General features: G+C 72.9%; 46 protein-coding genes, 2 rRNA genes, 1 other RNA gene and 2 pseudogenes (2 of these 51 only partly in view). 23 read left to right on the top strand and 28 right to left on the bottom strand.

Annotated elements, in window-relative coordinates; genetic code table 11:
- Together ACSHWO_RS21180 and ACSHWO_RS21175 are read right to left on the bottom strand one after the other, a co-directional pair.
- Positions 1 to 174, bottom strand: partial view of a nitrate/nitrite transporter gene (locus tag ACSHWO_RS21180; protein ID WP_438313815.1) — the 5' portion only. 1197 nt of this gene lie to the left of the window's left edge; 174 of the gene's 1371 nt are visible here — the first part of the coding sequence; it begins with the start codon at positions 172 to 174; its stop codon lies off the left edge, out of view.
- Between the two features lie 95 nt (positions 175 to 269).
- Positions 270 to 1250, bottom strand: a complete 981-nt coding sequence (locus ACSHWO_RS21175; RefSeq protein ID WP_438313812.1) for a LysR family transcriptional regulator — start codon at positions 1248 to 1250, stop codon at positions 270 to 272.
- A 121-nt stretch (positions 1251 to 1371) separates the two neighbouring features.
- Between ACSHWO_RS21175 and ACSHWO_RS21170 the strand changes: the two genes are divergently transcribed.
- The 3 genes from ACSHWO_RS21170 to ACSHWO_RS21160 all read left to right on the top strand — a co-directional run bounded on the left by ACSHWO_RS21170 (position 1372) and on the right by ACSHWO_RS21160 (position 3208).
- Positions 1372 to 2607: an MFS transporter gene (locus tag ACSHWO_RS21170; RefSeq protein WP_438313809.1), complete on the top strand. Its 1236-nt coding sequence runs from the start codon at positions 1372 to 1374 to the stop codon at positions 2605 to 2607.
- A gap of 68 nt (positions 2608 to 2675) precedes the next feature.
- Positions 2676 to 2948: a type II toxin-antitoxin system Phd/YefM family antitoxin gene (locus ACSHWO_RS21165; RefSeq protein ID WP_385848578.1), complete on the top strand. Its 273-nt coding sequence runs from the start codon at positions 2676 to 2678 to the stop codon at positions 2946 to 2948.
- On the top strand, positions 2945 to 3208 hold the full coding sequence (locus ACSHWO_RS21160; RefSeq protein WP_438313806.1) for a Txe/YoeB family addiction module toxin: 264 nt from the start codon (positions 2945 to 2947) through the stop codon (positions 3206 to 3208). Before ACSHWO_RS21165 ends, ACSHWO_RS21160 begins: the two co-directional genes overlap by 4 nt.
- 35 nt (positions 3209 to 3243) lie before the next feature.
- Here ACSHWO_RS21160 and ACSHWO_RS21155 read toward each other — a convergent pair whose 3' ends face one another.
- On the bottom strand, positions 3244 to 4608 hold the full coding sequence (locus tag ACSHWO_RS21155) for a hypothetical protein (protein WP_438313803.1): 1365 nt from the start codon (positions 4606 to 4608) through the stop codon (positions 3244 to 3246).
- A 213-nt stretch (positions 4609 to 4821) separates the two neighbouring features.
- Here ACSHWO_RS21155 and ACSHWO_RS21150 point away from each other — a divergent pair, with 213 nt between their 5' ends.
- The gene (locus tag ACSHWO_RS21150) at positions 4822 to 5001 is read left to right on the top strand and encodes a hypothetical protein (protein WP_385848575.1); all 180 of its coding nucleotides are present in this window, start codon (positions 4822 to 4824) and stop codon (positions 4999 to 5001) included.
- Entirely contained in the window at positions 4998 to 5243 is a 246-nt protein-coding gene (locus tag ACSHWO_RS21145; RefSeq protein WP_438313800.1) for a hypothetical protein, read from the top strand. Before ACSHWO_RS21150 ends, ACSHWO_RS21145 begins: the two co-directional genes overlap by 4 nt.
- A gap of 66 nt (positions 5244 to 5309) precedes the next feature.
- Here the strand turns inward: ACSHWO_RS21145 and ssrA are convergent.
- The 5 genes from ssrA to ftsE all read right to left on the bottom strand — a co-directional run bounded on the left by ssrA (position 5310) and on the right by ftsE (position 9207).
- Positions 5310 to 5699: a transfer-messenger RNA gene (gene ssrA, locus ACSHWO_RS21140) on the bottom strand.
- 84 nt (positions 5700 to 5783) lie between these two features.
- Positions 5784 to 6269, bottom strand: coding sequence for an SsrA-binding protein SmpB (gene smpB, locus ACSHWO_RS21135; RefSeq protein WP_361084750.1), 486 nt, complete (start codon positions 6267 to 6269; stop codon positions 5784 to 5786).
- Positions 6270 to 6287: 18 nt separating this feature from the next.
- Positions 6288 to 7502: a S41 family peptidase gene (locus ACSHWO_RS21130; RefSeq protein WP_438313796.1), complete on the bottom strand. Its 1215-nt coding sequence runs from the start codon at positions 7500 to 7502 to the stop codon at positions 6288 to 6290.
- A gap of 67 nt (positions 7503 to 7569) precedes the next feature.
- Entirely contained in the window at positions 7570 to 8499 is a 930-nt protein-coding gene (gene ftsX, locus ACSHWO_RS21125; RefSeq protein WP_438313793.1) for a permease-like cell division protein FtsX, read from the bottom strand.
- 18 nt (positions 8500 to 8517) lie between these two features.
- The gene (gene ftsE / locus ACSHWO_RS21120; protein WP_361084760.1) at positions 8518 to 9207 is read right to left on the bottom strand and encodes a cell division ATP-binding protein FtsE; all 690 of its coding nucleotides are present in this window, start codon (positions 9205 to 9207) and stop codon (positions 8518 to 8520) included.
- Between the two features lie 225 nt (positions 9208 to 9432).
- Between ftsE and ACSHWO_RS21115 the strand changes: the two genes are divergently transcribed.
- Positions 9433 to 9627, top strand: a complete 195-nt coding sequence (locus ACSHWO_RS21115; RefSeq protein ID WP_179177185.1) for a hypothetical protein — start codon at positions 9433 to 9435, stop codon at positions 9625 to 9627.
- 152 nt (positions 9628 to 9779) lie between these two features.
- Here ACSHWO_RS21115 and prfB read toward each other — a convergent pair whose 3' ends face one another.
- A complete protein-coding gene (gene prfB, locus ACSHWO_RS21110) occupies positions 9780 to 10898 on the bottom strand; it encodes a peptide chain release factor 2 (RefSeq protein WP_385848571.1) in 1119 nt (372 codons plus the stop codon).
- Positions 10899 to 11212: 314 nt separating this feature from the next.
- Here prfB and ACSHWO_RS21105 point away from each other — a divergent pair, with 314 nt between their 5' ends.
- Positions 11213 to 12214, top strand: coding sequence for an isopenicillin N synthase family dioxygenase (locus ACSHWO_RS21105; RefSeq protein WP_385848570.1), 1002 nt, complete (start codon positions 11213 to 11215; stop codon positions 12212 to 12214).
- A gap of 376 nt (positions 12215 to 12590) precedes the next feature.
- The gene (locus ACSHWO_RS21100) at positions 12591 to 13589 is read left to right on the top strand and encodes an IS481 family transposase (protein WP_438309881.1); all 999 of its coding nucleotides are present in this window, start codon (positions 12591 to 12593) and stop codon (positions 13587 to 13589) included.
- Here the strand turns inward: ACSHWO_RS21100 and ACSHWO_RS21095 are convergent.
- Both ACSHWO_RS21095 and ACSHWO_RS21090 read right to left on the bottom strand, forming a co-directional pair.
- Positions 13586 to 14860, bottom strand: coding sequence for a serine/threonine-protein kinase (locus ACSHWO_RS21095; RefSeq protein ID WP_361084766.1), 1275 nt, complete (start codon positions 14858 to 14860; stop codon positions 13586 to 13588). The genes ACSHWO_RS21100 and ACSHWO_RS21095 overlap by 4 nt on opposite strands.
- Positions 14861 to 15011: 151 nt before the next feature.
- The gene (locus ACSHWO_RS21090) at positions 15012 to 16847 is read right to left on the bottom strand and encodes a protein kinase domain-containing protein (RefSeq protein ID WP_438313787.1); all 1836 of its coding nucleotides are present in this window, start codon (positions 16845 to 16847) and stop codon (positions 15012 to 15014) included.
- Between the two features lie 418 nt (positions 16848 to 17265).
- Between ACSHWO_RS21090 and ACSHWO_RS21085 the strand changes: the two genes are divergently transcribed.
- From ACSHWO_RS21085 to ACSHWO_RS21065, 5 genes and pseudogenes are all read left to right on the top strand, one after another.
- On the top strand, positions 17266 to 20343 hold the full coding sequence (locus tag ACSHWO_RS21085) for an FtsK/SpoIIIE domain-containing protein (protein WP_438319196.1): 3078 nt from the start codon (positions 17266 to 17268) through the stop codon (positions 20341 to 20343).
- A gap of 216 nt (positions 20344 to 20559) precedes the next feature.
- On the top strand, positions 20560 to 21942 hold the full coding sequence (locus ACSHWO_RS21080; protein ID WP_438313784.1) for an ABC transporter substrate-binding protein: 1383 nt from the start codon (positions 20560 to 20562) through the stop codon (positions 21940 to 21942).
- 5 nt (positions 21943 to 21947) lie between these two features.
- Entirely contained in the window at positions 21948 to 23315 is a 1368-nt protein-coding gene (locus ACSHWO_RS21075; RefSeq protein ID WP_438313781.1) for a carbohydrate ABC transporter permease, read from the top strand.
- Positions 23312 to 24160 carry a carbohydrate ABC transporter permease gene (locus ACSHWO_RS21070; protein ID WP_361084775.1) on the top strand — a complete coding sequence of 283 codons (849 nt, stop codon included), beginning with the start codon at positions 23312 to 23314 and terminating at the stop codon, positions 24158 to 24160. The genes ACSHWO_RS21075 and ACSHWO_RS21070 overlap by 4 nt, the downstream gene beginning before the upstream one ends.
- Positions 24161 to 24204: 44 nt before the next feature.
- Positions 24205 to 24404: pseudogene (locus tag ACSHWO_RS21065) on the top strand (CDP-glycerol glycerophosphotransferase family protein); the annotation flags it as partial.
- Positions 24405 to 24479: 75 nt separating this feature from the next.
- On the opposite strand, the gene ACSHWO_RS21060 reads toward ACSHWO_RS21065, so the two are convergent.
- Complete coding sequence (locus ACSHWO_RS21060; protein WP_385848566.1) at positions 24480 to 25130, bottom strand: TetR/AcrR family transcriptional regulator; 651 nt, start codon at positions 25128 to 25130, stop codon at positions 24480 to 24482.
- A 150-nt stretch (positions 25131 to 25280) separates the two neighbouring features.
- Here ACSHWO_RS21060 and ACSHWO_RS21055 point away from each other — a divergent pair, with 150 nt between their 5' ends.
- Both ACSHWO_RS21055 and ACSHWO_RS21050 read left to right on the top strand, forming a co-directional pair.
- Positions 25281 to 26189 (top strand): ABC transporter permease, encoded by a 909-nt coding sequence (locus ACSHWO_RS21055; protein ID WP_438313776.1) that lies wholly within the window; start codon positions 25281 to 25283, stop codon positions 26187 to 26189.
- Positions 26182 to 26943: an ABC transporter ATP-binding protein gene (locus ACSHWO_RS21050; RefSeq protein WP_385848564.1), complete on the top strand. Its 762-nt coding sequence runs from the start codon at positions 26182 to 26184 to the stop codon at positions 26941 to 26943. Before ACSHWO_RS21055 ends, ACSHWO_RS21050 begins: the two co-directional genes overlap by 8 nt.
- A 58-nt stretch (positions 26944 to 27001) precedes the next feature.
- Here the strand turns inward: ACSHWO_RS21050 and ACSHWO_RS21045 are convergent, their stop codons facing one another.
- The 4 genes from ACSHWO_RS21045 to ACSHWO_RS21030 all read right to left on the bottom strand — a co-directional run bounded on the left by ACSHWO_RS21045 (position 27002) and on the right by ACSHWO_RS21030 (position 35404).
- The gene (locus ACSHWO_RS21045; protein ID WP_438313772.1) at positions 27002 to 28774 is read right to left on the bottom strand and encodes an Imm49 family immunity protein; all 1773 of its coding nucleotides are present in this window, start codon (positions 28772 to 28774) and stop codon (positions 27002 to 27004) included.
- Positions 28775 to 28914: 140 nt separating this feature from the next.
- Positions 28915 to 33879, bottom strand: coding sequence for an NAD-glutamate dehydrogenase (locus tag ACSHWO_RS21040; protein WP_438313769.1), 4965 nt, complete (start codon positions 33877 to 33879; stop codon positions 28915 to 28917).
- 356 nt (positions 33880 to 34235) lie between these two features.
- A complete protein-coding gene (locus ACSHWO_RS21035; protein ID WP_361084790.1) occupies positions 34236 to 34907 on the bottom strand; it encodes an HAD family hydrolase in 672 nt (223 codons plus the stop codon).
- Positions 34904 to 35404, bottom strand: a complete 501-nt coding sequence (locus ACSHWO_RS21030) for a DUF6912 family protein (protein WP_361084793.1) — start codon at positions 35402 to 35404, stop codon at positions 34904 to 34906. The genes ACSHWO_RS21035 and ACSHWO_RS21030 overlap by 4 nt, the downstream gene beginning before the upstream one ends.
- Before the next feature lie 450 nt (positions 35405 to 35854).
- Between ACSHWO_RS21030 and ACSHWO_RS21025 the strand changes: the two are divergent.
- A pseudogene (locus ACSHWO_RS21025) lies at positions 35855 to 36244 on the top strand (Rv3235 family protein); the annotation flags it as partial.
- A gap of 6 nt (positions 36245 to 36250) precedes the next feature.
- Here ACSHWO_RS21025 and ACSHWO_RS21020 read toward each other — a convergent pair.
- Positions 36251 to 36403 carry a hypothetical protein gene (locus tag ACSHWO_RS21020; protein WP_361084796.1) on the bottom strand — a complete coding sequence of 51 codons (153 nt, stop codon included), beginning with the start codon at positions 36401 to 36403 and terminating at the stop codon, positions 36251 to 36253.
- Between the two features lie 174 nt (positions 36404 to 36577).
- Positions 36578 to 39355: a preprotein translocase subunit SecA gene (gene secA / locus ACSHWO_RS21015; protein WP_361084799.1), complete on the bottom strand. Its 2778-nt coding sequence runs from the start codon at positions 39353 to 39355 to the stop codon at positions 36578 to 36580.
- Positions 39356 to 39582: 227 nt separating this feature from the next.
- Between secA and ACSHWO_RS21010 the strand changes: the two genes are divergently transcribed.
- Both ACSHWO_RS21010 and ACSHWO_RS21005 read left to right on the top strand, forming a co-directional pair.
- Positions 39583 to 40194: a GNAT family N-acetyltransferase gene (locus ACSHWO_RS21010; protein WP_438313764.1), complete on the top strand. Its 612-nt coding sequence runs from the start codon at positions 39583 to 39585 to the stop codon at positions 40192 to 40194.
- Positions 40195 to 40204: 10 nt separating this feature from the next.
- Entirely contained in the window at positions 40205 to 41428 is a 1224-nt protein-coding gene (locus ACSHWO_RS21005) for a winged helix-turn-helix domain-containing protein (protein ID WP_361084804.1), read from the top strand.
- 59 nt (positions 41429 to 41487) lie between these two features.
- Here ACSHWO_RS21005 and ACSHWO_RS21000 read toward each other — a convergent pair whose 3' ends face one another.
- The 6 genes from ACSHWO_RS21000 to mtrA all read right to left on the bottom strand — a co-directional run bounded on the left by ACSHWO_RS21000 (position 41488) and on the right by mtrA (position 49016).
- Complete coding sequence (locus ACSHWO_RS21000) at positions 41488 to 42204, bottom strand: response regulator (protein ID WP_385848559.1); 717 nt, start codon at positions 42202 to 42204, stop codon at positions 41488 to 41490.
- Between the two features lie 198 nt (positions 42205 to 42402).
- Positions 42403 to 43101 (bottom strand): ribosome hibernation-promoting factor, HPF/YfiA family, encoded by a 699-nt coding sequence (gene hpf / locus ACSHWO_RS20995; RefSeq protein ID WP_385848558.1) that lies wholly within the window; start codon positions 43099 to 43101, stop codon positions 42403 to 42405.
- 350 nt (positions 43102 to 43451) lie between these two features.
- Entirely contained in the window at positions 43452 to 44225 is a 774-nt protein-coding gene (locus ACSHWO_RS20990; protein ID WP_438313759.1) for a ComF family protein, read from the bottom strand.
- A gap of 157 nt (positions 44226 to 44382) precedes the next feature.
- Positions 44383 to 46266: an LpqB family beta-propeller domain-containing protein gene (locus tag ACSHWO_RS20985; protein ID WP_438313756.1), complete on the bottom strand. Its 1884-nt coding sequence runs from the start codon at positions 46264 to 46266 to the stop codon at positions 44383 to 44385.
- Positions 46256 to 48325, bottom strand: a complete 2070-nt coding sequence (gene mtrB, locus ACSHWO_RS20980) for an MtrAB system histidine kinase MtrB (protein WP_385848555.1) — start codon at positions 48323 to 48325, stop codon at positions 46256 to 46258. The genes ACSHWO_RS20985 and mtrB overlap by 11 nt, the downstream gene beginning before the upstream one ends.
- Before the next feature lies 1 nt (position 48326).
- Complete coding sequence (mtrA, locus tag ACSHWO_RS20975; RefSeq protein ID WP_199549338.1) at positions 48327 to 49016, bottom strand: two-component system response regulator MtrA; 690 nt, start codon at positions 49014 to 49016, stop codon at positions 48327 to 48329.
- A gap of 232 nt (positions 49017 to 49248) precedes the next feature.
- Between mtrA and ACSHWO_RS20970 the strand changes: the two genes are divergently transcribed.
- The 5 genes from ACSHWO_RS20970 to ACSHWO_RS20950 are packed head-to-tail and all read left to right on the top strand — an operon-like array spanning position 49249 to position 54844.
- Positions 49249 to 50589, top strand: coding sequence for a glycerophosphoryl diester phosphodiesterase membrane domain-containing protein (locus tag ACSHWO_RS20970; RefSeq protein WP_438313751.1), 1341 nt, complete (start codon positions 49249 to 49251; stop codon positions 50587 to 50589).
- Positions 50590 to 50596: 7 nt separating this feature from the next.
- Complete coding sequence (locus tag ACSHWO_RS20965; RefSeq protein ID WP_438313748.1) at positions 50597 to 51277, top strand: DUF4129 domain-containing protein; 681 nt, start codon at positions 50597 to 50599, stop codon at positions 51275 to 51277.
- The gene (locus ACSHWO_RS20960; protein WP_438313745.1) at positions 51274 to 52572 is read left to right on the top strand and encodes a DUF4350 domain-containing protein; all 1299 of its coding nucleotides are present in this window, start codon (positions 51274 to 51276) and stop codon (positions 52570 to 52572) included. Before ACSHWO_RS20965 ends, ACSHWO_RS20960 begins: the two co-directional genes overlap by 4 nt.
- Complete coding sequence (locus ACSHWO_RS20955) at positions 52569 to 53531, top strand: AAA family ATPase (protein WP_361084829.1); 963 nt, start codon at positions 52569 to 52571, stop codon at positions 53529 to 53531. The genes ACSHWO_RS20960 and ACSHWO_RS20955 overlap by 4 nt, the downstream gene beginning before the upstream one ends.
- The gene (locus ACSHWO_RS20950; protein WP_438313742.1) at positions 53531 to 54844 is read left to right on the top strand and encodes a DUF58 domain-containing protein; all 1314 of its coding nucleotides are present in this window, start codon (positions 53531 to 53533) and stop codon (positions 54842 to 54844) included. Before ACSHWO_RS20955 ends, ACSHWO_RS20950 begins: the two co-directional genes overlap by 1 nt.
- An 18-nt stretch (positions 54845 to 54862) precedes the next feature.
- On the opposite strand, the gene ACSHWO_RS20945 is transcribed toward ACSHWO_RS20950, so the two are convergent.
- The 4 genes from ACSHWO_RS20945 to ACSHWO_RS20930 all read right to left on the bottom strand — a co-directional run.
- Positions 54863 to 55249, bottom strand: coding sequence for a hypothetical protein (locus ACSHWO_RS20945; RefSeq protein ID WP_385848549.1), 387 nt, complete (start codon positions 55247 to 55249; stop codon positions 54863 to 54865).
- Positions 55246 to 55509, bottom strand: coding sequence for a hypothetical protein (locus ACSHWO_RS20940; RefSeq protein ID WP_404242407.1), 264 nt, complete (start codon positions 55507 to 55509; stop codon positions 55246 to 55248). The genes ACSHWO_RS20945 and ACSHWO_RS20940 overlap by 4 nt, the downstream gene beginning before the upstream one ends.
- 100 nt (positions 55510 to 55609) lie before the next feature.
- Positions 55610 to 55726, bottom strand: a 5S ribosomal RNA gene (rrf, locus tag ACSHWO_RS20935).
- 74 nt (positions 55727 to 55800) lie between these two features.
- Positions 55801 to 56918 (bottom strand): 23S ribosomal RNA (locus ACSHWO_RS20930) (it continues 1998 nt past the right edge of the window).

The following is a 56918-nucleotide window of genomic DNA, read 5'->3' as shown; positions in this document are numbered from 1 at the left end:
CACCATCACCGACCACAGGGACCAGACGGAGAAGCCGATGTGCTCGCTGACCACCGACCAGAGCAGGTTGCGGCGGGCGATCCGCTCCCCGGACTCCTTCCAGAAGGCCTCGTCCTCCGGGTCCCACCGCTCGATCCAGCGGCCTCCCCTGCGCGGTGCGGTCGTACCGGTCATCACACGCCTCCACAGTCCTCGGTCCGTGGTCCGACCGTAGGAACGATGCGTTTCGGCCCCGGTCCCCGCCGGATGACCGGCGGGAAACCTTGCTCTCACCCGCCGCCCGGCAGGGGTGTGAGCGCGGCGGCGGGGAGCCAGCTCCCGGCGGGGACGTCCAGCCAGCGGCGGTCGGCGGCGAGGAGCGCCGCGGCCCGGCGCAGCGCTTCCAGGCCGGGGTGCCGGAAGCCCTTGCGCCACACCATGGACAGCGGCGACAGCGGCACGGGGTCGGTCAGCGGGCACTTCACGCACCCGGGCATGTCGAGGAAGTCCACGGTGGCGAGGACCGGGTTCCGGGTCTTCGCCATCACCCGGCGGAACTCGTCCTTCCCCACGGCCACGGGCGCGGGCGGCGCCAGCGCGATCCCCCGCCCCTCGAACAGCTCGCGCGCCAGCCGCGTCCACTCCAGGGTCCGCGGGTTCCCGGCCCCGGCGTACACCCGCTCCCCGGCGAGGGCGCCGACGGCCAGCGGTCCGCCGTGCCGCTGCTCCGCGGCCAGCGGGTGCCCGTCGGGCAGCAGCACGGCGAGCGGCTCGTAGCGTACGGGCGCGTGGTCGAGGCGGGCCCGCAGCGCCGGCTCCAGGCCGCCGACGTAGCCGAACGCCACGTCGAGGCGCCCGGCGGCGACCTCGGCCGCGGCGTGCGTCAGCCCGCTCTCGAAGCGGGCCATCAGCTCGCAGTCCGGGGCGAGTTCGCGGGCCCGCTCCAGGACGGTGCGGGCGGTGCTCGGCCCGTCGGTGTTCAGGTCGACAAGCAGCGGGCGGGGGCCGGCGAAGGCGCCGGCCAGCTCCTCGTACGCGGCGAGCACCCGGCGGGCCGGCGCCAGCAGCCGCTCCCCGTCGGAGGTGAGCTCGACGGTGCGGGTGGTGCGGACGAACAGGGGCGCCCCCAGGGCCTGTTCGAGACGCCGTACGTCCCTGCTGAGGGCCTGCTGGGCGATGTACAGGCGGGCGGCGGCACGGGTGAAGTGCAGTTCCTCGGCCACGGCGAGGAACGCGCGCAGCAGTCGGGGTTCCACGTCACGGGCATTCACCCGCCGAGACTAACAACGAAACCCGGTGAATGGGCCGTGATCAGGTGTTGGACGTCCCGGCCCCCCACCCCGGATCTTGGATGACATGCCGCACACCGCCCCGCCCCCGACCCTCCCCCGCATGGCCACGACCGGCACCACGCTGGTGATCGCATCGATGCCGGACCGCCGACCGGCCAGGGCCGGCCGCACCCCCGGCCCCTACGGCCGCCTGTTCGCCCTCCCCGGCACCCGCGCCTTCACCGCCGGGAACCTGCTGGCCCGGCTCCCCATGGGCATGTTCGGCATCAGCGCCGTCATGATGATCGCCGGGCAGCGCGGCTCGTACGCCCTCGCCGGCGCGGTCACGGCCACCGGCCTCGCGGCCACCGCCGCGGTCGCCCCCTGGACCGCCCGCCTGGTGGACCGGTACGGCCAGGCCCGGATCGCCGTCCCCGCCACCCTGATCGCGGTCCTCGGCTCGCTCTCCCTCGTCCTGTGCGTCCGCTCCGGCGCCCCCGCCTGGACCCTCTTCGCCAGCTACGCGGCCACCGCCACCACGCCCAACATCGGCGGCATGTCCCGGGCCCGCTGGACCCACCTGCTGCGCGACTCCCGCTCCGCGCACCACACCGCCATGGCCTTCGAGCAGGCCGCCGACGAGCTGTGCTTCATGCTCGGCCCGGTGGTCGCGGCCGCCCTGTGCTCGGCCGTCCTCCCCGAGGCGGGCACCCTCACCGCCGCCGCCCTCCTCCTCACCGGCATGCTGGTCTTCACCGCGCAACGCTCCACGGAGCCGCCGCCGACCCGGACCGCCCGCGCCGGCACCCCCCTCGCCGAGCTCCGCCCCCTGCTCGCCCTGTTCCTCTCCCTCGGCGTGATGTTCGGAGCGATGGAGGTCGCCTCGATCGCGTACCTCGGCTCGCACGGCCTCGGCGCCGCCTCCGGCCCCGTCCTCGCCCTCCAGGCGGCCGGCTCCTGCGCGGCGGGCCTCCTCTACGGCACGCTCCGCCCGCGCACCCTCCCCACCTGCCTCGCCGCCCTCGCCGCGGCCATGGCCCTGCCCTGGGCCGCCGCCGCGACCGACTCCGTGGTCCTGCTGGGCTGCGCCCTCCTCCTGGCGGGCGTGGCCACCGCCCCGACCATGGTCACGGCGATGTCCCGCGTCCACGCCGCGACCCCGCCGACCCGACTCAACGAGGGCATGACCCTGGCGGTCACCGCCATCCTGGCCGGCATAGCCGCCGGCTCGGCCTCCGCGGGCTGGCTGATCGACCACTCGGGCACCACCGCCCCGTACGCCCTCCCGGCCGCAGCGGCCCTCACCGCCCTGGCAATCGCGGCGACCCGCATACCCCATCGCAATCCGGTACCGTAATCCGGTACGAGACCGGTACCGTTTTCCGGTACCGCTCCCGTGGTACCGGCAGGATTGGGGTGCGGAAGATGCCCATAAGCGCCAGCGAAGCCCGCAAGACACTGTTCCCGCTCATCGAGCGCGTCAACAACGACCACACCCCGGTGCGCATCAGCTCCAAGAACGGGGATGCGGTCCTCATGTCCGCCGAGGACTACGACTCCTGGCAGGAGACCGTCTACCTCCTGCGCTCGCCGGCGAACGCCCGCCGGCTCATGGAAGCCGTCGCCCGCGACCGCGAGGGATCGGCGGCGGTGACCAAGACGATGGAGGAACTCCAGGCACTGGCCGGTGACGAGTGAGGAGCGTCCACTTCGACCCGGCCGCCTGGGAGGACTTCCTGTTCTGGCTCGGAGCAGACAGGAAGATGGCGAGGAAGATCACACGGCTGATCGGCGAGCTCCAGCGGTCCCCCTTTGCGGGCATCGGCAAGCCTGAACCGCTCAAAGGCGACCTGACGGGTTACTGGTCGCGCCGGATCGACGACGAGCACCGCCTCGTCTATCGGGCCGACGACAAGGAGGTGAAAATCGTCAAGGCCCGCTACCACTACTCCGACTGACCGGACGGCCGCAGCACGACGAGGGCCCTGCAGCCTCACGCGGCCTTGCGCTTGGCGACGTCGGCGGCGCGAGCGAGGAGCTCCGCGACACCGGGAACGCGACGGTAGCCGGCCATCCCCTTCTGCAAGGCCTTCAGGTGCTCGTCCCCCCGCGTGGACGACAGGGTGGTGTGGAGGTCCAGGAACTCCGTCCACGTCTGCGCGGCGGCCTCGATGTGCCGCATCTGCATCTGCCGGTCCGCGATCACCCCCAGGGCGTGCAGTCGCCCCTGACGCTCCTGCGGGGAGCGGGCGTGGTTGGAGCGGCGCAGGGCGTCGACCGAGCCCTCCCGGTCCCCGAGCCACCACATGACGTGCGCCTCGTGGAAGTGGAAGGCCGCCTGGTCGTAGCCTCCGACCGCGTCACGGCGGTCGTCCGCCTGTGACAGCGCCGTCTCGGTCTCCCGAAGCCGGGCCAGGGCAGTGCGCCGGTCGCCGGTCATGGACGCCGCCGCGGCCTGCTGCCCGCGCAGGAACGCCACCAGGCGGGGCCCGCCGGCCGGCGCCGCCTCCGCCGCCGCGTCCGCCAGTTCCAGCGCCTTCGGCCCGTACCCGAGGTGGGACGCCTGGAGGCTCATACCGCGCAGGGTCCGGCAGTAGGTGACGTGGTCCTGGGCGGATCCGGCGAGCGCCAGCGCCTGGTGGTAGTAGCGCTGGCCAAGGCCCTGCCGTTCCTCGAACATCGCCATCCAGCCCGTGAGGTAGACCAGGTCCGAAGCGGCGGCCAGCATGCTGTTCCGCACCTGCTCCGACCCGTCCGCCCGCAGGTACGGGGTGACCGTGTTGGTGAGGAACGCGGCGGCCATCGGGCGGGCGTGCCCGGCCCCGATCTCGTCGAGGATGTCGGCGATCTTGTCGGTCATCAGGCGGACGGTCGCCACGTCGGACGCGCCGATCCGCACCGTCCGCCCGGCGGCAACGGCTTCGGCCCGGTCGGCGAAGTCCTCGAACCTGGGCACGCCGAGCGCAGCCGCGTACATCCCGGCCCCGAGGACGCTCCGCCGGGAGGGGTCCATGTCGGCCCTGCTCAGGTCCGCGACCTCGCCCACCGCGTCCCCGCCGCCTCCGCCTCCCTCTCCGGCACCGGCACCGGCCGGACCTTGAGCCGGCCAGGCCAGCTCGGTCGCCGTCACGGGCCGCCCGAGGAGCCGGGAGAGCGCCTCCACCACTGCCGGACGCGCCTCCGGCTTCGGCACGCTGCCCGCGAGCCAGTGCGAGACCGTCGTCTTGTCGTAGTACGTGGTGACACCCAGCTCCGCGCCCACGGCGTTCACGCGGCGGGCCAGCTGGGCGTTACCCGCCCCGGCCTCTGCCATGAGGCGGGCGAGGGCTTCGTTCGGTGTGCGTGTCCGTGCTGCCATCGGTGAACCCCCGAGCCGTTCAACGCGTTCAACCTTGCCGCCAGTGTGCTCCCTACTCCCCCCGCCCGTACCCGCGTTGGATGGATGCCAGCCGCAAGGAGCCGTCCGACGCGCCTCCTGTTCCGGCCATTCGGCACATCCGACCGCCGCCCGGCTGCCCGTCACTCCCGACGCGCACGTGCGGCACCACCGACACGAGGCAGGTACGCAGCCATGACCGCCAGGACCGACCAGCCCGACCCCCGCCTGCGCGTCCCCGGTGACACCCTCTCCGCCGCCACCCTCGCCCGGGCCGAGAAGGGCCTGAACCGGTTCCTCCGACAGTGGCGGACCCGCGGGCCGGCGCCGGCGGTCCGGCACGACCGTACCGGCGACCCGCAGGAAGGGCGGTGACCCGCATGGCGTCGCCCTCGCCCCGCAGCCCCTACGCCGTCGGCGATCTCGTCACCGCCGTGACCCACGTGCCGCCCGGGCAGCGGGGGCGCCAGTTGCCGATGCAGGTCAGCGGGCGGATCGTGCAGGTCGGCTCCGGCTGGGCCGGCGTGGACGCCGATCAGGCGTACGTCTGGATCCGGCTCGCCTCCGGCCGCGAGGCACTCGCGCTCATGAAGGACGTCCGGAAGCTGCAGGAATAGGCGGCGGCCGCGCATGACGAAGGCCCCGCGACCGAACCGGTCGCGGGGCCTTCGCCCACATGGGATGAGTGGAGATGGCGGGAATCGAACCCGCGTCCAACGGTGCAGAAGGAGGGCTTCTCCGAGCGCAGTCCGCTGCGCTTTTCTCGGCCCCGGAGATCACACGGACAAGTCTCCGACGGGCTCAGTCACTGTTTGGTTTCCCTCCAACCCCCGTGACCGGGGCTAGAGGTTTAGATCCCTAGTCGACGCCAGGATCCGGACCGGGACCACTTCCGGGCTGACGCTCCTCACAGAGGCTTCAGCTCACTGCTATTAGGCAGCGAGGGCGAAGCGGGAGTTATCGCTCTTGGAGTTGGCGATTATTTTTTTGCGACATGTGGTTAGCGAGATCATTGCCGCTTCCTCGGCTCGCTTCCCCTACATCGACATCCGCTGTCGAAACCGATCATCCCCATGTTGATTTTTCAAACTGCTCCACCCCCTGGGAGGTGGTGCTGAGCCCATGGTACGCGAAGTGGACCACCGGGTGCCAGGAGATTAACGCTCGCCGCGCTGCCGCCGGCGGGCGGCGGCGATCGCGCGGTTCGTCTCGCGGGTGTCCTGCTTCTCGCGGAGCGTCTGCCGCTTGTCGTACTCCTTCTTGCCCTTGGCCAGCGCGATCTCGACCTTGGCGCGGCCGTCCTTGAAGTACAGGGCCAGCGGCACGACCGTGTGGCCGGTCTCCTGCGCCTTGGACTCCAGCTTGTCGATCTCCTCCCGGTGCATCAGGAGCTTCCGCTTGCGACGGGCGCTGTGGTTCGTCCAGGTGCCCTGGCTGTACTCCGGCACGTGCACGTTGTACATCCAGGCCTCGTGGCCCTCCACCGACACGAAGCCGTCGACCAGCGAGGCCCGGCCCTGGCGCAGCGACTTCACCTCGGTGCCCATGAGCACGATGCCGCACTCGTAGGTGTCGAGGATGTGGTAGTCGTGCCGCGCCTTCTTGTTCTGGGCGATCAGCTTGCGCCCTTTTTCCTTAGCCATAGTGCGGTCATTTTCGCACTACGACCCCGCCCCGAGGCCACCCAATACCGCGCGCGCCCGCTCCTCGACGGCCGTGCCCGCCGCCACGTCCGGGGTGATGCCCTTGCCGTCGAGGCTGCGCCCGGCCGGGGTGCGGTACGTGCCGACCGTCAGCTCGGCGACCGAGCCGTCCGGGAGCTCCGTCGGCATCTGCACCGAGCCCTTGCCGAAGGTCCGCGTACCGACGGCGACGGCCCGGCCGCGGTCCTGGAGGGCTCCCGTGACGAGTTCCGCGGCGCTCATGGTGCCGCCGTCGACCAGGGTGACGAGGGGGCGGGCGGTGTCCCCGCCGGGGGCGGCGTACAGGGCGCGCTCGTCGCCGCGGACGTCGTACGTGGCGACGAGGCCGCCGTCGAGGAAGGCGGAGGCGGCGGTCACGGCCTCGGTGACCAGGCCGCCCGGGTTGCCGCGCAGGTCGAGCATGACGCCGGCGCCGGCCGGGGCGGCCTCGACGGCGGCCTTGACGCGCTCGCCGGAGCCGCGGCTGAAGGAGGCGATCTTGATGACGGTGACCCCGCCGGGCAGCTCCCGTACGGTCACGGGCTCGGTGCGCAGCCGTTCGCGGCGGAGGGTCTCGGCGCGGTCCGCGGCGCCGTCGCGGCCGAACCGCACGACCACGGGGGTACCGACCTCGCCGCGCAGGAGGGCGACGACCTCGGCGACGCGCAGCCCGGTGACGGTGCGGCCGTCGACGTCGAGCAGGCGGTCGCCGGCGCTCAGGCCGGCGCGGGCGGCGGGGCTGCCGGGCTGGACCTTGGTGATCTCTATGTGGCCGTCGGCGCGGCGCTCGGGCCACAGTCCGACGCCGGTCCAGCGGCCGTCGAGGTCGTCGGCGAGGGCGGCGTACTCGCCCTGGTCGTAGACGACGCCCCAGCGGTCGCCGCTGCGGCTGACCACCTCCTGGGCGGCCTTCTTGCCGGACTTGCCCTCGGCGACGGCCTCGGCGGCGGCGCGGGCGACTGCCTCCCGGTCGGCCGTTCCGGCGGCCGGGCCGGACGGTCCGGGGCCGGGGGCGGCGGTGTCGGCGGCCGTTAACCCGGCGCCGGCGTCGGCGCGGCTCGCGGCGCCGGCGCCGGCGCGGTCCCAACAGCCCAGGCCCGCCGCGGTGGTGACCGCCGCGACGAAGGCCAGCGTCAAAGCGGCCCCGCGACGGAGGTCGCGGGGCCGAAGACAGGAGGCGGGCAGACCCAGCATGGCGCCGAGTCTAGGACAAGCTCCGTACGGGAACGGAGGGTTGGACGGAGCTCACACGGGGCGCTTGTCACACCTTCAGGTACTTGCGCAAAGCCAGGAAGGCCGCCATGGAGGGCATCAGCACGCCGATCGCGAGCACCAGCGGCAGCTTCGTCACCACCGAGTCCCAGCCGATGAAGTTGATCAGCTCCATCTTGCTGCGCAGCGAAGCGCCGTGGTCGATGACGAAGTACTGGCCGGCGCCGAGCATCAGGCAGGCGAACACGGCCCCGATCAGGCCGGCGAACGCGGCCTCCATGATGAACGGCACCTGGATGTAGAAACTGGAGGCGCCGACCAGCCGCATGATCCCGGTCTCCCTCCGTCGGCTGAACGCCGAGACGCGGACCGTGTTGACGATCAGCAGCAGGGCGACGACCAGCATGATCAGCATGATGCCGAGGGCGGCCCAGTTGAGGTAGTTGAGCATCTGGAAGAGGTTGTCCAGCTCGCGGTGCTGGTCCTCGACCGACTGCACGCCGTCGCGGCCGGCGAACGCCGTCGTGATGACCTGGTACTTCTCCGGCTGCTTGAGCTTCACGCGGAAGGACTCGGGCATCTGGTCCGGGGTGACCACCGAGGCGAGCGCGGTGTGCCCGAACCGTTCCTTGTAGTGCTTGTAGGCCTCGTCGGCGGACTCGTAGTGGACCGTCTGGACGAGGTCCATCTTCTTCAGGTCGGTCTCGATCTGCTGCTTCTGCTCGGGCGTGACCGCGCCCTTGGCGCAGGCCTTGCCCCCGGTCTCGCTGTTCTCCGCGTCACTCTTGTTGCACAGGTAGATCGAGACGTTGACCTTGTCGTACCAGTAGCCCTTCATCTGGCTCACCTGGTCGCGCATGAGCAGGGAGCCGCCGAACAGGGCCAGCGACAGGGCCACGGAGATGATGACCGCGAAGGTCATGGTGAGATTGCGGCGGAGACCGACGCCGATCTCCGACATGACGAACTGGGCGCGCATGACGTCTGGGTGGGCCTTTCAGTGCTGGTAGCCGTAGACGCCGCGCGACTGGTCGCGTACGAGACGGCCCTGTTCGAGTTCGATGACGCGCTTGCGCATCTGGTCCACGATCTGCTGGTCGTGCGTGGCCATGATGACGGTGGTGCCGGTGCGGTTGATCCGGTCGAGCAGCTTCATGATCCCGACGGAGGTCTGCGGGTCGAGGTTGCCGGTGGGCTCGTCCGCGATCAGCAGGGAGGGGCGGTTGACGAAGGCGCGGGCGATGGCCACGCGCTGCTGCTCACCGCCGGAGAGCTCGCCCGGCATGCGGTCCTCCTTGCCGCCGAGGCCCACCAGCTCCAGGACCTGCGGGACGGCCTTGCGGATCTCGCCGCGGGGCCTGCCGATGACCTCCTGGGCGAAGGCGACGTTCTCCGCCACCGTCTTGTTGGGCAGCAGGCGGAAGTCCTGGAAGACGGTCCCCAGCTGCCGCCTCATCTGCGGGACCTTCCAGTTGGAGAGCTTGCCGAGGTCCTTGCCGAGGACGTGGACCTGGCCGTGGCTGGCCCGCTCCTCGCGCAGGATCAGCCGCAGGAAGGTGGACTTGCCGGAGCCGGAGGAGCCGACCAGGAAGACGAACTCGCCCTTCGCGATCTCCAGGGAGACATCTCTCAGTGCGGGGCGGTTCTGCTTCGGGTAGGACTTGGAGACGTTGTCGAATCGGATCACGGGTGCACCACGGTCGCCGGGAGTAGGTGTGCGTGACCATACGCGAACGGGCGCTGGGTGGGGACCCGCCGTCCGGAGTTGCCCGATATATCCCCTGGTCGGGGAGGGCCGCGTTCGCGATTGCCCGGACGGGCCGCGCCGAATGTCGCCGGAGCTGGCACAGTGGTAGGGGGAACGGCAGCGTTCCCCCAAGCGTTGTTCAAGGGGACGAGAGGAGGAGAGCGCATGACATATGACCGGCTCGTGTGCGCGAACTGCGCCGCGCCCGTCAGTCAGGGCCGCTGCCCGGTGTGCCGGGCGAACCGGGAGCGCCTCCGGCAGGAGGGCCCCTTCGCAGGCCTGAACCCCATGGCGCTCATCGCGCTCCTGGTGGTCCTTGTGGCGGCAGCCCTGGCCCTGGTGGCCCAGCAGACGGCCTAGAAGACGGGCGAACGGGCCCGCAGGGGGCGCGGGGCTCCTCGCGGCACGTCCCGGAAGCAGATGCCGAAACATGCCGAAACGGGGGCGGGCCCGGACACCATCTGGTGTCCGGGCCCGCCCCCGTTTCGCAGGACCTTCGCAGGACTACGGGACTAGGCGTCCTGCCCCTGCTCCGTCTTCTTGCGCCAGCGGATGCCGGCCTCCAGGAACCCGTCGATCTCGCCGTCCAGCACGGACTGCGGGTTGCCGACCTCGAACTCCGTCCGCAGGTCCTTGACCATCTGGTACGGGTGCAGGACGTACGAGCGCATCTGGTTGCCCCAGGAGCTGCCGCCGTCACCCTTGAGGGCGTCCATCTTGGCGCGCTCCTCCTGGCGCTGGCGCTCCAGCAGCTTGGCCTGGAGGACGTTCATCGCGCTCGCCTTGTTCTGGATCTGCGAGCGCTCGTTCTGGCAGGACACCACGATGCCGGTCGGGAGGTGCGTGATGCGCACCGCCGAGTCGGTCGTGTTGACGCCCTGGCCGCCGGGACCGGAAGCGCGGTAGACGTCGATGCGGAGCTCCGACTCGTCGATCTCGACGTGGTCGGACTGCTCGACGACCGGCAGCACCTCGACGCCGGCGAAGGAGGTCTGGCGGCGGCCCTGGTTGTCGAAGGGCGAGATGCGCACCAGGCGGTGCGTGCCCTGCTCGACCGAGAGGGTGCCGTACGCGTACGGGGCCTTGACGACGAAGGTGGTCGACTTGATGCCGGCCTCCTCCGCGTACGAGGTCTCGTAGACCTCCGTGGAGTAGCCGTGGCGCTCGGCCCAGCGCAGGTACATGCGCTGCAGCCGCTCGGCGAAGTCGGAGGCGTCCACGCCGCCGGCCTCGGCCCGGATGTTGACCAGGGCCTCGCGCTCGTCGTACTCGCCGGACAGGAGGGTGCGCACCTCCATCTCCTCCAGCGCCTTGCGGACCGCTGTGAGCTCGGTCTCCGCCTCGGCGCGGGTGTCCGGGTCGTCCATCTCCTCGGCCAGCTCGAAGAGGACGGCGAGGTCGTCGATGCGGCCCCGGAGCGTCTCGGCCTTGCGGACCTCGGCCTGGAGGTGGGAGAGCCGGCTCGTGATCTTCTGGGCAGCATCCGGGTCGTCCCACAGGGACGGGGCCGCTGCCTGCTCCTCGAGCACGGCGATGTCTGCCCTCAGCTTGTCGAGGTCCAGGACGGCCTCGATCGACCCCATGGTCGAGGAGAGGGACTTCAGCTCTTCGGAAACATCGACGACTGCCACGGGTCCAGCGTAGCCGGTCCGCGGGCAGCCCTGTCCGGGCAGTCCGGTTCACCCGTTCTGATGATGGGCAATACGGGCGTACGCTCACGGTATGACTCTCCTCCTCGTCAAGCGCCGCCATGTGGACCACATGCGTGTCACGACGACGAGCTGTCAGCCGCCGGACCGTACCCAAGCCTGATCAACCCCGATCCGACTTCGGTCCTGTACGCGGCTCACGCGGCCCCGGCGCCATCCCTGCCGGAGGCCCTCCCCCTCCGCTGCCCCGACACCTTTGGGGAACAGGACCCCGTGACATCCGAAATGGAGCCGTCATGCCGTCCGCGCACTCCCTCCCCGTCATCGATCTCTCCCAGGCCGACGACCCGGCCCAGCGGGCCGACTTCCTGAAGGCACTGCACGCCGCAGCCCGGGACACCGGCTTCCTGCACCTCACCGGGCACGGCATCACCGAAGCGGAGAGCGCTCGAATACTCGACGTGACCAGGGCTTTCTTCGCCCTCCCGGAGGCCGACAGGCTCGCCGTCAGCAACCTGAACTCGCCGCACTTCCGCGGCTACACCCGGATCGGCCACGAGCTGACCGGCGGAACCTCCGACTGGCGGGACCAGCTGGACGTCGGCGCGGAACGCCCCGCACCGGCCCTGGAACCGGGCGACCCGGCGTACCTGTGGCTGGAGGGCCCCAACCAGTGGCCGGTCGCCCTGCCGGAACTGCGCACCGTGGTCCTCGACTGGCAGTCCCGACTCGCCGCGGTCGCCCACCGGCTGCTGCAGGAACTGCTGACCTCGATCGGCGCCCCGCACGACTTCTTCGACGAGGCCTTCGCCGACCGGCCCCACCTGCACACCAAGCTGATCCGCTACCCCGGGTCCGCGCCGTCCGGCGCCGACCAGGGCGTCGGCGCCCACAAGGACTACGGGTTCCTGACCCTGCTGCTCCAGGACTCCGTGGGCGGCCTGCAGGTGGTCAAGGACGGCGGGTACGTGGACGTGCCGCCGATGCCGGGCGCGTTCGTGGTCAACCTGGGTGAGCTGCTGGAGATCGCCACCGAGGGGTACCTGACCGCCACCGACCACCGGGTGGTCAGCCCGCCGGGGGCGGTGGAACGGTACTCGGTGCCGTTCTTCTACAACCCGCGGCTGGACGCGGTCATCGACACGGTGCCGGGCGAGTACCTGCGGCACGCGCCGGGCGTGCTGCACGACGCGTCGAACCCGCTGCACGCGGAGTACGGACGCAACGAGCTGAAGGGGTGGGTGCGGGCGCACCCCGCCGTGGCGCGGCGCTGGCACCCGGAACTCGTCGCGGCGTGACTCCGCCGCCCTGAACCGCCGCCCTGCCGGGTACCGGCTCGCGTTGCCGCTGCGCGGGGCCGTTTCCCCGGCCCCGCCCCTTCCCGAAAACGGGCTTCGCCCCGGCCCGCGTTCCGGGCGCTTCGCGGCCCGGTGCGCTCAAACGCCGCGCGGGCTGGATCTCCAGCCCCGTCGGCGTGTGAGGCGCGGGGGTCCGGGGGGCGGAGCCAAGGGACGGGGGGGCGCTCCGCGCAGCGGCGGCGGCAGCGGCTAGCTGTTCTGTCCGGGGAGGTTGTGTACAGGTGATGCAGGTCTCGGTTGGAGCATCTTGAACGGGTGAGGGCCTTCCGGGTTCGGTGTGGATTGCGACATCTCCACCGAACGACAGAAGGCCCTCATGCCCCACCGTAATGCACCCCTGACCGAGACCGGTCGTCTGCGCCTGGCCCGCTGCGTCGTCGAGGACGGCTGGCCCTTGCGGAGGGCAGCCGAGCGTTTCAGGGTCTCGCCGACCACGGCCCAGCGGTGGGCGGTCCGCTACCGGGCCCTGGGTGAGGCCGGCATGGCAGACCGGTCCTCCCGCCCCTTGCACAGCCCTCGCCGCACGCCGACCCGCACCGAGCGCCGGATCATCAAGGTCCGTCTCGCCCGCCGGTGGGGCCCGGCCCGCATCGCGTATCTGCTGGGGCTGGTGCCCTCGACCGTCCACCGGGTCCTGGCCCGGTTCGGCCTGGCCCGCCTGGCGCACCTGGACCGGGCCACCGGCCGGCCCATACGCCGCTACGAACGCGAGCGGCCCGGGGAACTGGTCCATGTGGACATCAAGAAGCTCGGCAACATCCCCGACGGCGGCGGCCACAGAACCCTCGGCCGTGCCCGCGGCGGCCGCAACAGCTCGGCACACCGGGACCCCGCCCGGCCCCGCACCGCCCACGGCCGCCCCAACCTCGGCTACAGCTACCTCCACACCGCCGTCGACGACCACTCCCGCCTGGCCTACAGCGAGATCCTGGCCGACGAGACCAAGGAGACCGCCACCGCGTTCTGGACCCGCGCACAGGCATTCTTCGCCGACGCCGGGATCACCGTCGAACGGGTCCTGACCGACAACGGCTCCTGCTACCGCTCCCACACCTGGCGGGACACCCTGGCCGCGGCCGGGATCGCCCACAAGCGAACCCGGCCCTACCGGCCCCAGACCAACGGCAAGGTCGAACGCTTCAACCGCACCCTCCTCGACGAGTGGGCCTACGCCCGCCCTTACCGGTCAGAGACCGAACGGCGCGAGGCATTCCCGCAGTGGCTGCACTCCTACAATCACCACCGCGGACACACCGCACTCGAAGGCAAGCCACCCTCCAGCCGCGTCCCCAACCTCACAGGGCAATACAGCTAGCGCTTCGGTGGGGCCGAGTGCTTCGTCGGGGGGCGGGGCGGCTCGTCGCCGGACGAGGCGAGCCAGCCGCCGACACCCAGCGCGGCGACCAACCCCACCGCGGCGGCGGACAGCGCCAGCCGCCGCCGACGGACCGCCCCCGCCCGGTGCCGGGCGGCCCCCGGCCGGTGGCCGCCGGCCGGCCGCGGCACCCGGGCGGTGCCCAGCGCACCCCCGGCCAGCTCGTCCGGCGCCGGCACCCGCATCGAGGTGTGGGTGTCCCGGTTGGAGTCGGTCGCGGTGCCCGGCACCAGCGGGACGACCCCGCGGCGCCGGACCGGGTCGGCCTGCCCGGGGGCCTCCCGCGCTTCGGGCTGCTCCGGCTCCGCGTCGTCGGGCTCGTCCACGTCCAGCGGCGGCATGCCCGCCAGCATCGGCAGCAGGTCCCGCAGCCGCGCCGACAGCTCGGAGGCGCGCAGCCGGGAGGCGGGGGCCTTGGCCAGGCACTGCACGACCAGCTGCCACAGCTCGTCGGGGATCCCCGGCAGGGGGACCACCGTCTCCGTCACGTGCCGGCGCAGCACCGCGCCCGGGTGCCCGCCGCCGAACGGCGTGAACCCGGCCAGCAGCTCGTACAGCACGGTGGCGAGGGCGTATATGTCGACGGCGGCCCGCGGGGGCAGGCCTTCCACGATCTCCGGGGCCAGGTAGTCCGGCGTGCCGATGATCCGGGTCGCCGGGGCGGACGTGCGCCCGGTCCCGGCCCCGGCCCCGGCGCCCGCCCCGGCCCGCTTCGGCGAGTCGATCAGCTTGGCCACGCCGAAGTCGGTGAGCAGCGCGGGGTGCGAGCCGCCCGGCCCGAGCGGGCCCTGCATGTCGAGCAGCACGTTCTCGGGTTTGACGTCCCGGTGGACGACGCCGGCCGCGTGGGCCGCGGCGAGCGCGTCCGCCACGTCGGCGACGATCGCGACGGCCGCCTCGGGGGCGAGCCGCCGCTCGCGGTCCAGGCGCGTGCGCAGGTCCGTGCCGCGCACCAGGTCCATGACCAGGGCCAGGTCGTTGCCGTCGACGACGAGGTCGCGGACGGAGACGATGTGCGGGTGGTCCAGGCCGAGCAGTGCGCTGCGCTCCTGGACGAAGCGTCCGACGAGTTCCTGGTCGGACGCGAGGTCCTCGCGCAGGAGTTTGACGGCGACGGGCCCGTCCGGCCCTTCGCCGAGCCACACCGTGCCCGCGCTGCCGCGCCCCAGGATCTGGTGCGCGGTGTACCGGCTGCCGATTTTCCGTGCCACGACTGCTCCCTCAGCGGCTGGCGTACGTGCCCAAAGCTACGCGGCCGGAAGGGTGAAGGTCGCCGCGGATCGCGACGACCTTCACTTCTAGGGGCAAAATCAGGTCCCGGATGTCGACAAATCTACGAAGTCGGCTCCGTGCGGGGGCGGTTCAGGGTGCGGCGGGGCCGCCGCCCGAGCCGGTGGCCTCGCCGATCGACGACACCCAGTCGACGATTCCGGAGCCCCAGCTCCACACCTGGTCCCACCAGCCCTTGCCGGTGCCGATCCATTCCTGGAGCGGGGTGAGCTCCCAGATCAGCCAGCCCGCGACGAAGAACACCAGGATCATGACCAGGCAGCCCTTGAGGCAGCCGAGGCCGGGGATCTTGATGGGGTTGGCGCTGCGCCGGCGCGGCTCGCGCGGCTCCCGCGGGGCGCGCGGCTGCGGCGGGGCCTGCGGGGGCTGCTGCCGGACCGGGGGCGGCGGGGCCTGCGGGGGCTGGTACGCGGGCTGCTGCGGCTGCCGGTACGGCTGGGGCTGCTGCGGCGGGGGCGCCTGCTGAGGCTGCGGGTAGTACGGCTGCTGCGGTGCCTGCCGGTACTGGGGCGGCTGCGGCGGCTGATGGTGCTGCGGCTGCGGCTGCGGCTGCGGCGGGTACTGCTGCGGCGAACCCTGGCGGTACTGCGCGGGCTGCTGGGGCTGCCGGGGCTGCTGCTGCGGCGGCGGGGGCGCCTGCCGCTGCGGCCGACGGCGCAGCGGGTCCTCGCTCGGGTCGAGGTAGTGCATCTGCGTCTGCTCGTTGCGCTCGCGCGCCGCCCGCATCTGCGTCTGCCACGGGTGCGGCTGGTCCGGGCGCTCCACGGGCGGCATGACCGAGGTGGCGGCCGCGTCCGGGATCCCGGGGGCGCCGGTGGCCGGTAGGACGGAGGTGGCGTCGGCGGCGCCGACCGGCGGCAGCACGCTGGTCATGGCGTTCGGGTCGTAGGCGCCGGCCGGTCCGACGCTCGGCGCGGCGGTGGGGCGGGCGGGCAGCACCTGCGTGGGGTCGGCGTCGCCTGCACCGCCGCCCGCGGCCTCGGGGACGGGCGCGGGCGAGGGGTCCGGCGCGAGCAGGGCGCCGACGCCGAGCGCGGCCTCGACCTCGCCCGGCGCGCTGTGCACGCCGATGCCGGCGGCGACCACGCGCAGGCCGCGGGCCAGGTTCTCGGCGCTGGGGCGCTCGGTCGGCTCCTTGCGCAGGCAGCGCTCGATGACGATCCACAGTGGCTCGGGCAGGGTCGGCGGGCGCTGCGGGTCCTCGTTGAGGTGCCGCTGGAGCACTTCGAGGGCGGTGGAGCCGGCGAACGGCGGTCGGCCGGTGACGAGTTCGTAGAGCAGGATGCCGGCGCCGTAGATGTCGACGGCGGAGGTCTGCGGGCGGCCCTCGGCGGACTCGGGGGCCACGTAGGCGGGGGTGCCGACGAACTCGTGGGTGCGGGTCAGGCCCGGGGAGTCGGCGAGGCGGGCGATGCCGAAGTCGGTGAGCATCGGCCGCATCCGGCCGTCGCTCTCGTCGAGGAGCACGTTGGCCGGCTTCAGGTCGCGGTGGACGATGCCGTCGGCGTGGCTGGCGGCGAGCGCGTCCGCGATCTGCGCGGTGAGCAGGGCGGCGGCGACGGGGGTGAAGGGGCCGTTCTCGCGGAGGTACTTGTGCAGGTCCGGGCCGTTGATCAGGTCCATGACCAGGGCGAGGAGGTCGCCCTCGACGACGAGGTCGCGGGTGCGGACGATGTTGGGGTGGGTCAGGCGCAGCAGGACCGAGCGCTCCCGCAGGAAGCGCATGACGATGTCCGGGTCCTGGGCCAGCTCCTCCTTGAGGACCTTGATGGCCACGGTCTCGCCGGGCTGGCCGGCGACGGCCGCCTCCGCACCGGCGGCCTCTCGCTGGCGGGCACGCCAGACGGTGCCCGTGGCGCCGCGCCCGAGCGGCTCCTCGAGCAGGTACTTGCTGCCGACTGGCCGCACGTCTCGCGCTCCCTGTGTCGTCCTGCGGTGGGTCCCGCCGGTGGTTCGTCGTCCGGTTTCGTTTCCGGGTTCGTTTTCCGGCCCACTCTAGGGGGTGTCCTCCGGGAAGACGCGACGTACCGGAGGTTGGTTGCCGCACATATGTGCGAAGGGTGACATCCGCGGGGTATGACGGGGGCGTTTTTGCTCGGCTTTCCCCACAGGTTCCCTGCGGGTTCCCCGCGGGTGCGATCATTCAAGATCATTTCTTGGGGAGAACCGGGCGTGTCGTCCGCGACAGGTGCGAGGATGCACCCGTACGGAACGGCGGGGACGGGAGCCCCGCCGGGTGGGGGTTTTCGGGGCAGCCGTGCGGCTGCCGTCGTTCCCCTGCCGGGCGCACGAACCGCGCACCGCGCAGAAGGGATCGCTGACGGCGATGCAGATCCGGCTGACCGTCCTCGGGTCGCGCAGCGGCCACCAGACCGTACCCGCCGGGTGTGACGTGCTCGTCACCGCGCCCGCCGGGACCGCGCTGGCCTCGGTGGCCTCCGGGCTGGCGGCGACCGTCGGCGGGCCCGACACCGGGGGCACGGTCGTGCTGTACGCCGGTACGCAGCGCCTGGACCCGCAGCGGCAGGTGCTCGGGGAGCCCCCGCTGGTCGACGGGGCGGTGCTGGGGCTGCACGGCCCGGTGGCGGACGCGGCGCCGGACGCCGCCGAGGGGGCCCAGCTGCACGTGGTGGCCGGACCCGACGCGGGCGGGGTGCACCTGCTGCACCCCGGCGCGATCCGGATCGGCCGCTCGGCCGACGCGGACGTCCCGCTGGACGACCCGGACGTGTCCCGGCTGCACTGCGCGGTGACCGTGACGGCGGACGGCCGGGTGGCCGTCGCCGACCTGGACTCGACGAACGGCACGACGGTGGACGGCGCGAAGGTGGGAGCGAAGCCCGTGCCGCTGGCGCCGGGCGCGCTGCTCCGGATCGGTGAATCGGCCCTCCGCCTGGCCGTCTCCTCCCCGGCCGCGCTCCCGGTCGTCCCGGACCGCGAGGGCCACCTCTGCCTCCCGCCCCCGCCCGCCGGCACCGCCCCGGCACCCCCCGCGTGGCCCGCCCCGCCCGCCTCCGCCCCGGCGGGCCCGGGCGCCGGCGCGGGCCACCCGGCCGACCCCGGCAGGGCACCGGCCGCCGGGGCGCCGTACGCCACGGCCCCCGTGGGTCACGGGGGTGAACGGGACGGGGCGGCGGCCGTCGGCCACCACGGCACCGGTTCCGCCGCGGGCCGGCCCGTGGCGGACACGCCCACACCCGCGCCCGGATCCCGCGCGGCCCGACCCGGAGCTGCCGCACCCGCGTCCGCGGCCGGCCCGGCGGTGGCCGGCGGCGGGTGGCGGGGCGGGTTCGGGGCCTGGGCGCGGCGGTGGATGCGGGCCGGGGAAGAGCCCGTGGAGTCGGCACCGGGCGCGCCGGCGGCCTCGGCTGCCCTGCCGGACGCCGACGATCCGGCGGCCCTGCTGCTGGCGGCCCTCGCGCCGACCCGGCGGCTGTGGTCCCGGCCGCGCGGCCGCCTCGACGTCGGCCTCGGGGCCGGCAGCCGGGTCGCGCTGCAGGACGCCGGGGCCCTCGGCATCGCCGGCCCGCGCGCCCGCCTGGCCGGGGTGGCCCGGTCGGTTGTGGCCCAGCTCGCCGCGCTGCACGCGCCCGCCCAGCTGGAGATCGTGCTCGTCAGCAGCGACCGGGCCCGCCCGGTGGCCCAGCGGCGCGAGGAGTGGGGATGGCTCGGCTGGCTGCCCCACGTACGGCCCGCGCACGGCCAGGACTGCCGGCTGCTCCTCGCGTACGACCGCGACCAGGCCGCGGCCCGCACCGCCGAGCTGGCCCGCCGGCTCGACGAGGGCCCGCTCGGCGTGAACTGGGCGGCCGCGGACCCGCGCGCCGCGCGCGAGGCGGCGGCCGCCCACCGGGGGCCGTACACCCTCCTCGTCGTGGACGGCGACCCCGGCACCGCCGCGCTGCGCGACCTCACCGGCCGGCTCGCCTCGCACGGGCCGGCCGCCGGGATCCACGTCCTGGTGCTGGCCGAGACGCCGGCGGCGACGCCCGCCTCCCCGCTCACCGAAACGTACGAGGCCGCCTGCGCGGCCGTCCCCGCCTTCCGGGACTGCGGCGCCGCCGCCGTGCTCAGCGGCGACGTGGCCACCACCGTACGGACCTTCGCCGTCGCCGGCGGCACGCCCTGCCCGCCCGGCGCCACCGCGACCGCCGACGCCGTCTCCGCGGCCTGGGCGGAGCGGTTCGCCCGGGCGCTGGCCCCACTGCGCGCCGGGACCGCCGGCGCCGTCCCGCAGCAGTCGGCGGCCGCCGCCCTCCCGGCGACCGCGCGGCTGCTGGACGAGCTGGGCCTGGCCCGGGCCACCCCGGCCTCACTGATGGCCCGTTGGGCCGAGGCGACCGAGCGGGGCCAGGGCGTCGGCGGGCTCGCCGCGTTCGTCCTCGGCGGCGGCCGCGGCGGCCCCGTCGGCGCCGAGCTCGTCCAGGACGGGCCGCACCTGCTCGTCGAGGGACCGGCCGGGAGCGGCCGTACCGAACTGCTCCGCTCGATCGCGGCGTCGCTGGCCGCCGGGGCGCGGCCCGACCGGCTGGCGCTCGTCCTGCTCGACGGGGCCGGCGGGGAGCGCGGCGACGGACTGCTGCCGGCCGCCGACCTGCCGCACGTCTCGGCGCACCTGGTCGCCGCCGACCCGGTGCGGATGCGGGAGTTCGCGCAGGCCCTGGGCGCGGAGCTGAAGCGGCGCGCCGAGCTGCTGGACGGGATGCCGTTCGCGCAGTGGCACTCCCACCGGGAGGTGTCCGACCGGATGGTCTCGCCGCGTCGGCCCGCCCCGGCCGAGCAGGTCGGCGGCGGCACCGAGCAGCAGGCCAGCGGCGGTGACGTGGATCAGCCGCGTACGGGCACCCTGCGGCTGCGCGCCGCCGCCCTGCGCCTCGACCCGCCCGCCGGGCCGAGCCCGCTGCCGCGCCTGGTGGTGCTGGTGGACGACCTCGACGCGCTGGTCGCACCGGGTCTCGGCAGTGCGGGCCGGCCCGCCGCCGGGTCGGTGGTCCGTGTCCTGGAGGCGGTGGCCCGGGACGGGGAGCGGCTCGGCGTGCACCTGGTGGCGGCCACCGCCCGCCCGGACCGTACGGCGGACACCGAGCTCGTCCGGAGCAATCCGCTGCGGGTGGAGCTGGAGGCGCCGGACCGGCCGGGCCCGGGCCGCGGCGTGCTCCGTTTCGCCGACGGGCGGACGGTCGCGTTCCAGGGCGGGCGCGTGACCGGCCGGATACCGCGGACGGCGACCCAGCGGCCGACCGTGGTGCCGGTGGAGTGGGAGCGGATGGGTGACCCTCCGGCCCGCCGCCCGGTGCGCGAGCTCGGCAACGGCCCGACCGACCTGGCCCTGCTGGCCAGTGCGCTGGACCGGGCGTCGCACCTGGTCTCGGCGGTCCCCGTGCTGTTCCCGGCCGCACCCTGACCCCGCGCCCGCGCAGCCCCCGCCAGCCCCCGCGCAGCCCCCGACCAGCCCCCGCTGAGACCGCGCAGCGCCCCCGCGGCGTCTGCGGGACGTCCCCGCGGGCCCCGGCGGGCCCGGCGTGCCGCCCCTGCCGGGGCCTGACGCGGTATTGCGGGGGTGCCCGGCTCGGCGTAGACCTGTGGAGCAGGTCACACCACGGGAGTCGGGGGGCGAACCATGCTCAGGCAGGGAACGAGCCGTACGAAGAACCGTAGAAGCAGCAGCCGTGCCTGGGCGGTCCTGGCCGCCGCGGGCGCCCTCGTCCTGAGCGGGTGCGGGGGCGGCGGGGGGTCGAAGGCCGATCCTCCGCCGGGGGCGACGGCCTCGGCCGCGCCGCGGGTGCAGTTACCACGACTGGACGGGGAGAAGCTCCAGGTCGCGGCGGTGTGGACGGGGCCGGAGCAGGCGAACTTCGAGAAGGTGCTGAAGGAGTTCGAGAAGCGGACGGGCGCCACGGTCGCCTTCGTGCCGGCGCAGGACCCGATCGTCACCTTCCTCGGCACGAAGATCGCGGGCGGGCAGCCGCCGGACGTGGCGCTGCTGCCGCAGGTCGGGGCGCTGACCGCGGCGGTGAAGAACAAGTGGGTGCAGCCGCTCGGCCCGGAGGCGAAGGCCCAGCTCGACGCGAACTACTCCGACGGCTGGAAGGAGCTGGGCTCCGTCGCCGGCACCCCGTACGGGGTGTACTACAAGGCCGCCAACAAGTCGCTGATCTGGTACAACGCGAAGGCCTTCGAGGCTGCGGGGGTGAAGCCCCCGAAGACGTGGAAGGAGCTGCTGTCCGTCGCGGACACGCTGTCGGCGTCCGGGATCCCGGCGGTGTCGGTGGCCGGTGCGGACGGCTGGACGCTGACGGACTGGTTCGAGAACGTCTACCTCTCGCAGGCGGGCCCGCAGAAGTACGACCAGCTCGCCAAGCACGAGATCAAGTGGACGGACGAGAGCGTCCGGCAGGCGCTGACCACGCTCGCCGAACTGTTCGGCCGCAAGGACTTCCTGGCGGGCGGGCCGAGCGGGGCGCTGGCCACCGAGTTCCCGAAGTCGGTGACGCAGGTGTTCACCGGCGGCGACCGGTCGGCGGCCGCGATGGTCTTCGAGGGTGACTTCGTCGGGGTGAACATCGCCCAGACCGAGGCGAAGGTCGGCGAGGACGCGCTGGTGTTCCCGTTCCCGACGGTCGGCGCGAAGCCGCCGGTGGTGTCGGGCGGCGACGTGGCGGTCGCGCTGAAGCCGTCGAAGGGCGCGCAGGCACTGCTGACGTTCCTGGCCTCCCCGGACGCGGCGGAGATCCAGGCCCGGCAGGGCGGCTTCCTGTCGCCGAACAAGGCGGTCAGCCTGGCCGCGTACCCGAACGACATCCAGCGGGGCATCGCCAAGGCGCTGATCGCGGCGGGCGACGACTTCCGCTTCGACATGTCGGACCAGGCCCCGGCGGCCTTCGGCGGGACGCCGGGCGCGGGCCAGTGGAAGGCCCTGCAGGACTTCCTGGCGAACCCGTCGGACGTGGCGGGCATCCAGAGCAGACTGGAGGCGGAGGCGGCCAAGGCGTACGGGAACTGATCCCCGTGACGCCCTCGACCGGTACGGGGGCGGCCGCGCGCGAGGACGCGCGCCGGGCCGCCCCGTCCTCGCGGTCCGGGCAGGCCCGGCGCCGTCGCCTCGTCGCGGCGGCGTTCCTCCTCCCGGCGCTGGTGCTGCTCGGGGCGCTCGTCGTGCACCCGATCGGCTATTCCGTCTACCGCAGCCTCTTCGACCGTTCCGGCGACCGCTTCGTCGGCGGGGCCAACTACGCGGAGATCCTGCGCGACGACGCCATCCGCACGGCCGTGGAGAACACGGCGGTGTGGGTCGTGGTCGCGCCGGCCGCCGCCACGGCCCTCGGCCTGGTCTTCGCCGTGCTCACCGAACGGGTGCGCTGGGGCACCGCGTTCAAACTGCTGGTCTTCATGCCGATGGCGATCTCCATGTTGGCGGCCGGGATCATCTTCCGGCTGGTCTACGACCACGACCCCGACCGGGGCGTCGCCAACGCGGTGCTGGTGGCGGTGCACGACACCTTCGCCCCCTCCTCGGCGTTCCCGGGGGCCCGGCCGGGCCGCGACTCGCCGCTCGTCCCCGGCCGGGGCGCCGATGCGGGCGGCTACCTCACCCGCGAGCCGGTCCGGGCGGGCACGCCGGCGCTGCTCCCGCTGGTCGGCGTCGCCCCCGCGGCGCTGCCCGAGGGGACCCGGACGGCCCGGCCCGCCGCGGCCGAACCGGGCCGGGTCACGGGGACGGCCTGGCAGGACTTCACCCGGGGCGGCGGCGGCCGGACCAACGCGGTGGACCCGGCGGAGTCCGCGTTCGCCGGGATGCGGATCGAGGCGGTGAAGGAAGGCCGGGTGGTGGAGTCGGCGACGACCGGCGCGGACGGCACGTTCAGCATGTCGGGGAAGGCCGACGGGGCGCTGCTGCGGCTGCCCGCGTCGAACTTCCGGGAGGCGTACGCGGGGGTGGACTGGCTGGGCCCGGCGCTGGTCACCCCGGCGATCATCGGGGCGTACGTGTGGATGTGGGCCGGGTTCGCGATGGTGCTGATCGCGGCGGGGCTCGCGTCCGTGCCGCGGGAGCTGCTGGAGGCGGCGCGGGTGGACGGGGCGAACGAGTGGCAGGTGTTCCGCCGGATCACCGTGCCGCTGCTGGCACCGGTGCTGGCGGTGGTCCTCGTCACCCTCGTGATCAACGTGATGAAGATCTTCGACCTGGTGTTCGTGATCGCGCCGGGCTCGGTGCAGGACGACGCCAACGTCCTGGCGCTCCAGCTGTACCGGACCTCCTTCGGCACGGACGCCGACGCGGGGCTCGGCAGCGCCATCGCGGTACTGCTGCTGGTGCTGGTCGTGCCGGTCATGCTCTACAACATCCGCCGGATGCGCCGGGAGGCCCGCCGATGAGCTTCGTGCACACCGCAGCCTCCCGCGCGGCCGGCGGGGCGGTACGCGTCTTCCTGGTCCTCGCCGGCCTGTTCTGGCTGCTGCCCACGCTGGGGCTGCTGGTCTCCTCCTTCCTCGACCCGAGCGACCTGAACGACGGCGGCTGGTGGCAGGCGCTGACCGCGCCGGCCAAGCTGACCACGGGGAACTACGAGCGGCTGCTCGCCGACGACGCGATCACCGGTTCGTTGCTGAGCACGGTCGCCATCACCGTGCCGGCGACCCTGCTGGTGCTGGCGCTCGGCTCGTTCGCCGGTTACGCCTTCGCCTGGCTGGAGTTCCCCGGCCGGGACTGGCTGTTCCTGGTCGTCGTCGCCCTGCTGGTCGTCCCGGTGCAGGTGGCGCTGATCCCGGTGTCCGAACTCTTCGGCGCCATCGGCCTGTTCGAGACCACCGCCGGGGTGGTGCTGTTCCACACCGCGTTCGGGCTGCCGTTCGCGGTGTTCCTGCTGCGCAACTTCTTCGCGCAGATCCCTCGGGAGCTGCTGGAGGCGGCCCGGCTGGACGGGGCCGGCGAACTGCGCCTGTTCGCCCAGGTGGTGCTGCCGCTGGGCGGGCCGGCGATCGCCTCGCTGGGCATCTTCCAGTTCCTGTGGGTGTGGAACGACATGCTGGTCGCGCTGGTCTTCGCGGACTCCTCGCACCCGCCGGTCACGGTCGCCCTCCAGCAGCAGGTGCGGCAGTTCGGCAACAACATCGACGTCCTCGCGCCGGGCGCCTTCCTGTCGATGGTGGTGCCGCTGGTGGTGTTCTTCGCGTTCCAGCGGCAGTTCACGACGGGGGTGACGGCGGGCGCGCTCAAGTAGCCGGGGGCGGTGAGCTGCCGCTCCGTCGCCGTGCAACCCGTTTGCTGATGTTCGACTACGCGGCGCCGGACCGGCCGATCGTCGTCCGCGCCGACGACTGGGAGGCGTACGAGGCGGCCCGCGGCACCTATGTCGACCTGCGGACACCTGCCCGCCGGGCGCGGTCGCCCGGACCGAGGACGAGCTGGTGGCCGTCTTCGCCACGGGCCACTGGCGGGGCTCCCGCTCGGCGCAGCTGCGGGCCCGCGTTCCGGGCCCGCCGGCTGCTGCCGCCGCGGGCGGTTGATCGCCGGCGGTAGCCGGCGGCGGGGCGGAGCCGTCAGGGCTGGGCGGGGGACGGGGTCTTGAGGCCGGCCACCACGGAGGCGGCCAGGTCGTCGAGGTAGTCGGCCGGGATCTCGTCGCGGACCACCACCTGCCGCCAGTACAGCGGTCCGATCGCGAGGTCCAGCGCCCGGCCGGGGTCCGTGCCGGGGGCCAGCTCCCCGCGCGCGGCGGCGGCGGACACGATGCCCTGCGCCATGTGCCGCTCCCCGTCGAGCAGGGCGCCGCGCACGGCGTCCGCGATCTCCGGGTTGCGGGCGGCCTCGACGAGCAGGTCGGGGATGACCGCGGAGGCCACGGGGTGGCGCAGCACGTGGGACATGACCTCCAGAAGGGCGCGTACGTCGCCGTACAGCGAGCCGGTCGCGGGGACGGGCAGGCCGTCCACGGCGAAGGCCTGCACCAGGTCCAGGACCAGGTGGAGCTTGGACTTCCAGCGCCGGTAGACGGCCGTCTTGCCGACTCCGGCGCGCCGGGCGATCCCCTCGATCGACATCCGCGAGAAGCCGACCGCGGCCAGCTCCTCCAGCACCGCGGCGCGGATCGCCTCGGTGACGTCCTCGCGCAGTACGGCGGCCCCGGCGGGGGCTCGGCGGGCGGCGGCGGGGGTGGTCGGGGAGGAGGTGGCGGCGGGGTCCGTGGTCATGGACCGAGCATAGCCGGGCACGGCGGCACCAGCCCGTCACGACGATACGGTTGCGTTCCGTCGGGGTCGAGGCCTAGTCTCGCCGTAGCGACGATACGGACCCGTCCCGTCGTCCCTCACGTCCTGGCCCCGTCGAAAGCGACCACTGCCGTGACCCCACCCGCTTCGGCCACCCCGGCCGCCCCGGCCGCCGCGAGCCCCGCGGAGCTGGCCGCCGCCCACGGCCTGACGGTCAGCGGCGCCCGCCCCCCGCTGCCCGAGTACGTGCGCCAGCTCTGGGGCCGCCGCCACTTCGTCACCGCGTACGCCACCGCCCGGATGCAGGCCACGTACAGCACCGCGAAGCTCGGCCAGGTCTGGCACCTGGTGACGCCGGTGCTCAACGCGGCCGTCTACTACTTCGTCTTCGGCCTGATCATGAAGGCCAGCCACGGCGTCCCCGACTACCTGCCGTTCCTGCTGACCGGCGTCTTCGTCTGGGACTTCATCGGCAGCTCGATCAACGCCGGCACCCGCGCCGTCCACGCCAACCTGGGCCTGGTCCGCGCCCTGCACTTCCCCCGCGCCAGCCTGCCGCTGGCCTCGGTCCTCCAGCTCTTCCAGCAGCTGCTGGTGACCATGGGCGCGCTCGTCGTCCTGCTGCTCGCGTTCGGTCAGACGCCCGGCCCGGCCTGGCTGCTCGCCGTCCCCGTCCTGGCGCTGATGGCCGTCTTCTGCGCCGGCTGCGCGATGGTCATGGCCCGGATCGGCAGCAAGGCCCCGGACGTCAGCCAGCTGATGCCGTTCGTGCTGCGCACGTGGATGTACTCCTCGGGCGTCATGTGGTCCATCGAGCAGATGCTCCGCCAGGGCAACCTGCCGCACTGGGTCGCCCTCGCCCTGAAGCTCAACCCGGCGGCCGTCTACATCGACCTGATGCGCTACGCCCTCATCGACAGCTTCGGCGCGCACTCACTGCCGCCCCACGCGTGGGCGATCGCCGTCGGCTGGTCCCTGCTCGCCGGCGTCGGCGGGTTCGTCTGGTTCTGGAAGGCAGAAGAGGAGTACGGCCGTGGCTGACCGCATCCCCACCGTCATCGCCGACGACGTCCACGTCGTCTACAAGGTGAACGCCGGCGCCCGCAAGGGCGGCGCCACCGCCGCCCTCAGCCGGATCGTCTCCCGCCGCTCCGACCCGGGCGTCCGCGAGGTGCACGCCGTCAAGGGCGTCAGCTTCACCGCGTACCGCGGCGAGGCCATCGGCCTGATCGGCTCCAACGGCTCGGGCAAGTCCACCCTGCTCAAGGCGATCGCCGGGCTCCAGCCCGTCGCCCGCGGCACCGTCTACTCACACGGCCAGCCCTCCCTGCTCGGCGTCAACGCCGCCCTGATGAACGACCTCACCGGCGAGCGCAACGTCATCCTCGGCGGCCTGGCCATGGGCATGTCCCGGGAACAGGTCCGCGAGCGCTACCAGGACATCGTCGACTTCTCCGGCATCAACGAGAAGGGCGACTTCATCTCGCTGCCCATGCGGACGTACTCCTCCGGCATGGGCGCCCGGCTGCGCTTCTCCATCGCCGCGGCCAAGGACCACGAGGTGCTGATGATCGACGAGGCCCTGGCCACCGGCGACGCCGCCTTCCAGCGGCGCAGCCACAAGCGCATCGAGGAACTGCGCGCCCAGGCCGGCACCGTCTTCCTCGTCAGCCACGGCATCGGCACGGTCCGCGAGACCTGCGACCGCGCGATCTGGCTGGAGGCGGGCGTCCTGCGGATGGACGGGCCCGCCGACGAGGTGTGCGCCGCGTACGAGGCCCACACCGGCGGCTGACCCGTCCCACCCGGACCCGCCCCCGCCCGGATCCGTCCCGCCCACGGCGCGGTACGGCCTACAGCGGGGCAGCCTCCCGCAGGAGGCGCGCCGGCAGGTACGGAGAGGCCACCCGGACGTTCCAGCCGCGCCGGCGCGCGTGGCAGGCCAGGGCCAGCGCGCCGAGGTCGAGGGCCGCGTCGCAGTCCTCGGCCCGGTCGGCCACCGAGTAGTGGTCGCGGTGGGCCTCCAGGGCGTCGAGGAGGGCCAGGTTGAAGCTCTCCTCGTCGCCGTCGACCAGCTGCGACAGCAGCACGACCGGGGGCGGCAGGAAACCGCCCGCCGCGCTCTCCTCCCCGGCCCGCACGGCCTCCTCGGCGGCCTCCTCGGCAGCCTCCCCGCGCAGGTAGGCGTGCAGGGCCCGGCAGTACGCCGAGTAGACGGGAGCGCCCTCCTGGAGCCGGGCCGGCCCGGCCAGCACGAGCGGGGCGAGGTCCTCGCGCACCCCCGTGATCAGGGCGAGGTGCGTCGCCGTGAGCCACTGGGCGAGCCCGGCCCGGTGACCGCTGTAGGCGGGGTAGACGAGGGTGCGCCCCTCGATGGCGACCTCGGTTTGGGTGCCCTCCTCCACCAGCGTGGTGCGGAACAGCGCGGCGCCCAGCGCCGAGGCCAGGTGCAGCCCCCGCAGCTGGGTGTCGGTGACGTCGGGGCCGTGCGTGGCGCGGGTCTTGAAGAGGACCTCCTGGTACTGCAGGGAGCTGGCCAGGCGCCAGGACGACAGCCCCTCGCCGTCCTGCGGGGTGAAGGCCCTCCGGGTGCCCTCCTCGAAGCCCGCCTCGCCCTCCGGGGTCAGCGGCTGCGGTGCCAGGGGCCGCTCGAACTCCACGGTCCGCCCGCCCGCCAGCTCCGCGACCGCGTCGGGGCGCCGGTCGCGGCCGAAGGCGCCGACCCGCGGCCCGGGCTTGGCGAAGCCGGTGAGCAGCGCGTACGGCAGGTAGTCGGTGTCGGTCGGCGGCCACCAGCCGTGGTCGCGGTGGCCGAGCGCGGCCACCGCTATCGGGACGAGCGGCAGCAGGGTGCGCGGCTGGTTCCGCGCCCAGGAACCGGTCTGGTCGGCGTGGTGGCGCAGCAGCCGGACGAGTTCGGCGTCGTACGCCTCCCGGTCGCCGGCGGTCAGGGCGCGCAGGGCCCGCAGGGCGGTGCTGTCCGGGTGGTCAGCCAGGGCCTGGCCGGTCTCCCGGGCGAGGGCGGCGATCCGGGCGAGCCCGGCGTCGACCGCGGCGAGCTTCTGCTCCTGCGACGGCGGGAAGTCCTGGTCGTCGTCGTTCAGGTCGCCGCAGACGTACGCCATGAAGCCGCCGACCAGTTCGGCCGCGGGCCGGCCCGCGTGCTCCGCCTGGTCCTTCTGGCGGGCGAAGTGGAAGGCCTCGCCGTGCCGCGCGGTGTCCCCGTCGATGACGGCCAGGCAGAAGGCGTCGAGCCATTCGTGGAGGGTGACGGACTCCCGGTCGGCCGGGTCGCCGTCCCGGTCGTAGCTCATTCCGAAGTTCACGTAGTCCAGGAAGACGTGGAAGGAGTCGTACGCGTAGTACGCGGCGAACGACACCGCGCCCGCGGCGGCCTCAGCGGCGTCCTTGAGGACGGCCCGGGCCTCGGGGGTGTCGAGGCCGGGCCGCTCGACGGAGAGGGCGCCGAGGTAGTCGAGGAGCTCCTCGGAGATCGTCTGCCATTCGTACGTGGCCATGCGGCCTCCGCGGGACATGGAGCGGACCATGGAGCCGATGCGGTTCACGAAGTCCTCGCGCGCCGCGGCGACCGCGGCCTCCCCCACCTGGTGTCGTTCGATGCGCACTGCTTGTCCTGCTCCCCGTGTCGTCGTGATCGCGGCCCCACCGTGCGGCCGGTACCGGGACATACGACGAGCGGCCCGGAACTCATGGTTCCGGGCCGCTCGTCCACTCACGTCCCCGAAGGGCCGTCAGCAGGGGGCCATCAGCCGTGCACGCGCAGCAGCGACCGCATCGTCCGCATCGCGACCGACAGGTTCGCGAGGTCGAAGTCGTCCGAACCGCGGATCTCGTCCAGGGTGGTCCGGGCACGGGAGATGATCGCCGCGTTCTTGTCCTCCCAGGCCTTGAAGCGCTCCTCGGGCGTCGCACCGCTCTCGCCGGCCGCCAGCACGTCGGCGGTCAGCGCCGCGTGCGCGGCGAACAGGTCCTCGCGGATGGAGGCGCGGGCCATGGACTGCCAGCGGTCGGCCCGCGGCAGCTCGATGATCCGGTCCATCAGCTGGGTGATGTCCAGGCGGTCGGCCAGGTCGTAGTACACCTCGGCGACGCCCAGCGGGTCCACGCCGGTGCGGTCCGAGATCGCGACGATGTCCAGCGTCGGGAAGGCCGAGGAGAACCCTGCGACCTTCGCCGCCAGCTCCTCCGGCACGCCCTCGCCGGTCAGCTCGTCCAGGACCAGCTGGTACCACTCCAGGTCCGCACCGCGCACCAGCTTCGGCAGCTCCGCCCAGACCTGGGCCACCCGCTCGGCGAACAGCTCGATGGTTTCGGTGATCTGCAGCGGCTGCGGCCGGTTGTTCAGCAGCCAGCGCGTACCGCGCTCGACCAGGCGCCGGGAGTGCAGGCGCACCCGGGTCTGGACGTCGGCCGAAACCCTGTTGTCCAGGGCCTCGACGGCGTCCCACACCTCGGCCAGGCCGAAGATCTCGCGGGCCGAGAGCTGCGCCCGCACGATCTCCTCGGTGGAGGCGCCGGTCTCCTCGCGCAGCCGGTGCAGGAAGGTCGAACCACCGGTGTTGACGGTGTCGTTGACCAGCAGCGTGGTGATGATCTCGCGGCGCAGCGCGTGGGAGGCGATCTGCTCCGGGAACTTCGCGCGCAGCGCGGCCGGGAAGTACGCGTCCAGCAGGCGGCGCAGGTACGGGTCGTCCGGCAGCTCGGTGGTGATGAGCTCGTCCGCCACCGTGATCTTGGTGTAGGCCAGCAGGACGGCCAGCTCCGGCTGGGTCAGGCCGGTGCCGCCACCGAGCAGCTCGCGGATCTGCCGGTCGCTGGGCAGGAACTCCAGGTCGCGGTTGAGCTGGCCGGACTGCTCCAGGCGGCGCACGAAGCGCTGCTGGGCGTGGAGCAGGCTGTGGGCCTGGGCGACGCCGTTGGCCAGGGCGGTGTTCTGCGCGTAGTTGTTGCGCAGGACCAGGTGGCCGACCTCGTCGGTCATCTCCGCCAGCAGGGCGTTGCGCTGCTTGACGGTCATGTCGCCGTTGGCGACCACCGCGTTCAGCAGGATCTTGATGTTCACCTCGTGGTCGGAGGTGTCCACACCCGCGCTGTTGTCGATGGCGTCGGTGTTGACCTTGCCGCCCTCGCCGCCGGCTCCGATCCGGGCGAACTCGATGCGGCCGAGCTGGGTCAGGCCCAGGTTGCCGCCCTCGCCGATGACCTTGGCCCGGACGTCCGCGCCGTTGACGCGGATGGCGTCGTTGGCCTTGTCGCCGACCTCGGTGTGCGTCTCGGCCGTGGCCTTGACGTAGGTGCCGATGCCGCCGTTCCACAGCAGGTCCACGGGGGCGTGCAGGACGGCCTGCATCAGCTCGGCCGGGGTCATCTTGGTGACGCCGGCCTCGATGCCGAGGGCCTCGCGGATGTGGGCGTTGACCGGGATGGACTTCGCGCTGCGCGGGTGGACGCCGCCGCCCGCGGACAGCAGCTCGGGGTTGTAGTCGGCCCACGAGGAGCGCGGCAGCTCGAACAGGCGCCGGCGCTCGGCGTACGAGACGGCCGCGTCCGGGTTCGGGTCGATGAAGATGTGCCGGTGGTCGAAGGCGGCGACGAGGCGGATGTGCTCGGAGAGCAGCATGCCGTTGCCGAAGACGTCACCGGACATGTCGCCGACGCCGACGACGGTGAAGTCCTGGGTCTGGGTGTCGTGGCCGAGCTCGCGGAAGTGCCGCTTGACGGACTCCCAGGCGCCGCGGGCGGTGATGCCCATGCCCTTGTGGTCGTAGCCGGCCGAGCCGCCCGAGGCGAAGGCGTCGCCCAGCCAGAAGCCGTACGACTCCGCGACGCCGTTGGCGATGTCGGAGAAGGTCGCGGTGCCCTTGTCGGCGGCGACGACGAGGTAGGTGTCGTCCTCGTCGTGGCGGACCACGCCCTTGGGCGGCACGACCTCGCCGCCGACCATGTTGTCGGTGATGTCGAGCAGCGCCGAGATGAAGATCTTGTACGCGGCGACGCCCTCGGCGAGCCAGGCGTCGCGGTCCACCGACGGGTCCGGCAGGTTCTTGGCGACGAAGCCGCCCTTGGCGCCGACCGGCACGATGACGGTGTTCTTGACCATCTGCGCCTTGACCAGGCCGAGGATCTCCGTACGGAAGTCCTCGCGGCGGTCGGACCAGCGCAGGCCGCCGCGGGCGACCTTGCCGAAGCGCAGGTGGACGCCCTCGACGCGCGGCGAGTACACCCAGATCTCGAAGGCAGGGCGCGGGGCCGGCAGCTCCGGGATGGCCTGCGGGTCGAACTTCATCGACACGTAGGGGTGCTGCTCGCCCTGCGCGTTCAGCTGGAAGAAGTTGGTCCGCAGGGTGGCCTTGATCAGGGTGAGGAAGGACCGCAGGATCCGGTCCTCGTCCAGCGAGGCGACCTGGTCCAGGGCCCCGTCCAGCTCCTCCAGCATGGCGTCGATCAGCTCGGTGCCGGCGGACTGGCGGCCGGGCGACATCCGCGCCTCGAAGAGCGAGATCAGCAGCCGGGTGATGTGGACGTTGTTGCGGAGGGTGTCCTCCATGTAGTCCTGGCTGAAGGTGGAGCCGGCCTGGCGCAGGTACTTGGCGTACGCGCGCAGGACGACGGCCTGCCGCCAGGTGAGCTTGGCGCTCAGCACCAGGCTGTTGAAGTTGTCGTTCTCGGCGTCGCCCCGCCACACGGCGGCGAAGGCGTCCTGGAAGCGCTCGCGGGCGCCGTCGCCGAGGTAGTTGTCGCCGTTGCCGGCGACGGGCATGCGCAGACCGAAGTCGTAGATCCAGGCGCTGGTGCGGTCGCTGCGGCGCAGCTCGTACGGGCGCTCGTCGGTGACCTCGACGCCCAGGCGCTGCAGCACCGGCAGGACCGCGGACAGCGAGACCTGCTCACCGGTGCGGTAGATCTTGAAGCGGCGCTCGCCGGGGCCCGCGCCGACCGGCTCGTACAGGGACAGCGCGAACTCGATGTCGCTGGCGGAGAGCCGCTCCAGGTGGCACAGGTCGGAGACGGCCATGCGCGGCGTGTGGTCGGCCTTGTAGCCCTCGGGGAAGGAGCCGCTGTACTTGCGCAGCAGCTCGGCGGCGCGCTCCTCGCCGAGCTCGGCGGTCAGGGCCTCGCCGAAGCCGTCGGACCAGGAACGGGCGGCCTCCACGAGGCGGCCCTCGACCCGCTCGACGTCGGCGTCGGTCAGCGCGGGCAGCTCGGTGCCCTGCGGGACGCGGACGACGAAGTGGATGCGGGAGAGGATCGACTCGGTGTTCCAGGCGGTGAAGTCGACGCTGGTGCCGCCGAGCTCCTCCTTCAGGATGTCCATCAGCCGCAGCCGGACGCCGGTGGTGAACCGGTCGCGCGGCAGGTAGACGAGGGCCGAGTAGTAGCGGCCGTACTCGTCCTGGCGCAGGTACAGCCGCAGCCGGCGGCGTTCCTGCAGGTAAAGGACGGAGGTGACGATCTCGCGGAGCTTGTCGACCGGGGTCTGGAACAGCTCGTCGCGCGGGTAGGTCTCCAGGATCTGCAGCAGGTCGCGGCCGTCGTGGCTGCTCGGCGCGAAGCCGGCGCCCTCCAGCACCTCGGCGACCTTGCGGCGGATGACCGGGACGCGGCGCACGGACTCGGTGTACGCGGCGGAGGAGAACAGGCCGAGGAAGCGGCGCTCGCCGACGACGTTGCCGTCGGCGTCGAACTTCTTCACGCCGATGTAGTCGAGGTACGAGGGCCGGTGGACGGTGGCGCGGCTGTTGGCCTTGGTCAGCACCAGCAGGCGGTGCTCGCGGGCCTTGGCGCGGGCGTCGGCCGGCAGCCGGTTGAAGGACGGGGAGACCGCGTGGGCGTCCTCCTTGCCGCTGTGGTGCGGGTCGGAGCGCAGGATGCCGAGGCCGGTGCCGGGCACGGCGGCGAGGGCGTCGCCGTCCACGAGGTTGTACTCGCGGTAGCCGAGGAAGGTGAAGTGGTCGTCGGAGAGCCAGCGCAGCAGCTCCCGGGCCTCTTCGAGCTCGTACTCGTGGAGGTCGGCGGCGGTCGGCTCGTCCGGGAGGCCGTCGGCGATGCGCAGCGCGGCGTCGCGCATCTTCTCCCAGTCCTCGACGGCCTCGCGGACGTCGGACAGGACGCGCAGCAGGTCGGCGGTGATCTGCTTGAGGTCGTCGCGGTCGGTCTCGCGGTCGATCTCGACGTGGATCCAGGACTCGACGAGGGAGTCGTGGGGGCGCGCGGTCTTCGGGCCGTGCGCGTCGCAGTCGGGGCCGAGGATCTCGATCAGCTTGCCGGTGACGTCACGGCGCACGACGACCTGGGGGTGGATCACGACGTGGATGCCGCGGCCCTGGCGGGACAGCTCGTTGGTCACGGAGTCCACGAGGAAGGGCATGTCGTCGGTGACCACCTCGACGACGGAGTGGCTGGAGGTCCAGCCGTTCTCCTCGACGGTCGGCGTGTGCACGCGGACGTTCGCGGTGCCCTGCGGCCGGTTCTCGGCGAGCCGGTAGTGCGACAGCGCCGCCCCGAACACGTCGACGGGGTCGCGGTCGACGAGGTCCTCGGGGGCGGTGTGCAGGTAGTAGCGCTGGAGATAGGCGAGCGTCGTGTCCCGGTCGGGCCGCTCCTTCTGCTCGGCACCGGTCGGAAGGAGTCCCCCGGCCGGGCTGTGCTCAGCTACCCGGGCCGCCCGCGCGAGCAGCTCGGCCTTTGCTTCGTCCAGCTTGGTCTGCATGTCCTCTGGCTCCTGTCGCGCGCCATTGCGTGACGTAGGTGAAGGAAGGAATGACGTAGCGCCGCGCAGCGGGTAGTCCGTCCGGAAGCGACGCTATGTCGTCGTGAGCGCCGACCGGGAGGGATACGGCCGGAATCGGCCAGGCGTCCCGGCAGCGGGGATCAGCGAAGGCCCGGGCACGTTCGTGCGCCGGGCGCAGGCCGGGGGCGTCAGTGCCCCCGCGGACTATCGCGCTGATCACGGGTACCAGGCTATCTCGCCCTCCCCCCACCGCGTCACGGTCCGGATCTGTACAAAAGCAAGTCCGGAAGTTTGACGATGTGCGCAGTGACGTGGACCACCGCGCGTGCCAGTGCTTATTCGGCCAGCTCGCGAGCAGTGCGCACGGCCTCTGCCAGGCTGTCCACGACCGGCACACCGGCCGATTCCAGACTGCGGCGGCTGTGCGAACCACCCGTGTAGAGGACGGCTCGCGCGCCCACGTGCGCGGCGGCCGCGGCGTCGTCCACGGCGTCCCCGATGAGGACGGTGCGGGCGGCGGTCACCCCGCTGGCCCGCAGGGCCGCCATGTGCCGGACCAGGTGGCCCGCCTTGGAGGTGTGCGAGGGGCCGGTACGGCCGTCGACGCGCAGGAAGTGCCGGTCGATGCCGTGTGCGTGCACCAGCGGTACGAGCCTGTCGTGGGGCGCCAGGGACAGCAGGGACTGGGTGAGCCCGTCGGCCTGCCAGCCCCGCAGCAGCTCCCGGGCACCTGCGGCGAGGCCGACGTTCTCGGCCGCGGCCCAGTAGTAGCGGTGGAACGTGTCGTCCATGACGGCCCACTCGGCTTCGGTGGGCAGCCGGCCCATCAGCCGCTCGTAGAACTTCGGCACGGGTACGACGTAGAGCTCACGGTAGCGCTCCAGGGTGATCGGCGCGAACCCGAACTCGGCGAAGGAGGCGTTCGTCGCCGTGATCACGGCGTCGATGTCATGGAGCAGGGTGCCGTTCCAGTCCCAGACGATGTGGGAAGCCGGGCCGCCGCTCATGCCAGCAGCCCGGGGATCTCCTGGACTCCGAACCACAGCAGCTCGTGGTCGTCGGCGCCGTCCACGGTGAACTGGGCGTCGTCGTCCCCGGCGTCGGCGGCGGCGACGGCCGCGGCGGCCGCCTCGACGTCCTTGACGGCGTCGTCGGCGTCCACGTGCACGGCGGCGGCCGCGGTCAGCCGGACCGGGCCGGCCACGGCGACCTGTCCGAGGGAGGCCTCGTCGATGCCGGGCACGGCGGTGGCGGCCTTGTCGGCCACGTCGAGGGCGACGACGACGCGCTTGCGCGGGGCGGCGGGGTCCTCGGCGAGCATCCGCAGGGAGGCGGTGGCGGCCCGGCCGAGGGCGGCGTACTCCAGCTCCTCGATGTCGTCCGACACGTACCACTCGCGCAGGCCCGGCGTGACCGCGTACGCGCGCAGCGGGGCGCCGGCCAGCTCACCCGCCCGGTGGACCTCGGCGAGCCCGGGGAGGGTCAGGGGGACGTACACGCGCATGGCCGGCTGCTTTCGGTAGTCGGGAACGCCCTCAGGATACGACGGTGGCGCAGCGGCGGCGGAAGACTGCGCCCGGTGACGGCGGAGGTCCCCCTTCGGGCTGCGCGGGGCGCGCCGGGGCGCGTCCACGGCGGGGCGCTCCACGGCCCCCGTCCGGCCGCCGTACGGGCCGGGGGCCACCCGGATAGGTGAAGCGGGGCGGGGGTGCCGGGGTGCGGGAGGGCCGTTGCGGAGCGTGTCGGGCGGCCGTAGAAGATCCCCGAAGAAGTTACCGCCCGGTACCGCCGGGGCCGACGCGTGGGGGACGACCGCATGACGACCAGGACGACCAGGACGAGCAGGACCGCCGGCGCGGCGGGGCCGAAGGGGCCGAAGGGGCCGACGGGCCCGACGCGGACCACCGGACCGGCGAGGACGGCCGGGCCCTCGGGACCCGCCGGGAACACCGGAAACGCCGCCCGGCCCCCGGGCCGCCGCGACCAGCGCCGCCCCGGCCCGCGGGAGGCCCGCCCGCCGGCCTCCCGCGGGCCCCACGACTGGTTCGCCGAACGCCTGCTGGCGGTGATCAGCGGCCAGCGCCCCGTCCACTCCCTGCTCGGCCTCACCGTCGGCCCCGCCTACGACCAGCTGGTGGGCCTGGCCCCGGCCGGCCCGTTACGCAGCCGCCTGCGCCCGGTGCTGCGCCGCTGCGGGCGCTTCCACCCGGGACCGGGCGTGATCGAGGCCTTCGCCCGCATCGCCACCGGCGACCGCGTCTCGGCCATGGCCTTCCGCCTGGAGCAGGGCGCCGACCTGCGCTGGCGCTGCGCGGCCGTCGAGATCCGCGGGCCGCTGCCCTGACGGGGCCTAACGGCTGGTCCACCAGGCCGCCCCGCTGCCGGCGGCCGTGGCCACCAGCGTCACGAGCCAGGCGGGGACGCGCTCCACCACGATGTGCAGCCCGCCCCAGCGCAGCTCGAACTGCGGACGCGGCCGGGCGCGCTCAAGTCGCTTTTCCATGGGGGCAGTTAAGCACCCGAACCCCCGTCACCCTCAGGGTCCGCATGTGTACAAGAGCGAGGGGTGGATTTCGACGATCCGTACAGCGACGCCGGCCCGCACGGCCCCGCAACGCCGCCGGGGCCGGACACCGACTGCGGTGTCCGGCCCCGGCGGGGGTGCTCCTCGCGGAGGCTACTTCTTGCGGCGGCGGCCGCCGGCGGCCTTCTGCGCCTTGCGGCGCTCGGCGCGGGTCATCCCGTCGCCCTCCTCCGACTCGAAGTCGCCCTCGACCACGCCGCCCTCGCCGTCCACGGTCGGCGCGGAGAAGTGCAGCCGGTCCGGGCGCTGCGGGGCGTCGAGGCCCTTGGCGCGGATCTCCGGGCGCGGGCCGGGCGCGACCGCCGGGGCGGCCTCCTGCACCGGGACCTCCTCGACCTGCTGCTCGACCTGGACCTCCAGGTTGAACAGGTAGCCGACGGACTCCTCCTTGATGCCCTCCATCATGGCGTTGAACATGTCGAAGCCCTCGCGCTGGTACTCGACCAGCGGGTCCTTCTGGGCCATCGCGCGCAGGCCGATGCCCTCCTGGAGGTAGTCCATCTCGTAGAGGTGCTCGCGCCACTTGCGGTCCAGCACCGACAGCACCACGCGCCGCTCCAGCTCGCGCATGATGTCGGAGCCGAGGGCCTTCTCGCGGGCCTCGTACTGCTCGTGGATGTCGTCCTTGACCGACTCCGCGATGAACTCGGAGGTGATGCCGGCGCGGTCGCCCGCCGCGTCCTCCAGCTCCTCGACCGTGACCTTGATCGGGTAGAGCTGCTTGAACGCGCCCCACAGCCGGTCCAGGTCCCACTCCTCGGCGAAGCCCTCGACGGTCTCGGCCGCGATGTACGCGTCGATGGTGTCGTCCATGAAGTAGCGCACCTGCTCGTGCAGGTCCTCGCCCTCCAGGACGCGGCGGCGCTCGCCGTAGATGACCTCGCGCTGGCTGTTGAGGACCTCGTCGTACTTCAGGACGTTCTTGCGCGTCTCGAAGTTCTGGGTCTCGACCTGCGACTGGGCCGACGCGATCGCGCGGGTCACCATCTTGTTCTCGATCGGGACGTCGTCCGGCACGTTCGCCATCGACATCACGCGCTCGACCATCTGCGCCTTGAACAGGCGCATCAGGTCGTCACCCAGCGACAGGTAGAAGCGGGACTCGCCCGGGTCGCCCTGACGGCCGGAGCGGCCGCGCAGCTGGTTGTCGATGCGGCGCGACTCGTGCCGCTCGGTACCCAGCACGTACAGCCCGCCGAGCGCCTTGACCTCTTCGAACTCGGCCTTCACGGCGGCCTCGGCACGCTGGAGCGCGGCGGGCAGGGCGTGCGCCCACTCCTCGATGTGCTCCTCCGGGTCCAGGCCCTGCTGGCGCAGCTCGGCCTCGGCGAGGTCGTCGGGGTTGCCGCCGAGCTTGATGTCGGTACCGCGGCCCGCCATGTTCGTGGCGACCGTCACGGCACCGCGACGGCCCGCCTGGGCGACGATGACGGCCTCGCGCTCGTGGTGCTTGGCGTTGAGGACCTCGTGCGGGATGCCGCGCTTGGACAGCTGGCGCGAGAGGTACTCGGACTTCTCGACCGAGGTGGTGCCGACGAGGATCGGCTGGCCCTTCTCGTGCTTCTCCGCGATGTCGTCGACGACGGCGGCGAACTTGGCGACCTCGGTGCGGTAGATCAGGTCGGCCTGGTCCTTGCGCTGCATGGGCCGGTTCGTCGGGATCGGGACGACGCCCAGCTTGTAGATCTGGTGGAACTCGGCGGCCTCGGTCATGGCCGTACCGGTCATGCCGGAGAGCTTGGTGTACAGGCGGAAGAAGTTCTGCAGGGTGATCGTGGCGAGGGTCTGGTTCTCGTCCTTGATGTCCACCCCTTCCTTCGCCTCGATCGCCTGGTGCATGCCCTCGTTGTAGCGGCGGCCGGCGAGGATACGGCCGGTGTGCTCGTCGACGATCATGACCTCGCCGTCGATGACGACGTAGTCCTTGTCCTTCTTGAACAGTTCCTTCGCCTTGATGGCGTTGTTCAGGTAGCCGACGAGGGGCGTGTTGACCGACTCGTAGAGGTTGTCGATGCCGAGCCAGTCCTCGACCTTGGAGACGCCGGCCTCGTGGATGGCGACGGTGCGCTTCTTCTCGTCGACCTCGTAGTCGCCGGTCTCCTCGATGCCCTTGAGCGGGTTGCCCGGCTCGCCCTTGGTCAGGCGGGTGACCAGCTTGGCGAAGTCCCCGTACCACTTGGTGGCCTGGTCGGCCGGACCGGAGATGATCAGCGGGGTGCGGGCCTCGTCGATCAGGATGGAGTCGACCTCGTCGACCACGGCGAAGTTGTGGCCGCGCTGCACCAGCTCGTCCTGCGACCACGCCATGTTGTCGCGCAGGTAGTCGAAGCCGAACTCGTTGTTCGTGCCGTACGTGATGTCGCAGCCGTACTGCTCGCGGCGCTGCGCCGGCGTCATGTTCGCCAGGATGCAGCCGACGGACAGGCCCAGGAACTTGTGGACGCGGCCCATCATCTCGGAGTCGCGCTCGGCCAGGTAGTCGTTGACCGTGATCAGGTGCACGCCGTCGCCGGACAGCGCGTTCAGGTACGCGGGCAGCGTGCCGACGAGGGTCTTGCCCTCACCGGTCTTCATCTCCGCCACGTAGCCCAGGTGCAGGGCGGCGCCGCCCATCAGCTGGACGTCGTAGTGCCGCTGGCCCAGGACGCGCTTGGCCGCTTCGCGGACGGTGGCGAAGGCCTCCGGCAGCAGGTCGTCGAGGCTCTCGCCGTCCTGGTACCGCTGCTTGTACTCGTCCGTGAGCGCCCGCAACTCGGCGTCGGAGAGGTTGACGAAGTCCTCTTCGATGGAGTTGACCTGGTCCGCGATGCGGTGCAGTTTGCGCAGGATCTTGCCTTCGCCTGCACGCATGAGCTTGTTGAAGACGGACACCGAGGTTTGTCTCCTTGCCGGTCGGGCCTGGCACTGGTTCGTACGCGGGCACGGAGGGTGGGCCCCACCGCACCGGCCATCGTAAGCGAGGACACGGTCGCGTCGGGAGGTCCGCCATGGCCGCGGGGCGGCATGCGCCCGGAATGAGAACGTACGGGGGGCGGCGAAGGTGCCGCCCTGCGCGAAAACTGGTCGTCCGGCCCGGGCCCGGCCAGCAGAATTCGGTCATGGAACCCACCGCCCTGGTCACCGAACGGCTGATACTCCGCCCCCACCGCCCCGAGGACGTGGACGAGGTGCTGGCCGCGTGCCAGGACCCGGAGATCCAGCGCTGGATCCCGGTGCCCGTGCCCTACCGGCGCACCGACGCGGAGACCTACGTCCTGCGGACCGTGCCCGGCGGCTGGCGGGACGACACCGAGTACAACTTCGCGGTACGGCTCGCCGGGCCGGACGGAGCCGAGGGCGCCCTGGTCGCCAGCACGGCCGTGGTCCCCCGCGGCAGCCACGCGCACGAGATCGGCTTCTGGGCCGCCCCCGGCCTGCGCGGCCGCGGCCACACCACCGAGGCGGTGCGGGCGGTGGCCCGCTGGGCCTTCACCGAGGCGGGCTGCGTCCGGCTGATCTGGCGGGCCGGGGTCGGCAACACCGCCTCCAGGGCCGTCGCCGAGAAGGCCGGCTTCACCTTCGAGGGCGTGCAGCGCGCCGGCATGGAGCACCGCGGCACCCTGCGCGACTGCTGGGTGGGCGCCCTGCTCCCCTCCGACGTGGGCCTGGAGTCGCGACTGCCGTACCTCCCGGCACCGGACCGCGGACCCGGTGTCAGTGCCGGGGCCTAGGCTGCGGCGCATGACCACCGCCACCGCCGCCGTGTCCCTGTCCGCCGACGAAGCGCGCCGGATCGCCCTGCGCGCCCAGGGGTTCCTCGGGGCTCCCGACCGGAAGAAGGGGGCGGCGCGCAGCGCCTCGGACAAGGGCGGTGGCGGGCGACGGGTGGGCGGCGTGCGCGGGGTGCTGCGCCACCTGGGCGCCGTACAGCTGGACACGATCTCCGTCCTGGCCCGGTCGCACGAGCTGATCCCGTACGCGCGCCTGGGCGCGGTGGGCCGCGAGGCGGTCGAGCGGGCGTACTGGTCCGACGGTCACGCCTTCGAGTACTGGTCGCACGCGGCGTGCATCCTGCCGATCGAGGAGTGGCCGCACTTCGCCTTCCGGCGCCGGGCCCGGCGGGAGCACGGCTACCGGTGGCACCGGATGAAGGACCGCGAGGGATCCTGCGCGCTGGTCCTGGACCGGCTGCGGGCCGAGGGCCCGCTCACCTCCACCGAGCTGGGCGGCGCCAAGAACGGCGGCCCGTGGTGGGACTGGTCCGAGACCAAGATCGCGGTGGAGTGGCTGCTCGACACCGGGGACGTGGTCTGCACCGAGCGGCGCGGCTGGAAGCGGGTCTACGACCTGGCCGAGCGGGCGGTCCCGCAGGAACTGCTGCACGACGAGCTGGACGACACCGAGTGCCTGCGCCGTCTGGTCGGGCTGGCCGGGAGGTCGCTGGGGGTGGGCACCCGCGCCGACCTCGCCGACTACCACCGGATCAAGGGCGAGCAGTTCGACGCGGTGATCGCCGACTCCGGCCTGGTGCCGGTGGAGGTCGAGGGCTGGGCCAAGCCCGCCTGGGCCGATCCGGAGGCGCTGGCCGCTCCCCCGCGCGGCCGGCACCGCACGACCCTGCTCTCCCCCTTCGACTCCCTGGTATGGGACCGACCCCGGACCGAGCGGATCTTCGGCTTCAGCCACAAGCTGGAGGCGTACGTGCCCAAGCCCCAGCGCGTGCACGGCTACTTCGCGATGCCGCTGCTGACGGGCGGCCGGCTCCGCGGGCGGGTGGACCCGGCCCGCGAGGGCCGCACCCTGGTCGCCCGGCAGCTGTCGCTGACCTCGCCGCAGGCGGCCCCCGCGATGGCCGCGGCCCTGCGCGAGGCCGCGGAGTGGGTCGGCTGCGACGACGTGCGAGTGGAGCGCGCGCAGACCCCGCAGGAAGCGGCGGCGGTCACCGCGGAGCTCTCCGCCCTCTGAGCGGACCCGCACGGAATTCCGGCCGGGGCCGGAGCGCGGCGGAACTCCGTTCCGCGGCCCTAACGGATCTCGAGGATCTTCTCGCGCATCGCGTAGACGACGGCCTCCATCCTGGAGTGCAGTTGGAGCTTCTCCAGGATGTTGCGGACGTGGTTCTTCACCGTGTTCTCGGAAATGAACAGTTCCTTGGCGATGTCCCGGTTGTTCATCCCGGTCGCGACGAGCTTGAGCACTTCCACCTCGCGGTCGGTGAGCCGGGGCGCGGGCACCAGCCGGCGCTCGTCCGTCCGCTGGATCATGGATTTGAACTCGGTGAGGAGTTTCGACGCCATCGAGGGGCTGATCTGCGACTGCCCGTCGGCCACCGCCCGGATCGCGGTGGCCACCTCGTCGGTGGAGATCTCTTTCAACAGGTATCCGGTGGCACCCGCCTTGATCGCGTCGTAGAGGTCCGCCTCCTCATCGCTGATCGTCAGCATGATGATCTTCGCGGAGGGGGCCACCTCCTTGATCGACGTACACGCCTCGATCCCGCCGCGCCGGGGCATCCGCACGTCCATCAGCACGATGTCCGGCAGCAGGTCCGCCGCCTTGTCCACCGCCTCCGCGCCGTCCCCGGCCTCGCCCACGACCTGGATGTCCTCCTCCTGCGCGAGGACGATCTCCAGCCCGCGCCGGAACAGGGCGTGGTCGTCGACGACGAGCACCCGGATCGGCTCCCCGCCGTCCTCGCCCCCGTCCTCGCCCCCGTGCACCGGCCCGAAACCGTCCGCCATCGTTCCTCCCCCTGCACGCGCCGAGCTGCCGGCCAACCCGGCGGACGCACCCGCCGGTTGACTGCCCGCCATGATTCCATGCCCGCGCCGTCCGCCGGGGGTCTCCGCGCAGGCGCCTGGCGCATATCCGGTCACAGGGATGCCCCTGCCGGACCCGTCGCGTCCGGCAGGGGCACCGCACGGAAACCCGACGCGGCGTCAGCCGCCCAGCGCTCCGCCAGCGCCTCCGGGACCGGGCTCGTCCGTGCTGGAGGCCTGGTCGGAGTTGAGGTGGATCACGCCGTAGTCGTAGCCGTGACGCCGGTAGACGACGCTCGGCATCTTCGTCTCGGAATCGACGAACAGATAGAAGTCGTGGCCGACCAGCTCCATCTCGTACAGGGCCTGGTCGAGCGACATGGGGGACGCCGAGTGCGTCTTCTCGCGGACGATGAGCGGGCCTTCGCCCTGTACCTCCAGCGACCCGATCCGGGTCGTGGGAATCGCGTCCGCGTCCTCGTCGGACACCGGCATGCCGTGCCCGTTCAGCGTCGCGGCGTCCGGCACCGCGTCGGCGACCTCGGCCGCCGAAAGCCTGCCGCTGCCGCGGCGGCTGGCGCGCTTGTCGTGCTGCCTGCGCAGCCGGGCCTCGAGCTTCTCGTGCGCCAGATCCAGCGCCGCGTACGGGTCCGCCGCTGCGGCCTCGGCTCGGATCACCGGCCCGCGCGAACGCAGCGTGATCTCGACTCGGTCGGAACGGTCGGCCTGCCGCGGGTTGTGCTCCTTGGACACCTCGACATCCATGCTGATGACCTTGCCGTCATACTTCTGGATCTTGTCCACGTTGAGCTTCTCCGCAACGTGCTTGCGGAACCGCTCGGGCACCTCGGTCTTGCGGCCCTTGACGACGATGTCCACGCAGAACTCCGTTCCCGGATAGCCCCGCCTCCAGCGAGGCGAAGCGTCTCCCTTTCGCACCAGGCTCCGGTGTTCACCGGAGCCTCGGACTTGGCGACTTTCACCTCCTCCTCCCCCATCGGCAAGATCTACACCCCACCGACTTCGGAGTCGAGAGACAGTCTCTGACACGAAGATTCAGCTACTGCGAAACGTGCGATCCGATGCGAGCCCCAGGGTCGCCAGTTCCTTACAACCGAACATATCTCTCCATGCCGGTTGTCGGCACCCGCTACCGGAACGTACCTCCGATCAGGTGTTCAGTCCCTCTCGTTACCTGCAACGATGCGCCTTCCCCATCGGTTCCAAATCTATTCACAGGAATGTTGCTCTGTCCGGGTAGACGACTGGATTCGTACGAAAGAACCGGAGGGCGCGGCCACCACCGCCGCTCCCGCCACCGGCCCCGCCGCGGCCGCCGCCAGGGCCCGCGCCGCCTCCGCCAGCGTGGCCCCGGTCGTGATCACATCGTCCACCAGCACGATCCGGGCCCCGGCCACCGTCCGCACCCCACCCGGGCCCACCCCGAGCGCCCCCGAGAGGTTCTCCCGCCGCTCCCGCGCCCCCAGACCCGCCTGGTCGGCCACCGGACGCACCTGACGCACCACGGACGCCACCCGTGCGGCGACACCGGCCCGCCGCAGCCGGGCCGCGGCCGCCAGCGCGATCCTGCGCACCGGATCGTGCCCGCGCGCCCGCACCTGCCGCCGCGCCGAAGGCACGGGCACCAGGACGACCTCGGGCCCCGCCGCGCCGCCCCCGACCCCGGCCGGGACCGGGCCCCCGGCCGCGACCGCGGGGACCGCGGCGACCGCCGCCGCCAGGGCCGCCCCGAGCGGTCCGGCCAGCGCCAGCGCCCCGCGTTCCTTGTGCGCGAGCAGGACCGCCCGTACCGCGCCCTCGTACACCGCGGCCCCGTACACCGGCGGCAGACCCCGCAGCCGCCCCGAGGGCCGCACCGGGCCCGCCGCGACCCCGTCCAGCGCCCGCCGGCAGCCCGCGCACAGCACCGTACGGGCCGCCCCGCAGCCGGCGCAGGCCCCCGGCAGCACCAGCCCGACGAGCTCCTGCCACCACCCCCGCATCCCCTTACCGTGCCCGGCCGGACCGGAATCCCGCCACGGCTGTGGACGAGGCCTGTGGACAGCGGGAAACCCCGGATCGGCCGAAGCCCGGCCGGGGTCGCGCCCGTCGTCGGTCCGCCGTCGCCGGCGTACGGGCCGTGGCCGGGCCCGGGGTCGGTCAGCCCGGGTACACCGGGGTCCGGCCGCCCGCCGCCACCGTGCGCCACTGCGCCCCCGGCGGCAGCCACACGATGCCGTCCTCGTCCGAGGCGGCCACGACCGGCTTGCGCTCGTCCTCCGTCGCCGCGACCGCGACCAGCCCGGCCGCCCCGGGCAGGCTCGCCGCGACCATCGACCCGTCCGCCAGCATGTACCGGGCCTGCACGACCCCGCCGCTCTCCCGGCCCACCACCAGCAGCCGGCCCCGCGGCGCCCAGCTGAGCGCCGTCACGTCCGCCATCTGCGGCGCGGCCGGGCGCAGCTCGCGCACCGACACCGCCCCCGGCTGGTCGGCCCGGCCGCCCCCGGGCCGCTCGATCCGCCCGACGTAGAGGCGCTTGCGGTTGTCCTTCTGCACCAGCAGCGCGATCCGCACCCCGTCCGGGGACGCCTTCAGCGCGGTGATCCGGCCGCCGTCGAGCCCCGCCACGTCGATCTTCTGCGCTGCGGTGGCGCCCGCGGGCACCCGGTACAGCGCCGCGTTCTGCGGGTCCTGGTCCGCGACCCACAGGTCGCCCGCCGCGTCCCAGCTCGGCGTGGACAGCCCGTTCGGCTTGGCGCCCTTGCCGCTCAGCACCGGCTGCGGCATCGGACCGGCCGTCGTCAGGCTCACCAGGTACAGCCCGTGCCCGTCCTCCGAGACCACCGCCGCACGCTTCTCGTCGTAGCTCACGGCCGCCGAACCGACCTTGAAGGCGGGGGCGCCGGGCGGGTTCAGCGGACCCGGCACCGGCTCCGCCCGGTACTGCTGGTCCTCGCTGTTCACGTCGAGCTTCATCCGCACGAGCCGCGAGTCGGCGTCGACGTAGTACTGGTGGTCGGGGCTCGGCACCCGGTGCGCGATGCCCGCCGCGCCCGCCTCGGTCACCGAGCACAGCGAGGAGCGGTCCGGGCGGAGCAGCTCGACCCGGTCCAGCCGGGACGCCGTCAGGTCCTTGACCGTGAACAGCAGTTGAGTGGCCATCTTCTGGCACTGCGGCTGCGCGACGTCGTTGACCTTGTCGTTGAGCGGCACGCGCAGCGTGTTCTGGCCGTCGTACGTCAGGGACTTGGTGCCCTCCCGCAGCTCCGTACCGGTCGGGAAGCTCGAAGTGGCCACCGGTCCCAGCCACTTGGACGGGCCGGCCAGCAGCGACTGCACGGTCTGCGTCGTGGGGTCCATCCGCGAGTCGGGGTCGTTGCGCTGGCGCACGTACACCGGGTCGGCGACGAGCGCGCCGCCCGCGAAGTAGTACTTGTTGACCGGCATGTAGATGCGCTGGAAGTCGGACTCGCTGAGCACCAGGCTCTTCGGCGGCGTCGCGATCCGCCACTGCTTGTTCTCCTGCACCAGCTGCAGGAACTCCTCGTAGCGGCCACCGGTCGTGTCCGGCTGGTACGCGCTGTGCTCGTCCACCGTCGCGAGCATCTTGCCGGTCGTCTTGAAGCGGGGCCCCGCCGGGTCCTTCTCGCCCTGGACGGAGAACCGGTCGATGCCCCCGGAGAGGACGGTGACGGCAGCGCCGGGCTTCCAGTTCTTCGCCGCCTCCTCGGTGAGGTACTTGCGGGCGGTCTGCAACTGCGGATCGTCGCTGGTCATGGCCTCCAGGAAGCCGTCGACGATGTCCGTCGGGCTGGCCTTGTCGGCCGGCGGCACGCCGAACACCCGCACCTGCGAGTCCACGCCCTGCGAGGCCCGCACCTCCCGGATCTCGCCGCTGTCGGGCATCGAGGCGCAGCCGGCCAGCAGCAGCGCACCCGCGCCGGCGGCGCAGCCCGCGGCGGCCCGGGCCCGCGCCCGGGCACCCGCGCGTGCCGCCGCCCCGCGGCCGTCCCTGGCTGCGCGTACGGGCTCAGCGTCCACCTGCTCCATCCTCCTGTGCTGCCTGGTCGGCCGGCCGGGCCACCACACGGGACCCGTTCCCCGGCAGGGCGGTCGGGTCCGCTGGCACCGGTACCGCGCCGGCGACCGCGGAGCGCGGCGGGATCGCCGCGAGGTCGGGCCGGACCGGGGCCTGCGCCCGGTTGCCGCCGGGGCCCTGCGGCCCGGAGCCCCCCGGGCCCGCGCCGGAGCCGGGCTGCGACCCGCCGCCGGCGGTGCCGGAGGCGGCGGCCGCGGCGTCGGCTGCGGCCTTGGCCCGGTTGGCCCGCGAGTCCTCGGGCTCCAGCGGGATCGGGGAGCCCCGCAGCGGCTCGTCGGCGGTCCGCGGCAGGGTCAGCCGGAACTGGGAGCCGCCGCCGGGCTCGCCCCAGGCCTGGAGCCAGCCGCCGTGCAGTCGGGCGTCCTCGACGGCGATGGACAGGCCCAGGCCGGTGCCGCCGGTGGTGCGGGCCCGCGCGGGGTCCGCCCGCCAGAAGCGGTTGAAGACCCGGGTGGCCTCGCCGGGCTTGAGGCCGACGCCGTAGTCGCGCACGGCGATGGCGACGGCCCCGCCCGCGGACGCGAGCCGGACCACCACGTCGCGGCCCTCGCCGTGCTCCACGGCGTTGACGACGAGGTTGCGCAGCACCCGCTCCACGCGCCGGGCGTCGGCCTCGGCGATCACCGGCTGGGTGTCGCCGAGGACCCGGATCCGGGTGCCCTTGTGCTCGGCGAGCGGCTCGGCGCCCTCCACGACCCGGCGGACCACGTCTCGCAGGTCGATGGGCTCGGCCTCCAGCGCCGCCGCGCCCGCGTCGAACCGGCTGATCTCCAGCAGGTCCGCCAGCAGCGACTCGAAGCGGTCCAGCTGGCCGGCGAGCAGCTCCGCGGAGCGGGCGGTCACCGGGTCGAAGTCGACCCGGGCGTCGTGGATGACGTCGGCGGCCATGCGGACGGTCGTCAGCGGCGTGCGCAGCTCGTGCGACACGTCGGAGACGAACCGGCGCTGCATCCGCGACAGGTCCTCCAGCTGCTGGATCTTGACCTGGAGGCTCTGCGCCATCTTGTTGAAGGCCTCGCCGAGGCGTGCGATGTCGTCCTCGCCGGTGACCTTCATCCGTTCCTGGAGCCGCCCGGCCGACAGCCGCTCGGCGATGCCCGCGGCCATCCGCACCGGGGTCACGATCTGCCGTACGACCAGCCAGGCGATGGCGCTGAGCAGCACCACGACGAACAGGCCGGCGGTGGCGATCGTCGACTTGACCAGGTTGAGGGACTCCTCCTCCTGCGTCAGCGGGAAGAGGTAGTACAGGTCGTACGGGTCGCCGTTGATGTCGGTGAGCCGCTTGCCGACGACCAGAGCCGGCTCGGGCGACTTGCCGCCCGCCCCGTCCGTGTACTTGATCTGCGAGAACGTCTTGAACGTGCCGGTGGCGTGGTTGACGGCCTTGCGCAGCTGCGGCGGGATGCTCGCGGTCGGGTCGACGTTGCCGGAGGCACGGGCCCCCTTGACGCCCGACGCGCCCGACCCGCCCGGCTGCGTGCCGGTGCCCGCGGCCGCACCGGTCGTCCCGGCGCCGGTCCCCGAGCCACTGCCCGTGCCGGCCCCGAGGGCGACCACCTCGAACGCGGTCTGGCCACCGCTGGCGAGCTGTTTGACCAGCGAGTTCATCCAGGTACTGGCGTCCCGGCCCACCTTGTTGTCGGTGGCGTCGGGCCCGTCCACGGTCGCGGGCGTGTTGGCCTTCTCCTGCGCGACGGCGAACCCGCCGGCGGCCTGGCTCTGCGCGGCCTCCTCCTTGGCGTCGAGGAGGCCCTTGCTGACCTGCGCGATCACGACGAAGCCAAGCGCCAGCACCACGGCCAGCGACATCAGCATCGTCGCGGCGACGACCCTCAGCTGGATGTTGCGCCGCCACAGCCGGACAGCCGGCAGCAGCGGCCGCCGCACCAGTCGTACGAACAACCGCAGCACAGGCCCGCCGGGCGCCCCGTCCTGGAGCAGCCGGCCGGCCCGCAGGGCCCCCCAGCGGGAGCCGCCCCGCGGCCTGCCGGGCTTCACGTCAGCTCGGTCCTGCCTTGTAGCCGACACCGCGCACCGTCACGACGATCTCAGGGCGCTCCGGGTCCTTCTCGACCTTGGAGCGCAGCCGCTGCACGTGCACGTTGACCAGGCGGGTGTCCGCGGCGTGCCGGTAGCCCCACACCTGCTCCAGCAGCACCTCACGGGTGAAGACCTGCCAGGGCTTGCGGGCGAGCGCGACCAGCAGGTCGAACTCCAGCGGGGTCAGCGCGATGGAGGAGCCGTCCCGCTTGACCGAGTGCCCCGCCACGTCGATGACCAGGTCACCGATGGTGAGCTGCTCGGGGGCGGGCTCCTCCGACCGGCGCAGGCGCGCCCGGATGCGGGCGACCAGCTCCTTCGGCTTGAACGGCTTGACGATGTAGTCGTCGGCGCCGGACTCCAGGCCCACGACGACGTCCACGGTGTCGCTCTTCGCGGTGAGCATCACGATCGGCACGCCGGACTCGGCCCGGATCAGCCGGCACACCTCTATGCCGTCCCGTCCGGGCAGCATGAGGTCCAGCAGCACCAAGTCCGGCTTCGCCTCACGGAAGGCAGCCAGTGCCTTGTCACCGTCCGCTACGAACGACGGCTCGAAACCTTCTCCACGCAACACGATGCCGAGCATCTCGGCCAGTGCGGTGTCGTCGTCGACGACAAGGACGCGTCCCTTCATGCTTGACATCATCCCATTAGCCAATCGTTACCCGGCGGTGAGCTGTCCCACAGCCAAAAGGGCTGGAAATCGACCCTCGAACCTGCGTGGGGAGGGCACCGACCAGTCTGCCCCGGAGCAGGGCGACAATTGAAGGCGGACCGGCGCGGACCGGGGGGACGGCCGGTCCGCACACCGTTCCCACGTGGCACGATGGCAGCCGACCAGCGCCCCCGCCCCACCAGGTGCACGTGAAGGAGCGACGATGAACGACTTTCCGGGCCGGGCCGTGCCCGGACCCTCTCCGTCCGACGGCGAGCGGCCTGGTGCACCCGACGGTCAGCAGCAGGGCGAGGGCCCGCAGGACGGCGACACCGCCGCCAGGCCGCCCGCCGGCGGCCAGAAGTGGTCCGCCGAGCAGCCGCCGCCCGGCGAGTGGCAGAGCCCCGGCGCACCCCAGCCGGCCCGACCCGCCGACCCGACCCCGGCCCAGGCCCCGCAGCAGCCCGCCCCGGGCCCGCGCAGCTGGGCCTCCTCCGCAGGCCCCGCCGGCGGCCCGCAGGCCCCGCACGGCGGCGCGCAGGCCCCGTACGGCACCCAGTACGGCCGGCCCGGCGGTCCCGGCTACTGGGGCAAGCCCCCGGCCGCCAAGCCGGGCACCATCCCGCTGCGCCCCCTCGACATGGGCGAGATCCTCGACGGCGCCGTCGCCACCATGCGCGGCCAGTGGCGCTCGGTCCTGTCGATCTCCCTCGTCGTGGCGACGATCGTGCAGGTCGTCGACCTCGTCCTGAAGAAGTACGCACTGGCCGACCTGCCCACCCCGGACCCCGACGCCGGGCCGGCCGCCCTCCTCGACGCCATGGGCGCCAGCCTGCTGTCCAGCAGCGCCAGCCTGTTCGTCCAGTTCATCGGCGGCATCCTCGCCACCGCCCTGCTCACGATGGTCTTCAGCCGGGCCGTCCTCGGCCGCAGCTCCACCGTCGCCGAGGCCTGGCGCGACGCCCGCCCCCGGCTGCCGCACCTGGTCGGACTGACCCTGCTGCTGGGCGTGGCCGCGGCCGTCCTCGTCACCGTGCTGCTCCTGCCCGCCCTCCTCGCCCGCAGCTTCGGCCTCGCCCTGCTCGGCGTCACGGCCGCGATCCCGCTGCTGCTCTGGCTGGGGATCAAGTTCAGCCTGGCCTCGCCCGCACTGATGCTGGAGAAGAGCAGCATCCCCACCGCCCTGCGCCGCTCCTCCAAGCTCGTCCACGGCTCCTGGTGGCGCATCTTCGGCATCACCGCCCTCACCGCGCTGATCACCGGCTTCGTCTCCGCCGTGATCATCTACCCCCTGGCCTTCGTGGGCGCCGCCCTCTCCGGCAGCGGGTTCAGCGGCTTCGAGGACGGCACCCTCCTCGACGACTGGACCTTCCTCGTCGTCCTCGGCATCGCCTCGGTGATCGCCCAGACGATCACCCTGCCCATGCAGTCCGGCGTCACCGTCCTGCTCTACGTCGACCAGCGCATCCGCCGCGAGGCCCTCGACCTGGAGCTCGCCCGGGCCGCCGGCCTGGAGAACTACGGCACGGACGCCACGGCCACGGTCCCGCCCACCGGGGGCTGACCCGGCGATGACGGGGAGGGGGGACCTCATCACACGCACCGCGGCGCTCGTACGGGGAGAACCGACGCCGCCGGTGACGACACCGCGCGAACCCGCCCGCGAGGCGGCCGAACGCGAGCTGTCCAAGCAGCTCTACCACCAGGACGACCCCGGGCTGCTCCGGCGCGCCCTGGACCGCTTCTGGGAGTGGCTCGGCGGCCTCTTCGACCAGGCCGGGAGCGCCACCCCGGGCGGCACCCTCGGCCTGGTCGCCATCGCCGTCCTCGCCGCCCTCGTCCTCGCCGCCCTGTGGTGGCGGCTCGGCGCCCCGCGCCGCACCGCCGCCCAGGGGACCGCCCTCTTCGACGACGGGCCGGCCACCGCGGACGACCACCGCACCGCCGCCGACGCCCACGCCGCCGCAGGCCGCTGGAACGACGCCGTCCGCGAACGCATGCGCGCCGTCGTCCGCTCCCTGGAGGAGCGCACCCTCCTCGACCCGCGCCCCGGCCGCACCGCCGACGAGGCCGCCGCCGAGGCCGCCCGGACCCTCCCCGGCCACGCCGCGGACCTGCGCGCCGCCGCCCGCACCTTCGACGACGTCACCTACGGCGGCCGCACCGCCGACGCCGACACCTACGCCCGCCTGCGCGCCCTCGACCTCACCCTGGCCCGCACGAAGCCGCTCCTGACGGGACCCCCGGCATGACCGCCCCCACCCCGACCCCGGCGGCGGGCGGCCCGGCCCCCGAACCCGCCACGGGCACCCCCGGAACCCCCGGCACGGCCGGCACCCCGGGCGCCGCCCCCGGCGCTCACGCGCCCCGGCCCACCACCGCCGCCGCCGGCAGCACTCCCGCCGAAGTGTGGCGCCGCGCCCGCGGATTCCTCATCGCCCTGGCCGTCCTCCTCACCGCCGCCGTCACCCTCGCCGCGCTCTCCTCCGGCACCCACCACGGCCGCCTCGACCCCCGCTCCCCCGCCCCCGAAGGCGCCCGCGCCGTCGCCGAACTCCTGCGCGCCCGCGGCGTCACCACCCGCGTCGTCACCACCGCCGACGAGGCCGTCGAAGCCGCCGGCCCCGGCACCACCCTCCTGGTCACCGACCCCGACCTGCTCGGGGACCGGCAACTGCGCAGCATCCGCTCCGCCATCGACCTCTCCGGCGGCCGCACCGTCCTCCTCGCCCCCGGCGACCCCGCCCTGGCCGACCTGGCCCCCGCCGTCCACACCGCCGGCAAGGCCCACGAGCGCACCCTCGCCCCCGGCTGCGCCCTGCCCGCCGCCACCGGCGCCGGCCCGGCCGACACCGGCGACGGCCGCCGCTACGACACCACCGCGCCCGGCGCCACGGGCTGCTACCCCAGCGGCGGCCACCCCACCGTCCTCCTCCTCCCCACCAGCGCCACCGGCAGCGACACCGTCGTCCTCGGCTCCGCGCACGTCCTGCTCAACGAGGACCTGGCCCGCGAGGGCAACGCCTCCCTCGCCCTCCAACTCCTCGGCACCCGCGCCGACCTGGTCTGGTACCTGCCCTCCCTGGCCGAGCTCGGGGAGGGCGACACCGAGGAGAAGTCCTTCCTCTCGCTGGTCCCGGCCGGCTGGCACTGGGCCCTGCTCCAGCTCTTCCTCGCCGCCGCCCTCGCCGCCCTCTGGCGCGCCCGCCGCCTCGGCCCGCTCGTCACCGAGCGGCTGCCCGTCGCCGTCCGCGCTTCCGAGGCCACCGAGGGCCGCGCCCGCCTCTACCGCAAGACCGACGCCCGCGACCGCGCCGCCTCCGTGCTGCGCGCCGCCACCCGCGAACGCCTCGCCGCGCTGGTCGGCGTACCGTCCGCCCACACCCACGACCCCGCGGTCCTCGTCCCCGCCGTCGCCGCCCGCCTCACGGACCCCGGCCGGGACCTGACCGTCCTCCTCTTCGGCACCGCACCCGCCGACGACGCGGCCCTCGTCGCGCTCGCCGACCACCTCGACGCCCTCGAAAGAGAGGTCCGCACCTCATGACGGCCACCACGGACAGCGCCCGCTCCTCGCTGGAAGCGATCCGCACGGAGATCGGGAAGGCCGTCGTCGGCCAGGACTCGGCCGTCACCGGTCTCGTCGTGGCCCTGCTGTGCCGCGGCCACGTCCTCCTCGAAGGCGTTCCCGGCGTCGCCAAGACCCTCCTGGTGCGGGCCCTGGCCGCCTCCCTCGACCTCGACACCAGGCGCGTCCAGTTCACCCCGGACCTGATGCCCAGCGACGTCACCGGCTCGCTCGTCTACGACGCCCGCACCGCCGAGTTCTCGTTCCAGAACGGCCCGGTCTTCACGAACCTCCTGCTCGCCGACGAGATCAACCGCACCCCGCCGAAGACCCAGTCCGCGCTCCTGGAGGCCATGGAGGAGCGCCAGGTCACCGTCGACGGCACCCCGCGCCGCCTGCCCGAACCCTTCCTGGTCGCGGCCACCATGAACCCGGTCGAGTACGAGGGCACGTACCCCCTCCCGGAAGCCCAGCTGGACCGCTTCCTGCTCAAGCTGAACGTCCCCCTGCCCTCCCGCGAGGACGAGATCGGGGTCCTGACCCGGCACGCCGCCGGCTTCGACCCGCGCGACCTGGCCGCCGCCGGCCTCCGCGCGGTCGCCGGCGCCGCCGAGCTGGAAGCGGCCCGCGACGCGGTCGCCGCCGTCGCCGTCTCCCCCGAGATCGCCGGGTACGTCGTCGACCTCTGCCGTGCCACCCGCGAGTCGCCCTCCCTCACCCTCGGTGTCTCCCCGCGCGGCGCGACCGCCCTGCTGGCCGCCTCCCGCGCCTGGGCCTGGCTCACCGGCCGCGACTACGTCACCCCCGACGACGTCAAGGCCCTGGCACTGCCGACGCTGCGCCACCGCGTCCAGTTGCGCCCGGAGGCCGAGATGGAGGGTGTGACCGCCGACGCGGTCCTGACCGCGATCCTGTCCCACGTCCCCGTTCCCCGCTGATGGCCGCCCTCACCGGCCGCGCCGCCCTGCTGGCGGCCCTCGGCAGCATCCCGGTCGGCGTCCTCGAACCGAGCTGGACGGGCATCCTCGCGGTCAACGCCCCCCTCGCCGTGGCCTGCGCGGTCGACTACGCCCTCGCGGCCCCGGTCCGCCGCCTGGTCCTGGCCCGCTCCGGCGACACCTCGGTCCGCCTCGGCGACCCGGCGGAGGTCCACCTCACCGTCACCAACCCCGGTACGCGCCCCCTGCGCGCCCGCATCCGCGACGCCTGGCCGCCCAGCAGCTGGCTCCCGGGCACGGAACAGCAGGCGTCCCGGCACACCGTGCGGATCCCGCCCGGCGAACGCCGCCGGCTGACCACCCGCCTGCTGCCGACCCGCCGCGGCGACCGGCGGGCGGACCGCGTCACGGTCCGCTCGTACGGCCCGCTCGGCCTACTGGCCCGGCAGGGCACCCACACCGTCCCCTGGACGGTCCGGGTCCTGCCGCCCTTCACCAGCCGCAAGCACCTTCCGTCCCGGCTGGCCCGGCTGCGCGAGATGGACGGCCGTACGAGCCTGCTGACCCGCGGCGAGGGCACCGAGTTCGACAGCCTCCGCGACTACGTCCCGGGGGACGACACCCGCTCCATCGACTGGCGGGCCACCGCCCGCCAGGACAAGGTCGCCGTCCGCACCTGGCGCCCGGAGCGGGACCGGCACATCCTGATCTGCCTCGACACCGGCCGTACCTCGGCCGGCCGCGTCGGCGACGCCCCCCGCCTGGACTCCGCCATGGACGCGGCCCTGCTGCTCGCCGCCCTCGCTTCCAAGGCCGGGGACCGCGTGGACCTGCTGGCCCACGACCGCCGTCCGCGCGCCCGGGTCCAGGGCCGCTCGGCCGGCGAGATCCTCCCGGCCTTCGTCAACGCCATGGCCCCCCTGGAGCCGGAGCTCGTCGAGACCGACGCCCGCACCCTCGTCTCCACCGTCCTGCGCAACGCCCCGCGCCGCTCCCTGGTGGTCCTCCTGACGAGCCTGGACGCCGCCCCGGTGGAAGAGGGCCTGCTGCCGCTCCTCCCCCGCCTCACGCAGCGCCACACGGTCCTGCTGGCCTCGGTCGCCGATCCGCAGATCGCGGAGATGGCCCGGTCCCGCGGCACCCTGGACGCGGTCTACGACGCCGCGGCCGCCGCCCAGACCCGGGCCCAGCGCCGCCGCACCGCCGACCAGCTGTCCCGCCACGGCGTCCACGTCGTCGACGCCACCCCGGACACCCTGGCCCCGGCCCTGGCCGACGCCTACCTGTCCCTGAAGGCCGCCGGCCGCCTGTGACCGGCCTGCGGGTCGGCTTCAGCGGTTGAGGTCGAACACGACCACACCGCGGTCTTCGTATGCCTTCGGCTCGAAGGTGGCAACGAGTGAGTCCGCACCCCATTCCGGCAGGTTCCGCGCCGCATGGATCGCAGCCGCGATCCCGGCCGATACCCCTTCCTGCCCGAGCCGCGCCACGGTCAGCCCGGCGGGATAGTCGAAGTCGACGGTGTGGAGCACGTCAAGCTGGCCGACATGCTCGGTGAGCCCCGGCATCTCCTTCTCCGCCTCCCAAAGGGACAGGACAGGCACCCATAAACGAGCCGCCGGCTCAAAGCGTGCCCGGTGGATCAGTACCGATACCTGGCGATTGCCAGCCAGGGCGAGCAACGCCCCAGTGTCCAGGACAAGATGGTGGTCGATCACGCGGCATCGGCCCGCAGCTGCGCAAACGCCTCCCGCAGCTTGCGCCCCATGGCTGCGCTCTCCTCGTCGGTCACCTCGACACCGAAATGCTTCGCGAGGTAGGCACGAGTCTGTTCCGCCCGTTCCCGCCTCTCCTCGTCGGTCAGCATGCTTTCGGCGAACTCCTGAACCAGGGCTCGAATGGACGTACCGCGGGACTCGGCGATGACCGCTAGGCGATCGCGCACCTCAGCCGGCACTCGGATCATGGCGTCGGACATGGCCCGAGTCTACAGCGGCGTCTACACGCACGTCCCGTGAACGCAGAAAAGCCCCGCACCGAGCCCTTGACGGGCTGGTGCGGGGCTTCCCGCAATGATTGTTCGGCGGCGTCCTACTCTCCCACAGGGTCCCCCCTGCAGTACCATCGGCGCTGAAAGGCTTAGCTTCCGGGTTCGGAATGTAACCGGGCGTTTCCCTAACGCTATGACCACCGAAACACTATGAAGTTGAACTCAAGCCGGCATGGCGAGTTCGTTGCTTCAGAACTAACACAGTGGACGCGAGCAACTGAGGACAAGCCCTCGGCCTATTAGTACCAGTCAGCTCCACCCGTTACCGGGCTTCCACATCTGGCCTATCAACCCAGTCGTCTACTGGGAGCCTTACCCTCTCAAGGAGGTGGGAATACTCATCTTGAAGCAGGCTTCCCGCTTAGATGCTTTCAGCGGTTATCCCTCCCGAACGTAGCCAACCAGCCATGCCCTTGGCAGGACAACTGGCACACCAGAGGTTCGTCCGTCCCGGTCCTCTCGTACTAGGGACAGCCCTTCTCAATATTCCTACGCGCACAGCGGATAGGGACCGAACTGTCTCACGACGTTCTAAACCCAGCTCGCGTACCGCTTTAATGGGCGAACAGCCCAACCCTTGGGACCGACTCCAGCCCCAGGATGCGACGAGCCGACATCGAGGTGCCAAACCATCCCGTCGATATGGACTCTTGGGGAAGATCAGCCTGTTATCCCCGGGGTACCTTTTATCCGTTGAGCGACGGCGCTTCCACAAGCCACCGCCGGATCACTAGTCCCGACTTTCGTCCCTGCTCGACCCGTCGGTCTCACAGTCAAGCTCCCTTGTGCACTTACACTCAACACCTGATTGCCAACCAGGCTGAGGGAACCTTTGGGCGCCTCCGTTACCCTTTGGGAGGCAACCGCCCCAGTTAAACTACCCATCAGACACTGTCCCTGATCCGGATCACGGACCGAGGTTAGACATCCAGCACGACCAGAGTGGTATTTCAACGGCGACTCCACAACCACTGGCGTGGCTGCTTCAAAGTCTCCCACCTATCCTACACAAGCCGAACCGAACACCAATATCAAACTGTAGTAAAGGTCCCGGGGTCTTTCCGTCCTGCTGCGCGAAACGAGCATCTTTACTCGTAGTGCAATTTCACCGGGCCTATGGTTGAGACAGTCGAGAAGTCGTTACGCCATTCGTGCAGGTCGGAACTTACCCGACAAGGAATTTCGCTACCTTAGGATGGTTATAGTTACCACCGCCGTTTACTGGCGCTTAAGTTCTCAGCTTCGCAACCCCGAAAGGTCACTAACCGGTCCCCTTAACGTTCCAGCACCGGGCAGGCGTCAGTCCGTATACATCGCCTTACGGCTTCGCACGGACC

This window comes from Streptomyces pallidus (ex Mingjun et al. 2026) (assembly GCF_051550185.1).
In the GTDB taxonomy this organism is placed as follows: Bacteria; Actinomycetota; Actinomycetes; order Streptomycetales; family Streptomycetaceae; genus Streptomyces.
Note: the sequence above shows the minus strand (reverse complement) of the source record. Positions and strands in the feature narration are given on the sequence as shown.

What these genes read in the sequence shown, in the direction of transcription:
- ACSHWO_RS21170 (WP_438313809.1), top strand. Translation starts at nt 1,372, where the DNA reads ATGGCCACGACCGGCACCACGCTGGTGATCGCATCGATGCCGGACCGC.
- ACSHWO_RS21165 (WP_385848578.1), top strand. Translation starts at nt 2,676, where the DNA reads ATGCCCATAAGCGCCAGCGAAGCCCGCAAGACACTGTTCCCGCTCATC.
- ACSHWO_RS21155 (WP_438313803.1), bottom strand. Translation starts at nt 4,608, where the DNA reads ATGGCAGCACGGACACGCACACCGAACGAAGCCCTCGCCCGCCTCATG.
- ACSHWO_RS21150 (WP_385848575.1), top strand. Translation starts at nt 4,822, where the DNA reads ATGACCGCCAGGACCGACCAGCCCGACCCCCGCCTGCGCGTCCCCGGT.
- smpB (WP_361084750.1), bottom strand. Translation starts at nt 6,269, where the DNA reads ATGGCTAAGGAAAAAGGGCGCAAGCTGATCGCCCAGAACAAGAAGGCG.
- ACSHWO_RS21130 (WP_438313796.1), bottom strand. Translation starts at nt 7,502, where the DNA reads ATGCTGGGTCTGCCCGCCTCCTGTCTTCGGCCCCGCGACCTCCGTCGC.
- ftsX (WP_438313793.1), bottom strand. Translation starts at nt 8,499, where the DNA reads ATGCGCGCCCAGTTCGTCATGTCGGAGATCGGCGTCGGTCTCCGCCGC.
- ACSHWO_RS21115 (WP_179177185.1), top strand. Translation starts at nt 9,433, where the DNA reads ATGACATATGACCGGCTCGTGTGCGCGAACTGCGCCGCGCCCGTCAGT.
- ACSHWO_RS21105 (WP_385848570.1), top strand. Translation starts at nt 11,213, where the DNA reads ATGCCGTCCGCGCACTCCCTCCCCGTCATCGATCTCTCCCAGGCCGAC.
- ACSHWO_RS21100 (WP_438309881.1), top strand. Translation starts at nt 12,591, where the DNA reads ATGCCCCACCGTAATGCACCCCTGACCGAGACCGGTCGTCTGCGCCTG.
- ACSHWO_RS21085 (WP_438319196.1), top strand. Translation starts at nt 17,266, where the DNA reads ATGCAGATCCGGCTGACCGTCCTCGGGTCGCGCAGCGGCCACCAGACC.
- ACSHWO_RS21080 (WP_438313784.1), top strand. Translation starts at nt 20,560, where the DNA reads ATGCTCAGGCAGGGAACGAGCCGTACGAAGAACCGTAGAAGCAGCAGC.
- ACSHWO_RS21070 (WP_361084775.1), top strand. Translation starts at nt 23,312, where the DNA reads ATGAGCTTCGTGCACACCGCAGCCTCCCGCGCGGCCGGCGGGGCGGTA.
- ACSHWO_RS21060 (WP_385848566.1), bottom strand. Translation starts at nt 25,130, where the DNA reads ATGACCACGGACCCCGCCGCCACCTCCTCCCCGACCACCCCCGCCGCC.
- ACSHWO_RS21040 (WP_438313769.1), bottom strand. Translation starts at nt 33,879, where the DNA reads ATGCAGACCAAGCTGGACGAAGCAAAGGCCGAGCTGCTCGCGCGGGCG.
- ACSHWO_RS21035 (WP_361084790.1), bottom strand. Translation starts at nt 34,907, where the DNA reads ATGAGCGGCGGCCCGGCTTCCCACATCGTCTGGGACTGGAACGGCACC.
- ACSHWO_RS21030 (WP_361084793.1), bottom strand. Translation starts at nt 35,404, where the DNA reads ATGCGCGTGTACGTCCCCCTGACCCTCCCCGGGCTCGCCGAGGTCCAC.
- ACSHWO_RS21020 (WP_361084796.1), bottom strand. Translation starts at nt 36,403, where the DNA reads ATGGAAAAGCGACTTGAGCGCGCCCGGCCGCGTCCGCAGTTCGAGCTG.
- ACSHWO_RS21010 (WP_438313764.1), top strand. Translation starts at nt 39,583, where the DNA reads ATGGAACCCACCGCCCTGGTCACCGAACGGCTGATACTCCGCCCCCAC.
- ACSHWO_RS21005 (WP_361084804.1), top strand. Translation starts at nt 40,205, where the DNA reads ATGACCACCGCCACCGCCGCCGTGTCCCTGTCCGCCGACGAAGCGCGC.
- ACSHWO_RS21000 (WP_385848559.1), bottom strand. Translation starts at nt 42,204, where the DNA reads ATGGCGGACGGTTTCGGGCCGGTGCACGGGGGCGAGGACGGGGGCGAG.
- ACSHWO_RS20990 (WP_438313759.1), bottom strand. Translation starts at nt 44,225, where the DNA reads ATGCGGGGGTGGTGGCAGGAGCTCGTCGGGCTGGTGCTGCCGGGGGCC.
- mtrA (WP_199549338.1), bottom strand. Translation starts at nt 49,016, where the DNA reads ATGATGTCAAGCATGAAGGGACGCGTCCTTGTCGTCGACGACGACACC.
- ACSHWO_RS20970 (WP_438313751.1), top strand. Translation starts at nt 49,249, where the DNA reads ATGAACGACTTTCCGGGCCGGGCCGTGCCCGGACCCTCTCCGTCCGAC.
- ACSHWO_RS20965 (WP_438313748.1), top strand. Translation starts at nt 50,597, where the DNA reads ATGACGGGGAGGGGGGACCTCATCACACGCACCGCGGCGCTCGTACGG.
- ACSHWO_RS20960 (WP_438313745.1), top strand. Translation starts at nt 51,274, where the DNA reads ATGACCGCCCCCACCCCGACCCCGGCGGCGGGCGGCCCGGCCCCCGAA.
- ACSHWO_RS20955 (WP_361084829.1), top strand. Translation starts at nt 52,569, where the DNA reads ATGACGGCCACCACGGACAGCGCCCGCTCCTCGCTGGAAGCGATCCGC.
- ACSHWO_RS20950 (WP_438313742.1), top strand. Translation starts at nt 53,531, where the DNA reads ATGGCCGCCCTCACCGGCCGCGCCGCCCTGCTGGCGGCCCTCGGCAGC.
- ACSHWO_RS20940 (WP_404242407.1), bottom strand. Translation starts at nt 55,509, where the DNA reads ATGTCCGACGCCATGATCCGAGTGCCGGCTGAGGTGCGCGATCGCCTA.